The organism is bacterium (assembly GCA_020444325.1).
Lineage (GTDB): Bacteria > Bacteroidota > Ignavibacteria > SZUA-365 > SZUA-365 > BM516.
Map to the genome: position 1 here is coordinate 173,014 of JAHLLD010000004.1, position 57,671 is coordinate 230,684.

General features: G+C 54.5%; 43 protein-coding genes (2 of these 43 only partly in view). 22 read left to right on the top strand and 21 right to left on the bottom strand.

Translation table 11 applies throughout. From position 1 onward, the window contains the following. Positions 1-50, bottom strand: partial view of an NAD(P)-binding domain-containing protein gene (locus tag KQI65_07510; GenBank protein ID MCB2204579.1) — the 5' portion only. The gene continues 619 nt to the left of window position 1, outside the view; 50 of the gene's 669 nt are visible here — the first part of the coding sequence; its start codon is at positions 48-50; its stop codon lies beyond the left edge, outside the window. 257 nt (positions 51-307) lie between these two features. Between KQI65_07510 and KQI65_07515 the strand changes: the two genes are divergently transcribed. Further along, positions 308-1,315 carry a T9SS type A sorting domain-containing protein gene (locus KQI65_07515; protein MCB2204580.1) on the top strand — a complete coding sequence of 336 codons (1,008 nt, stop codon included), beginning with the start codon at positions 308-310 and terminating at the stop codon, positions 1,313-1,315. Positions 1,316-1,324: 9 nt separating this feature from the next. Here KQI65_07515 and KQI65_07520 read toward each other — a convergent pair whose 3' ends face one another. Both KQI65_07520 and KQI65_07525 read right to left on the bottom strand, forming a co-directional pair. Continuing rightward, positions 1,325-1,789: a DUF1579 domain-containing protein gene (locus KQI65_07520; GenBank protein MCB2204581.1), complete on the bottom strand. Its 465-nt coding sequence runs from the start codon at positions 1,787-1,789 to the stop codon at positions 1,325-1,327. Positions 1,790-1,877: 88 nt separating this feature from the next. Then, a complete protein-coding gene (locus tag KQI65_07525) occupies positions 1,878-2,423 on the bottom strand; it encodes a transposase (GenBank protein MCB2204582.1) in 546 nt (181 codons plus the stop codon). A 248-nt stretch (positions 2,424-2,671) separates the two neighbouring features. Here KQI65_07525 and KQI65_07530 point away from each other — a divergent pair, with 248 nt between their 5' ends. Then, positions 2,672-4,483 (top strand): DUF1566 domain-containing protein, encoded by a 1,812-nt coding sequence (locus tag KQI65_07530; protein MCB2204583.1) that lies wholly within the window; start codon positions 2,672-2,674, stop codon positions 4,481-4,483. Between the two features lie 28 nt (positions 4,484-4,511). On the opposite strand, the gene KQI65_07535 is transcribed toward KQI65_07530, so the two are convergent. Both KQI65_07535 and KQI65_07540 read right to left on the bottom strand, forming a co-directional pair. Next, positions 4,512-4,736 (bottom strand): helix-turn-helix transcriptional regulator, encoded by a 225-nt coding sequence (locus KQI65_07535; GenBank protein ID MCB2204584.1) that lies wholly within the window; start codon positions 4,734-4,736, stop codon positions 4,512-4,514. After that, complete coding sequence (locus KQI65_07540) at positions 4,729-5,175, bottom strand: hypothetical protein (GenBank protein MCB2204585.1); 447 nt, start codon at positions 5,173-5,175, stop codon at positions 4,729-4,731. Before KQI65_07540 ends, KQI65_07535 begins: the two co-directional genes overlap by 8 nt. Positions 5,176-5,395: 220 nt before the next feature. Between KQI65_07540 and KQI65_07545 the strand changes: the two genes are divergently transcribed. From KQI65_07545 to KQI65_07560, 4 genes are all read left to right on the top strand, one after another. Further along, positions 5,396-7,945, top strand: coding sequence for a gliding motility-associated C-terminal domain-containing protein (locus tag KQI65_07545; GenBank protein MCB2204586.1), 2,550 nt, complete (start codon positions 5,396-5,398; stop codon positions 7,943-7,945). A 163-nt stretch (positions 7,946-8,108) separates the two neighbouring features. Further along, positions 8,109-10,424, top strand: a complete 2,316-nt coding sequence (locus tag KQI65_07550; protein MCB2204587.1) for a TonB-dependent receptor — start codon at positions 8,109-8,111, stop codon at positions 10,422-10,424. Between the two features lie 155 nt (positions 10,425-10,579). Then, positions 10,580-11,260 (top strand): hypothetical protein, encoded by a 681-nt coding sequence (locus KQI65_07555; protein MCB2204588.1) that lies wholly within the window; start codon positions 10,580-10,582, stop codon positions 11,258-11,260. Between the two features lie 235 nt (positions 11,261-11,495). Continuing rightward, positions 11,496-12,554, top strand: coding sequence for an adenylate/guanylate cyclase domain-containing protein (locus KQI65_07560; protein MCB2204589.1), 1,059 nt, complete (start codon positions 11,496-11,498; stop codon positions 12,552-12,554). Positions 12,555-12,871: 317 nt separating this feature from the next. Here the strand turns inward: KQI65_07560 and KQI65_07565 are convergent, their stop codons facing one another. Both KQI65_07565 and KQI65_07570 read right to left on the bottom strand, forming a co-directional pair. Further along, on the bottom strand, positions 12,872-13,591 hold the full coding sequence (locus tag KQI65_07565) for a hypothetical protein (GenBank protein MCB2204590.1): 720 nt from the start codon (positions 13,589-13,591) through the stop codon (positions 12,872-12,874). A gap of 29 nt (positions 13,592-13,620) precedes the next feature. Further along, complete coding sequence (locus KQI65_07570; GenBank protein MCB2204591.1) at positions 13,621-15,069, bottom strand: alkaline phosphatase; 1,449 nt, start codon at positions 15,067-15,069, stop codon at positions 13,621-13,623. A gap of 510 nt (positions 15,070-15,579) precedes the next feature. Here KQI65_07570 and KQI65_07575 point away from each other — a divergent pair. Beyond that, a complete protein-coding gene (locus KQI65_07575) occupies positions 15,580-18,201 on the top strand; it encodes a choice-of-anchor D domain-containing protein (GenBank protein MCB2204592.1) in 2,622 nt (873 codons plus the stop codon). Between the two features lie 71 nt (positions 18,202-18,272). Here the strand turns inward: KQI65_07575 and KQI65_07580 are convergent, their stop codons facing one another. After that, entirely contained in the window at positions 18,273-19,436 is a 1,164-nt protein-coding gene (locus KQI65_07580) for a DUF1624 domain-containing protein (protein ID MCB2204593.1), read from the bottom strand. Positions 19,437-19,524: 88 nt separating this feature from the next. Continuing rightward, positions 19,525-21,078, bottom strand: a complete 1,554-nt coding sequence (locus tag KQI65_07585; protein ID MCB2204594.1) for a sigma 54-interacting transcriptional regulator — start codon at positions 21,076-21,078, stop codon at positions 19,525-19,527. On the opposite strand from KQI65_07585, the gene KQI65_07590 reads away from it, so the two are divergent. The 6 genes from KQI65_07590 to KQI65_07615 all read left to right on the top strand — a co-directional run bounded on the left by KQI65_07590 (position 21,077) and on the right by KQI65_07615 (position 26,023). Then, positions 21,077-21,556, top strand: a complete 480-nt coding sequence (locus KQI65_07590) for a hypothetical protein (GenBank protein ID MCB2204595.1) — start codon at positions 21,077-21,079, stop codon at positions 21,554-21,556. The two genes, KQI65_07585 and KQI65_07590, sit on opposite strands and share 2 nt — an antisense overlap. A gap of 103 nt (positions 21,557-21,659) precedes the next feature. Further along, positions 21,660-22,526: an SDR family oxidoreductase gene (locus KQI65_07595; protein ID MCB2204596.1), complete on the top strand. Its 867-nt coding sequence runs from the start codon at positions 21,660-21,662 to the stop codon at positions 22,524-22,526. Then, positions 22,526-23,488 (top strand): amidohydrolase, encoded by a 963-nt coding sequence (locus tag KQI65_07600; protein MCB2204597.1) that lies wholly within the window; start codon positions 22,526-22,528, stop codon positions 23,486-23,488. The genes KQI65_07595 and KQI65_07600 overlap by 1 nt, the downstream gene beginning before the upstream one ends. A gap of 13 nt (positions 23,489-23,501) precedes the next feature. Beyond that, positions 23,502-24,389 (top strand): amidohydrolase, encoded by an 888-nt coding sequence (locus KQI65_07605; protein MCB2204598.1) that lies wholly within the window; start codon positions 23,502-23,504, stop codon positions 24,387-24,389. Between the two features lie 114 nt (positions 24,390-24,503). Continuing rightward, positions 24,504-25,514 (top strand): NADP-dependent oxidoreductase, encoded by a 1,011-nt coding sequence (locus KQI65_07610; GenBank protein MCB2204599.1) that lies wholly within the window; start codon positions 24,504-24,506, stop codon positions 25,512-25,514. Between the two features lie 32 nt (positions 25,515-25,546). Next, positions 25,547-26,023, top strand: coding sequence for a DUF2938 domain-containing protein (locus tag KQI65_07615; protein ID MCB2204600.1), 477 nt, complete (start codon positions 25,547-25,549; stop codon positions 26,021-26,023). A gap of 132 nt (positions 26,024-26,155) precedes the next feature. Here KQI65_07615 and KQI65_07620 read toward each other — a convergent pair whose 3' ends face one another. Further along, positions 26,156-26,395 (bottom strand): hypothetical protein, encoded by a 240-nt coding sequence (locus KQI65_07620; protein MCB2204601.1) that lies wholly within the window; start codon positions 26,393-26,395, stop codon positions 26,156-26,158. 43 nt (positions 26,396-26,438) lie between these two features. Continuing rightward, positions 26,439-29,204 carry a T9SS type A sorting domain-containing protein gene (locus KQI65_07625; protein ID MCB2204602.1) on the bottom strand — a complete coding sequence of 922 codons (2,766 nt, stop codon included), beginning with the start codon at positions 29,202-29,204 and terminating at the stop codon, positions 26,439-26,441. A gap of 315 nt (positions 29,205-29,519) precedes the next feature. Between KQI65_07625 and KQI65_07630 the strand changes: the two genes are divergently transcribed. From KQI65_07630 to aqpZ, 7 genes are all read left to right on the top strand, one after another. Further along, entirely contained in the window at positions 29,520-31,634 is a 2,115-nt protein-coding gene (locus KQI65_07630) for a T9SS type A sorting domain-containing protein (GenBank protein MCB2204603.1), read from the top strand. 45 nt (positions 31,635-31,679) lie between these two features. After that, complete coding sequence (locus KQI65_07635; protein ID MCB2204604.1) at positions 31,680-32,489, top strand: hypothetical protein; 810 nt, start codon at positions 31,680-31,682, stop codon at positions 32,487-32,489. A 248-nt stretch (positions 32,490-32,737) separates the two neighbouring features. Continuing rightward, positions 32,738-35,518: a tetratricopeptide repeat protein gene (locus tag KQI65_07640; GenBank protein ID MCB2204605.1), complete on the top strand. Its 2,781-nt coding sequence runs from the start codon at positions 32,738-32,740 to the stop codon at positions 35,516-35,518. A 94-nt stretch (positions 35,519-35,612) separates the two neighbouring features. Next, entirely contained in the window at positions 35,613-36,281 is a 669-nt protein-coding gene (locus tag KQI65_07645; protein MCB2204606.1) for a response regulator transcription factor, read from the top strand. Positions 36,282-36,454: 173 nt separating this feature from the next. Next, positions 36,455-36,811: a response regulator transcription factor gene (locus KQI65_07650; GenBank protein MCB2204607.1), complete on the top strand. Its 357-nt coding sequence runs from the start codon at positions 36,455-36,457 to the stop codon at positions 36,809-36,811. A gap of 253 nt (positions 36,812-37,064) precedes the next feature. After that, positions 37,065-39,050, top strand: coding sequence for a S8 family serine peptidase (locus KQI65_07655; GenBank protein MCB2204608.1), 1,986 nt, complete (start codon positions 37,065-37,067; stop codon positions 39,048-39,050). Between the two features lie 416 nt (positions 39,051-39,466). Further along, positions 39,467-40,156 carry an aquaporin Z gene (gene aqpZ, locus KQI65_07660; protein ID MCB2204609.1) on the top strand — a complete coding sequence of 230 codons (690 nt, stop codon included), beginning with the start codon at positions 39,467-39,469 and terminating at the stop codon, positions 40,154-40,156. A 198-nt stretch (positions 40,157-40,354) separates the two neighbouring features. Here aqpZ and KQI65_07665 read toward each other — a convergent pair whose 3' ends face one another. The 4 genes from KQI65_07665 to KQI65_07680 all read right to left on the bottom strand — a co-directional run bounded on the left by KQI65_07665 (position 40,355) and on the right by KQI65_07680 (position 45,866). Beyond that, the gene (locus KQI65_07665; GenBank protein MCB2204610.1) at positions 40,355-41,074 is read right to left on the bottom strand and encodes a hypothetical protein; all 720 of its coding nucleotides are present in this window, start codon (positions 41,072-41,074) and stop codon (positions 40,355-40,357) included. Further along, positions 41,071-42,147, bottom strand: coding sequence for an alpha/beta hydrolase (locus KQI65_07670; GenBank protein ID MCB2204611.1), 1,077 nt, complete (start codon positions 42,145-42,147; stop codon positions 41,071-41,073). The genes KQI65_07665 and KQI65_07670 overlap by 4 nt, the downstream gene beginning before the upstream one ends. A 381-nt stretch (positions 42,148-42,528) precedes the next feature. After that, positions 42,529-43,083, bottom strand: coding sequence for a pyridoxamine 5'-phosphate oxidase family protein (locus KQI65_07675; protein MCB2204612.1), 555 nt, complete (start codon positions 43,081-43,083; stop codon positions 42,529-42,531). Between the two features lie 56 nt (positions 43,084-43,139). Continuing rightward, a complete protein-coding gene (locus tag KQI65_07680) occupies positions 43,140-45,866 on the bottom strand; it encodes a CHAT domain-containing protein (protein MCB2204613.1) in 2,727 nt (908 codons plus the stop codon). A gap of 378 nt (positions 45,867-46,244) precedes the next feature. Here KQI65_07680 and KQI65_07685 point away from each other — a divergent pair, with 378 nt between their 5' ends. Together KQI65_07685 and KQI65_07690 are read left to right on the top strand one after the other, a co-directional pair. Further along, on the top strand, positions 46,245-46,820 hold the full coding sequence (locus KQI65_07685) for a DinB family protein (protein MCB2204614.1): 576 nt from the start codon (positions 46,245-46,247) through the stop codon (positions 46,818-46,820). Positions 46,821-46,860: 40 nt separating this feature from the next. Beyond that, on the top strand, positions 46,861-48,579 hold the full coding sequence (locus KQI65_07690) for a serine hydrolase (protein MCB2204615.1): 1,719 nt from the start codon (positions 46,861-46,863) through the stop codon (positions 48,577-48,579). A gap of 271 nt (positions 48,580-48,850) precedes the next feature. Here the strand turns inward: KQI65_07690 and KQI65_07695 are convergent, their stop codons facing one another. The 6 genes from KQI65_07695 to KQI65_07720 form a co-directional block, all read right to left on the bottom strand. Beyond that, positions 48,851-49,897 carry an IPT/TIG domain-containing protein gene (locus KQI65_07695; GenBank protein MCB2204616.1) on the bottom strand — a complete coding sequence of 349 codons (1,047 nt, stop codon included), beginning with the start codon at positions 49,895-49,897 and terminating at the stop codon, positions 48,851-48,853. Positions 49,898-50,067: 170 nt separating this feature from the next. After that, positions 50,068-52,017, bottom strand: a complete 1,950-nt coding sequence (locus tag KQI65_07700; protein ID MCB2204617.1) for a hypothetical protein — start codon at positions 52,015-52,017, stop codon at positions 50,068-50,070. A gap of 72 nt (positions 52,018-52,089) precedes the next feature. Beyond that, complete coding sequence (locus tag KQI65_07705) at positions 52,090-53,583, bottom strand: exo-alpha-sialidase (protein ID MCB2204618.1); 1,494 nt, start codon at positions 53,581-53,583, stop codon at positions 52,090-52,092. A 9-nt stretch (positions 53,584-53,592) separates the two neighbouring features. Continuing rightward, the gene (locus KQI65_07710) at positions 53,593-55,017 is read right to left on the bottom strand and encodes a T9SS type A sorting domain-containing protein (GenBank protein ID MCB2204619.1); all 1,425 of its coding nucleotides are present in this window, start codon (positions 55,015-55,017) and stop codon (positions 53,593-53,595) included. Positions 55,018-55,095: 78 nt separating this feature from the next. Continuing rightward, positions 55,096-55,755 carry a response regulator transcription factor gene (locus tag KQI65_07715; GenBank protein MCB2204620.1) on the bottom strand — a complete coding sequence of 220 codons (660 nt, stop codon included), beginning with the start codon at positions 55,753-55,755 and terminating at the stop codon, positions 55,096-55,098. Beyond that, positions 55,752-57,671: the 3' portion of a tetratricopeptide repeat protein gene (locus KQI65_07720; protein ID MCB2204621.1), read on the bottom strand. It continues 369 nt past the right edge of the window; 1,920 of the gene's 2,289 nt are visible here — the last part of the coding sequence; its start codon lies off the right edge, out of view — the gene reads right to left on this strand; its stop codon occupies positions 55,752-55,754. The genes KQI65_07715 and KQI65_07720 overlap by 4 nt, the downstream gene beginning before the upstream one ends.

Genomic DNA, 57,671 nt, shown 5'->3' on the forward strand with positions numbered 1-57,671 from the left:
CCGGATCCGAGAATTGCAACATTCATCTTATATCTCCTTTCTGACGCCATCCCGGCGATCGCCGCAATCGCGTACAAATGAAATCGATTTCATTCTTTGTGTGCATAGATCCCAACAAGGGGTACCGTCTTTCAATTCCCCGTTGGTCGGATTCCCCGTTGGTGGGATTCCCCGTTGGTCGGATTCATGAATCCGACCAACGGGATTTTCCCCTTGTTCATTGGAGGGAGACGGGTGTACATTGGGGAAAACGGACATGATGCATCCCAATTAATTGACCTCGTGCAATTGCGAAAGGCGGTTATTAATGGAACGACGGAAACTCTTGAAGGGATTGGGGATTGCTGGATTGGCTACGGTACTGCCCGTGAAAGGTTCGGCAGCTGCTTTTCAGGGAAAAGTGCGTCAGGCGGAACTGTCTCGTCCCGCGGGTGCTTCATGCTGGCTGACACCGGAGACAACGGAGGGGCCGTACTATTTCGATCCCGGGTTGTTGCGCTCGGATATCCGGTTGGACACGCAGAACAACGTTCTGCATGATGGACTCCCGCTCGACCTCACCATCTCTGTGGTGAACGTTTCGTGTCAGCCTGTCGCCGGAGTACTGGTGGATATCTGGCATGCGAACAGGGGTGGACTGTACTCAGGATACGTACAACCCCAGGGAAACACGACGAATCAGAATTTCCTCCGGGGTACACAGGTGACGGACGAGCAGGGGAACTGCCGTTTTGAGACCATCTATCCGGGGTGGTATCCCGGCCGCACGACGCATATTCATTTCAAGGTGCGTCTTTCCTCAATGGCCTATGTCACCTCGCAGTTTGCTTTTGAGGATGCTGTAAACGCGGATGTCTATGACACCGCCCTGTATGCAGACCGGGGACAGAATACGACCACGAATGCCAGTGACGGAGTGTTTCGCGATGCGACGCCCGAGCATCTGCTTGCTGAAGTCGAGCCCGACCCTGTATCAGGGGGATATCGAGGCACGTACACGATCGGTATTGATTCGCCGACGGATATCGATCAGGACGTGCGTCGTCCCGAGGAGTGCTGGCTAGCACCGAATTACCCGAATCCCTTCGCGGAGCGAACGGCCGTGACCTACAATCTGAACCGTCCCGGACATGTAGAAATCAGTGTTTTTGATGCGGCTGGGAAGATGCGCGCGAAACTGGTGGATGAACAGCGGCAGGCCGGACAGCATGTGGCGCCGTTCGACGCTGGGGGACTCCCGAGCGGATATTATTTCTGTCGCATGCGGGCAGGCGAGTATGTTGCCATTCGTGAGATGCTTCTTATTCGCCGCTAGAACTGTGACTCAGGATTTCCTGGTGTAGACTGCATCGAAAAGCTGCTTCCACTGCTTGCCGTCCTGAGACATCTCCATGGAGGAGAGCATGCGCCCGGGGTCGGTCATATCCCACCGCAGGCGAACCTGCATGTTCGGATTCCTGCTCGTCATAGTGAGCACCTTTTCAACGAACCGGCCCGTAAAAATTTCAGGTGGGGAGCCGATGGAATCAAGCCAGTACATCGTGTACAGGTCTTCTTCCGGATTATAGGAATAGATTCCGTGTCCCTCAAACGTCGTTTTGCCATCCTTTTTCTGCACGTAATCATTGATCGCGGCAAGACCCCCGAGAGCGAGACGCGTGATATTGATCCCCTGAGCGGTGCCCCCGGCCGGGTCCCATTCAGAGGGATGCATGTGCTCTTCCCCGTGCCACTCACCAGCGAGCAGCTCGAGTTTTTTATGTCCGGCAGATAGTTCTTCGTGCGCCATGATCTCTATCCTCAGGCTGTTGCAGTTCCGATTGTTCTGTGGTATGCGGGGTTGCGGAGACACATTATCCCAAAAAATTGTACCGCAGTCAAGTGCGTCCCTGTCTGGATCGATCCCGTTGCACCGGTGAGTGATGCCGTGCGTTGTATCGTATATACCCTCGTATGTTATCCACGAACTCGTCGTCAGTAACACGCCGGTCAAAGTATGTTTCCTGCCAGAGTGGAGTGCCGGTCATTCCGCGAATTTTGTTAATTTCTCGGGCACTTGAAGCCTTGATAAACCCCACCGCGAGGGGAATCAACATCTTCCGCCGCTCTTTTTTCCATTCTGCGTGTGAAAGTACCTGCGTAGGTTTGGATACGTGACCAGCGGTGGTAATTCTGATGAGAAGATGGACATGGTCAGGCATTACGCAGAACGTCTCGATTTGTAATCCATCATATTTATCCGTTGCCTGGATGATGAGGCGCTGCACAATTTTCCCAAACTCATTGAGATGCATTTCGTCGTCGCGGATTTCCCCGAACATATCGATCCGTCTCTTCAAGCACATCGTGCAATGATACCAGCCGGGTGAAGAATAATCGATCCACCTCGCACGCATTGATGATAATTTCCTACGGTGTTTCATCGGATTCTCCCTTGTTTCCGAAATGGTGGAAATTATTTCCCGACGGGTCGCCGATCAACGCCAACGACGCGGATAATCGCGGATAATCGCGGATCGACGCGGATCGGGAAATCGATTTTATTTATTGGATTAAACGCGGGCGGGGTGATTGCGTCCAAAAGATGAATTCCATCAACCCTGTCATACGGATTTGCTTCACCAACAGGCAGCCATTGGCGACATCCGAAATCCTGAATAAGGAGGCCACCATGCAGCGCAGTACACGTTTCACGAATCTGACCCTGTGTACCACTCTTTTCCTGATTTTCGTTTCATCACGGCTGTTTGCGCAATACGACAGTACCTACTTCATCGTGGACAGCGGACAGCAAAAATGCTACAACAATACGGGACAGATGCCGGCGCCATCCCAGGGACAGGCGTTTTACGGACAGGATGCGCAGCACCAGGGGAATCAGCCGCATTACGTGGACAACGGGGATGGAACGATCAGTGATCTGGTGACGGGATTGATGTGGGTGAAGGCGCGGGGATCCAAAATGTCATGGGAATACGCACAGGCCGGCGCGTCCTTCTGCTCTGTGGGCGGCTACAACGACTGGCGTATGCCAACGATCAAGGAGCTGTATTCCCTTATTGACTTCAACGGGAAAAGCGGCACAACGGCATCCAACTCCATTCCCTACATCGACACGCAGTATTTCGACTTTGCGTATGGAAACACCGCTCTCGGTGAGCGCATCATCGACTGTCAGGACTGGTCCTCAACTACCTATGTGCATTTCACCATGAACAATGACACGACGGCGTTCGGGGTGAATTTCGCTGATGGACGCATCAAGGGATATCCCAAACCCGATCCGATGCAGGGGGGACGCAAGCAGCTGTATGTGCGCTATGTGCGTGGGAATGCTTCGTACGGGATCAACAATTTCGTCGACAATCAGGACAGCACGATTACAGATAAGGCGACGGGACTCATGTGGACGCAGGCGGACAGCAGGGGTGGAATGAACTGGGAGGAGGCTCTGGCCTGGGTGCAGGCGAAAAATACTGCGCAGTACCTCGGGTACAGTGATTGGCGGCTCCCTAACGCCAAGGAATTGCAGAGCATTGTCGATTACACGCGGTCACCCTCAACCAGTAGCAGCGCAGCCATCGACCCCATCTTTTATGCGAGCAGCATCGGGGGCGGAGAGTATCCATTCTACTGGTCAAGCACGACGCACCTCGAAAGCGCACCGACCTCGAGCGGCGGTGAGTATGCGGCCTATGTCTGCTTTGGCCGCGCACCGGGGTGGATGCCTGTCCCGCCGAATTCATCCAATTATGTTCTGATGGATGTCCACGGTGCCGGTGCACAGCGCAGCGATCCCAAGACGGGGGACCCTGCAAACTTCCCGTACGGACATGGTCCACAGGGCGATGTTGTTCGCATATACAATTATGTTCGGATGGTGCGTGGCGGCAATCTGCGCGTGCCGGTGGAGATGTCCTCTTTCCGCGCCACGACTTTTCCGGGTTCTCTGCAGGTTGCCCTGCACTGGCGCACGGAGAGTGAAACCAATAATCTCGGTTTTTACGTCGAGAGGAAAACGGCGAAGGGTAGCAGTTGGGAGCGACTCGAGGAAGGATTCGTACCCGGTCAGGGCAGCACGACACAGAGTTCTGATTACAACTGGACCGACCGTGTCCCCGGTGAAGGGACCTGGTATTACAGGCTGCGACAGGTGGATACCGACGGGAGTTTCAGCTATTCGCCGTCCATCATGGCAGCTGTCAGCGTCCTGCCGAGCACCCTCTCACTTTCCATAGCACCAAACCCCGTCACCGCTGGGGCCCAGATCCAGTTTTCACTCGAACGTGATGCGACCGTTACCCTGACCGTGCATGACCTCCTGGGGAAAAAACGAGTGACCGTCCTTGATGCTGCACAACTCTCGGCCGGATGGCATGGCATGACGCTGCAGGCGTCCGCGCTTCCCCCCGGCATGTACCTCTGCCGTCTCAGCACCGCTGCAGGCGACCAGCGGAGTATCCGCATTGTGCGAACGCACTGACAAACCACCTGCACACTGTTGAATTGCCTCAGTTTTCTTCGTCGGAGGTGTCTTCCCTGAAGACATTTTCCACGGATGCACCCAGCACACGCGCGACGGCGAATGCGAGGGACAGGGAGGGGACATACCGTTCCTGTTCCAGCATGATGATGGTCTGCCGCGTGCAGCCGCAGGCCCTGGCGAGATCGGCCTGTGTCATCCCCTTCTCTTCCCGCAGCAGACGCACAGTGTTACGAATATGCTGCCTAGGCATGGATGCCGCCTCTCCAATCAAGAATGAACGACGCCGCCGAATGCACGAGGGAAAGCAGACACACGGTACCATACGCGATCAGATACAGCCAGCCGGCAGGGACGCCACCGGACTGCCCGTTCGTTTCGTACAGAAGAATGCTGGTGAAATACACCGCAAGCGCGACCACGACAAGCGTGATCCTCGACGCCGCCAGCGCGATCGCGTCATCCCGCTCGTCGATTTCTCCCTCCCTGCGGCCTTTCTTCGACCGCCAGCCCAGCCACGCATTGAAGATGAAACCCGGCAGGATTACCGCCGCTGCGGCCAGCCGCCATATCGAATTCTCCGCGCTGTCGAAATGTTCGATCCCACCACGGAATACAATGATGATCAGAAAGAGGAAAATGAGGGACCAGAGAATGCTCGCTGTCAGGGCATGCTTGCTTGCGACTGTCATGTTATGCTCCAGGATGTTGCCGTGTAAGAAATAACTTACATTGACCGCGTGAGAATGTCAACTATTTCTTACTTTTCGTGCATCGAGCTTCACACAGAACCCGGAATCCCTTGCGTTCCTCCCGGTGAGCGCCTAAATTAAGATAAGTCGTATCCCAAATTTAGACCCCCGATCACGTCACGTACGTCTGTGCGTTGCTGTGCCCGGAAAGGAGATTCCCATGCGTCGGTTCGCTACCTATGTTCCGTTTGTCCTCTTTCTCACGACGCTGACGTTGTCGGCCCAGCTGAAAGGGGATTACGAAAAAACCTTCGACTCCTTCATGTTTTCGATGACCTCGGACATCACGATTACCGATAATGGTGATGTGACGGCGGTCGGTGTGCGTCTTGACGACATCCGCTTGACGTATGATGAAGCGGAGGATGCCTATCTCGGCGAGGGAGACCTCGTCCACACAAACTTTGAAATTCCGCTCGGGGACGATTGCTGGATCGCGCAGCCTATTTACCGCACGGACCGATACTTCATTCGTGTGGAGGTCGACGAATACTTCGATGCGGCGCCTGATGTGCGTCTGTTCATCCGCATGCGAGGAACAACAGCGTTTACCATGGCCGGGGAAGGTGCGATTATCAACTGCCTTTTACAGGATGGGGATACGCTGGACTTCACCCAGCCCGCGGTTCCGATCTGGGCTGCCGGCTGGTTCGTGATACGCGACGATGTTGGGGAAGGTCCCTCCGAGCCTCATGGCTGGCCTATCAAGAATCTCAAGGTCGAGGGCTGGGAGATTACTGGAATCGAACGCGAAGATTTCCGCATTCACAAAGAACTTGATCATTCCTTCACCGATGACGATGGCGGCGTGTTTCGCGAAAAGGCCACCTACGTGATCGAGCCCTGTCTCAAGCACGAGGTCGCATTCGAGATGGGCGTCGACAGCTACACGTTTACCAACCTACCAGATGTCGTTTGGCCGGAGTCGTACTGGTCGCAATTCGATTACAGCGTTGAAGGTGATGCGTTTCTTACTGTCACAGGGAATCCGCCTGCGAGTATTTTCCCGGACTGGTATGCATTCTCCCGGGCGTTCGGGGAAGCACAGACGTATCGCAGCGTGTTTCCGAAAGTGCATGTACCGAAGGCAATGCTTCGCTGGAACGTCATGAACCGGCCGTTCGGCGGGAGCTGTTACGGTTTCGCCTACTCCAGTCTGCTTCACTATACCGGGCTTCGCAGTGCGGTTCCGCAGCCCCTTGGGAATCTCACACCGGAGGATATCGTGCTTGAGGAACTGCATGAAAAACACTGCTACCAGATGAGCGCCGAAGCAATTCAAAACATCTTCCAGAATTACCAGATGCGTCCGAAGCAGATGGTGGAAAAGCTCATCGAAAATTTCAAAGAGGATGGCACCGCCAACTGTGCACTCAGTGTGATTCTCGGGGGGGAAGGGCATACGATGGTTCCACTGCGCGTGATACGCTGCTTTGATGATGAGAATGACGAAGTACTTACCCGCATTGAGGTGTGGGACAACTACTCCCCCTTTGTGCCGCGTACCATCGAAGTCAATGAGACGCAGAACGTCATCCTGGGGAGCAATGGAAACGTGGACAGGGGATTTTTCCCTGACGTGCCCGCCACGGCATTCGCTGCGACCTATCCCACCATGTACAAAGCACATGCAAATGAGGTGCCCGGGGGAAGTACCAGCAAGGGGGCGAAACCAACGCTGCTCGCTTCGAACAGGACGGAAGTTTTTTACAAGGGAGGAGGTACTGCGATGCTTGCCGTGGATGGACGTGACCCGGTCGATCTCAATCATATTGATCTCGATGCGCCGGAAGACATGCATCCCATCCATCTCACTACCGGTACGGTCCCCATCGTGCCCGGATATACACTCGATACGCAGCTCGCATCCACGGTAGCCGTCGATGTGACAACAGGCGGAGAGAGGGAGAACATCACCAGCATTAATCCTCCCGGTGCGCTGAACATGATGTACAGTGCCGGTGCCGGGAGCAGCGTGCGTGCCGTCCTGCGCAACGACGATCTCGGGATGGATGTATCCACGCAGGGCAGTGTTCATGAGTCCGTATTACAGCTGCTGCGAAGCGGCGAGGAGCATGACATCCTCGTCCATTTCAGCGAGATAGACTTCAGCGGAAGTGACGGAGTAACCGTGGAGATGGGTGAGAACGAGCACGTTGCCATGCTGCGGAACCAGGGAGGTACGAAGACCTTCGCTGTTGAGGTGATGCGTTTCGGTGAGACCTTCTCGACCAGTAGCACGTTCACCGGGATTGAGATCGCTGACGATGAGACGCAAACGGTGGTCGTCGGGAGCGTAGACAGTCTTCGCACCACGCAGATTGAACTCCACGTGGACCGCGGCAGTGATGGTTCAACGGATGAGATTCGTGTGTTGCGCGCCTATGGTACCGTCTCTGTCGATCGTCCCGCAGTGATCAGCGAGGATCTGCACGCCTGGCCTTCGCCGTGGAATCCCGCACTGCAGCCCCTGCAATTGCGTTACGCCCTGCAGCGACCCGCCACGGCGCGACTCGTCGTCTACAATACGCTGCAGCAGGAAGTCGTGGAACTGGTCGCTGCTCAACCGCATCAGGCATCGTCGCTCTACACCGCAAGCTGGGATGGTCTTGACAGCAAGGGACGTCCGGTACCCGGTGGCAGCTACTTCTACATTCTGCAAACCGAGGATGGCAGCCGCGCCCTCGGGAAACTTGCCATATTCCGCTGACCGGCAGAAGAGAAAAAATATTTCCGATCTGCTAGTTGTTTTTAGAGCTTCCCTTATTTATATTTGGTCTTAGTAGTATATGCGCGATGCACATGGTCGCGCACGCAACGGTGGCAGCAGTAGCGCCGTCGTTTTCCCAAATAGAAGATAATGGAACCTTGATATGCGTAACGTCGTTGTGGCCATTCTTCCTGCATTGCTGATCCTCTTGCAGGGGCATACCGTTCATGCCATGGATAACAGGGATACCACAACCGCAGCGCAGCACGGCCGCATTGTGGGACGTGTTGTCGATTCCGAGGAGGGACTCCCCGTTATTGGCGCTCACATTTACATCGATGCCCTTTCCCGCGGTGCAACAAGCGGGACTGATGGGAGCTTTGAACTGCCCGAGCTTCCTCAGGGACAGCACACGATCACCGTCAGTTATATCGGATACGCCGGAATGCGCCGTGAAGTGCTCGTTGAATCGAATCGCACTGTAGAACTCGAATTTTCGCTGCAGCCCGGTGTACATGAAATGGGAACGGTGGTCATTACCGGCTCGGCTACGCCGTACCTCTACACGGAATCGCCCGTGAAGACGGAAGTCATCACACACAAACTCATAGAACAGACACAGGCTGTCAATCTTGCTGAAGCGCTTTCGCTGCAGACGGGTGTGTCGGTGGATAACAGCTGTCAGAACTGCAATTTTACCCAGGTGCGCATTCTCGGCTTCGACGGGAAATACGCGCAGGTATTGATTGACGGCGATCCAGTGGTTTCGTCACTGGCTGCGGTCTACGCGCTTGAGCATTTCCCTGACGAGATGATCGAGCAGATCGAAGTTGTGAAGGGCGGCGGTTCAGCCCTGTACGGCGGGGGAGCATTGTCCGGAACGATCAACATGCGTACACGTACACCACTCGGGACGCATACACGTTTCAATTACCTGGCACAGTCGCTAAAAGGCACGTTGGATCACAAGGCCGGAGCGGTGACGGAGTGGGTGTCCGGCTCAAAGGATATGGGTGCGTTCCTGTATATTTCTGCCCGTGACCGTGGAGGGTATGATCACAACGGGGATGGATTTACTGAACTGGGCCAGGTCAGCAACAACACCATAGGCGTCAACAGTTATCTCCACGTTGAGGGATATGGTGACTTCCAGCTCTCCCTCCATCATATCAACGAGGCGCGCCGCGGCGGCAGCGACCTGGACTTACTCAAGCATGAGGCACGCATTACCGAGGCCGTTGATCACCGGCGTTGGGGAGGAAAGCTGCGATGGGAATCGCGTGTAAGTGCCGCCCTGCACTTGCAGGCGCATTACGGTTTCAGTCTGCTCGACAGGGATTCGTACTATGGCGGACTCGCCGGGGACACGGAACAGGACAGGCTCGATGCCCTGCGCTACTACGGATTCTCAAAAAACAGAACACATATTGCCGGCGTCCGCGGTTTACTGAGCACAGGGGTGCAGGATATTACCGCGGGGGTCGAGTACAGCAGCGATCGGCTGGTCGACCGCAGCGTGCGAGACGCTTCATACGCTATCGATGCGCTGTACACCAACGTGGGAATGTATGCACAGGATGCCATCACGCTCTTCGAGCACGCACTGGTACTCATCGCCGGTGTGCGCATCGACAGACACTCCGAACTGGATGAGGCCGTTCTGAGTCCCCGTATCAACGCCCGCATTGAACTGCTCCATGAACTCAGTCTGCGGTTGGCGTACACCACGGGATTCAAGGCCCCGCAGGTCTTCGACGAAGACCTGCATATCGAATCTCTCGGAGGCGTTCAGCGGGTCATACGTAATGTTGACGGATTGCAGCCTGAGCAGAGTGCGTCGGTCAGCGTCAACCTTGATTACAACGGACTCGTGGGCAGTACCCCTGTGCTTATCGGACTGACACTTTTCCATACCCGTCTTGAAGATGCCTTTACCCTGATGGAAGTGCAGCACCCCGGTGAGGAAGTCATACTATGGCAGCGTGTGAACAGTGATGGTGGGTTGGTACGCGGACTCGAGCTTGATCTCGGCGTGAAGCCTGCGCAGAGTACGGAACTGCGCCTCGGGGGGACACTCAAGCGCGCATTGTTTGATCAGCCGCAGGAGGTGTTTGATGGTGTGGCTTCCGACCGCTTTCTGTATACGCCTGATTTCCAGGGTCATCTGCGCATGACACAGCAGGTGGCAGAGGGACTTAGCATGTACGCGTCGCTTCGCTACACCGGCACCATGACATTGCCTGATGCCACCCGAGAACGTCTCGTGGAAACGACCGATACCTTCATCGATATCGATGTTGGGGGCAGTCTTCGATTCCCACTAAGCGAGAACACGAACCTGGAGCTCAACGCCGGTGTCAAGAATCTTCTCGATGCATACCAGGAGGATCTGCAGCGTGGTGTTGATCGCGATCCAGGCTATCTCTACGGTCCCACCCAGCCGCGCCGTCTCTATCTCGGTGTGGACGTGATCTGGTGATCCGATATGGGTACGGTATTGACGGACAGGATATTCCCGGCCTGTCCGTCTTGTATTTGCATTGATGATTCCCGAAGTTGCGTTTGCGTGCATGAATCACGGCAGTTCCCGTAGATATCGTGCGCAATTGCTGTACGTCTCATCCAGGAAACCCCGTGCGTACATTCATTCTGCTTTTGCTCATTTCATTGTGTGTGACACCACTCATCGCGCAGCCGAGTGCACGTCTCGGAGCGTATGATGGAATGGGCTTCACGAAGATCACCTATGATTTCTTCGGGAAAGAGCATGACCGTGGATACGAATCCTACGCCGTCATCGGTCTCGCGACCGAGATTCCAGTCGCTGAGTATACACTTCTCTCCATCCGTGCTGCATTGACGAAGATGAATGCCGCAGCCGGCTTTTCCGCGCGTGTTACGGAGGTGGACGGTTCGCGTCGATACACGGGCATGCTCGATGAACAGTGGATTGTGGAGGTGCCGGTGCTGGTCAAATTCGTCCAGGATGCCGGGAGGGATATGCGCACGTACTGGGGCATCGGAGGCTTCCTTGATATCAACAGTAAACCCGCTGACGTGATTGTCGAAGGGGTTGGTGATCCTCCTGCACCACGCGCCGCGTCGTTTTCCAGTTTCAGCGGCGGACTGATGGTCGCGGCAGGACTCGAGCTGAACGTCGAAGGCGTCCTGATATTCACCCCGGAGCTCGCCATTCGTCAGCCTTTTACCCGCCAGCTCGACGCAGGCTTTGTGACGTTCTACAACAACCCACGTTTCCTGTTCAGTGTCGGCATCCTCTTTTCCCTCTCTCCGGAGAGATGGCGCGACCGATAAGCCTCCCTGATTCTCATCCTCCGCCATTGACATCATAGCCTGAATCACGTACTATTCGGAAAATTCCTTTCCCGGTGCATGGAGCTTGTTGTTTGTTTCTGCCGTTGCCCCTGCAATGCGGCAGACTGTGCTGTATACCATGCCAGCAACATCCTGCTTCAACATGAAGGAGACCTGTGTCATGATCGTGCATCCGTCAGATCTTCGCTGGGGACATTGGAGAAAAATTTTTTTCATGACTGCATTCTGGTCGGCAGCCATCGTGTTCATCATCACCTATGAAGCCGTCCTTACCGACTTCGAGGCCACAACAGGGGGGGATTCATACAGCTTTACCACGATTATGCTGATATCGCTGTCCGTTGGGATCCCGGCCTCATTCATCCTTGCCCTCTTCGAAATTGCATTTTTCAGTCGGGTCTTTCGCAAGAAGCCATTTGGAACGGTGCTTGCGGTGAAAACAGCCATCTATATTGGCTGTATCTTCGTGGCCAATTCGCTGGCCTTATTGTTGGTGTACAGTTCAGAGCTCGGGGCGGGAATGCTTGAGCCGATCGTTTGGAAACAGTATCTCAAAGATTCGATACTCAGCGGGATGATGCTGCTGCGGATGATTTACTGGGGCGTTTGCGTTTTTCTCGCGCTCTTTTTTGTTCAGGTCAGCCAGAAATTCGGCGATGGCGTACTGTTGAGCTTTATCCTGGGCAAGTACCATCATCCCAGGGAGGAGCATCGCATTTTCATGTTTCTCGATTTAAAATCATCAACCACCTACGCCGAGAAACTTGGCCATATCCGCTACAGTCAGCTCATACAGGATTGTTTTTTCGATCTTACTGACGTGGCGATGAAATATCACGCCATGATATATCAGTACGTCGGCGATGAGGTCGTACTCACATGGGAGACGGACCTTGGCGTACGCGACGGAAATTGTGTGGAGGCATTTTATGCATACGACGCCGCCCTACGCTCACGCAGCGACTATTACATGAAGCGGTACGGGATGCTGCCTGAATTCAAGGCGGCACTCAATGTCGGCTCGGTGACGGCTGCTGAAGTCGGAGAGGTGAAGAAAGAGCTTGCATATCACGGAGACGTCCTCAACACCGCAGCCCGCATACAGGAAAAGTGCAATGAATTCGGGTGCCGACTGCTCGTCTCAGAAGCGATCTGCGGTTGTGTCGATGCATTGAAGAGTTATACCACGAACCTGGTTGGGGATGTTACGCTGAAAGGGAAGTTGAAGTCCGTAAGAATCTATACCGTGCAGGAAGGCGCAGCCATGCAGTAGCACCTCCTGCCATGCCATCGATTCTTTATCACGATGTTGAAACCATGATACCGAACGAATACATGAGTATTCGGCATCCCGGCATGATCGACGCTGACGAAAAAGAACTCCCTTCTTCACCGGAAAATGATGAATGGGCGGGGGGGGGGGGGGGGAACTGAGAGCTACCGGCTCGTACCCATTGAGAACGGGATTCGCCTCGTTGCTGAAGTTGACGCGGTGGAAACATTCGAGGACTTCATGAACGAGCACTTCCCGAAGGCCCTTCAGGTTGTGAAAACACTGGCGGAGCAGCAGAAGCACGAGTAAAAACCGCGTCAGCCGTTGTTCCTGCTCTGGGCGATCCTGGAGAGTACCTGCTTCGTCCACTGCAAAAGTGTTTCACGTCCCTCCGGATTTCCCGGCAGAATGCTCTCGGAATTTTCCAACGCATAGCGGAGGTGGCGCTCGGCGGAATCGACATGCTGCGGCTGCGTCATCAGTTCTGCTTTCCCCAGGTACAACGAGAGCAGGGGAAAGTCAGGATGACGGGTCAGGACGCGTTGCATGACGTCAATCGCTTCATTGATGTAACTGTTGCCCACAAGTATTTCTGCTACACCCAGGGCGAGAGTTGGACTGCCGTAGATGCGGTGTGCCGCGCTGCGAACAAGTTCGATCGGCAGGCTGTCATTACTGCCGGTCGATACCCGCAGCGACAGCAATTGGAACAGCGGATCATCCTCGACGAAAGGCTGCAGCCATTTCAACTGATCATTGACGAGGGAGGCCGGAAATCCTGGTTGTCCGACACGAGAGCCGCTTTCAAGAATCAGGTCGTAGTAAATTTCGAGAAATTCATCCCGGTGCCCGGCGTACACCGTGTCACGTCCCTGCGCTGTCATGTCTTCAATTCTCGGACGCAACGAACTGATCAGTTCATCCATTCCCTTGCGAATACGATGTGAATCCTGCTGCTTGACAAGGATGTCACTGAAGTCGAGATAATCTCCGGGATATCCGACCATATCGATTTTTCTGCTGATCGCCCAGAGCATCCCTTCTCCATCATCAATGGAGCGGATGTTTACTTTCCTGTCGACACGCCGTTGCCGCGCCAGAGTTGCAGCATGACCTGTCCCACTTCCGCATTATGCAGGTAGCGTCCCCGCACTAAGTCACGCTCATCGGCGAAACGGGAAAACAGCTCACTCCCGGTGCCGCGCGCATAGAAGGGGATGAGCTGATTCGTGTGTCCATCGCTGTTGAAGCGCATGCCGGGCATCCGGTGCTTGCCGTTATTGATGATCGGATTGGTAACCGGAGAGTTATCGGCTTCCTTCGGACCGGTGAGGTAGCCTGTCTCGTGGTCCGCAGTGACAATGAGAAGGTTCTCCTCCCAACCGCCGTTAGCCTCAATCCATGTGATCACAGCTTTGACAGCGTTGTTGAAATCGTGTTCCTCCTCGATCAGGCGGCCGGGTTGATTGTCGTGTGCTGCCCAATCGACTGCACCACCTTCCACCATGAGGAAAAATCCATTCGTGTTGTTGTCGAGCACATTCAACGCGCCGCGTGTCATTACCTCGAGAGTGGGAATCCCCTCATTGAACGGGACGACATACGCATCTTCTTTCCCATCACTCGTGCCACGTTTTTGCTGCAGGGTTTCGTGAACACGCGGGAGGCCGAGCACGCGCAAAGGGGTGTCGCCATGAGTCAGTTTGTGGAAATCCTCTTCCGACTCAATCAGCGTCCAGGCATCAGCCATCCCATCGCCGTCGATATCCTGCACACTGCTGTTTCCGGAATTGGCAGCAACGCCGAATGTCGTACTGCCATCCATAAGATGTTTCCATGCATCCTCACCCCCAACGTAGCGGTAATACGCATCAGTTCTTGCTCTGGCATTGTCGTCGAACAGCGGGTGGCCGGCGCCCATGATGACCGAAAGCCGGCTGTCGAGCAGCATCTCGCGAGCCAGTTCTTCGTAATTCTCACGGTGCCGATTGTGTGCGACGAAGGAAGCCGGTGTAGCATGCGTCCATGGCACGGAAGTAACCACTCCAGCGGACTTACCGAGCAGAATCGCACACTCCGTTATATTCTGCAGGGGCTTGAGATTGACATCGACACCGACACGCTTCTTGGCGGTTTCCTGTCCGGTCGCGAGTGCAGTTGCCGCCGCTGCAGATCCCGTCGCTCCATGCTTGACCCAGGTGAACGTCGCCCACGCGCTGTGTGAATTGTAGCCAGGCTGCCCGCTCCCCTTGTCAGATGCCTCCTCCGCCTTTGCGGGATATGTGCTCAGGAAGAATTTCTGTGGAAACTGTTCGTAAGGCTGTGATTCGAATGCACCGTCATGCCAGGCGTTCGCTGCCTGGATGTGGTTGTAGCCGCAGCCATCGCTGATCATGACAATGATGTTCTTCGGCACCGTCCGTCCCTGCGATACCTGCCCCACGCTCGTCGCAGGCAGGACAGTGCAGAGCATTGCAATCGCGAGTGCTGCCGGGAGGAGACTGCGTAGATTCATCTGATGGCTCGTGCTTCGATACGGGATGTACTGAAAATCATGTGCGTTGTGGAAATTGGCTGATGACTCCTGCAATGAAAAATCCCGCTTTCGGGAGAATGATGATGCCTGCAGTTCCGAAAGCCGGATGGCTTTATCCAGTAAACAAATATAACCATCGTATGTCAGGCAATCATCGCATATGTGTGAGAAAGACGTGAGGTGAGCGGTTGGCTCCGCAGGTGACGACGGACACGGGCTAAGCGATGTCGAATGCACGGTGCGCTCGTGTGCGAGGCATGCTCGTGTGCGAGGCATGCAAGCGCTGCCGGGGCGACTGACGCTTGACTCTGGTCTGACTGATCCGTAGGTTCAGGAGCGAACTCAGCAATTCTTATCGCACTCCGAAACACGCCCTTTTCGCGTGCGGGTCGGCGACTCCGGTCAAGTCCTGTACTTGAACCCGGGAGTATGCATCCCATGTCCAATCCTTTCCGCTTTGTTCACTGGTACAATAGCACAGGAGCAGTTATGACCTCACCGCAACTGCGTATCATCGCACTGATCCTCCTCTTCGCTCCCCATGCAATCGTGCAGGCGCAATGGAGTTCTGATCCATCCACGAACAACCCGATTTGCCGTGCAGGGAACAATCAGCTTGCCCCGCAGCTTATCAGCGATGGCAAGGGAGGGACTATTCTTTGCTGGTCCGATGAACGGGCCGGACAGAACCTCTTCAATGTCACGGTCCAGCGTATCGACAGGGATGGAGTCTCGCGGTGGACGGAAAACGGCGTGGTCATCAGCTCGGTGAGCGTCTCACAGGCGAAACCGGAGATCATCTCCGACGATGCGGGAGGCGCGATCGTTGTATGGGGCGCTACGAGGAGTGAGGGGATGGGGATATTCGCCCAGCGGATCGATTCACTGGGAAATGTGCTCTGGACAGAGGATGGCGTACCCGTATCCTCCATCAGCAAAGAGCATCTCAACCCGAAGCTTGCCAGTGACGGCCAGCATGGCGCCATCATTACGTGGAGTGCCCGTACCGAAGGAAATCAGGACGACCATATATACGCGCAGAGAATCACTGCAACCGGGAGCCTGGCATGGAACCAGGAGATTGTCCTGAGCAACTCCGACCAGTTTGAAAGCACACCGTGCATTGCACGTGACGGGAGTGGAGGTGCGTATGTCTCATGGGTGTTCTACAACAATGCGGAATACGATGTGATCGCACAGCGGATTAGCTCCAGCGGTGCGCAGCTCTGGCAGGCCAATGGCATAGGGATTGCGACGGGTGGCGGAGCACAGGATACGCCCGCGCTCATCGCGGATAGTACCGGCAAGGCGTTTCTCACGTACTACGACTGGAGCTCCGGCTCCGTACCCACGCTGCATATTGTCATCCTGAATCCCGATGGATCTATCGAAGCCTCGCTCCCTGCAGCGTCGACTTCCGGGGGACAGATGAATCCACAGATGGCGCTCATCAGCGCAGGATCGCTCGGGCTTGTGTGGGAGGATGGCCGGGCTGGATCGAAGTTTCGATCCTACGCACAGATCATCGACAATAGCGGACAGAAATCATGGGCTGCTGACGGTGTAGAGGTCTCCGGCCTTGCCGGCGCAGAAGCCACACCGTCTCTCGCTTCTGACGGGAGTGGTGGAATGATCGTCGCCTGGGAGGACAAGACCAATGGTGTTCTTGAGAGCGACATTCTTGTTCAAAGGCTATCGGCTGCCGGTGCACTGCTCTGGTCGAGCAGTGGGGTCACGTTGTGCAATGCGGGACGCATGCAGCAGAATCCACAACTAATCGGTGATGGCGAAAACGGCGCCATCGTGGCGTGGGAGGACTACCGGTCGTCATTCTCCAATCCGGATATCTATGCTTCCAGGATTCTTGCCGACGGCACGATGCCATTGGAACCTCCTGTTCTGACATTTTCGACCAACACAGTCGATTTCGGGGTTGTGGATGTTGGTACACCCTCGACGAAAACCATCACCCTGAGTAACACGGGCGGAACGCCAGTGACGATCACTTCCGTTACCTCTGGTGATCCGCATTTCAGTCTGACATCTGACAGCAGTACGATTTCTCCAAAGAGCAGCGCCGCAGCCCAGGTGCGTTTTCAACCAACGTCCCTCGACTCACTCACCGCGTTTATCGTTCTCGAGAGCAATTCCATCATGGGACCCGACACGGTCTTTGTGACCGGTTCCGGAAAGGCGTCCCCCGCCATTGAACTCGACAGAACCTCGCTGGCTTTCGGGAGTGTGCAGACCGGATCGAGCAAATCCCTTGTACTCAACATCTCGAATCCCGGAAATGATACACTCAGAATCTCGAGCATCACCAGCGACAACTCCGACTTCACGGTTGCGATCTCTGACAGAACCCTGCCGCCCGGTGAGGCTTTCGACGACACGGTGCGTTTTACACCGTCCGGTACAGGTTCCGTGACGGGTGAACTCACGCTGCTGAGTAACGCCCCGACTTCGCCCACCATTGTGCCGTTATCGGGAGAGGGAACCGAGACTGTGGTCGTGACCCTGACTCTGGATCCTGCGGAGATTTCCTTCGGAGAAGTCGAAGTCGGTGCGCACAGGGATACCACGGTCACCATCACGAACACCGGGAACGATACACTGCGCATCTCCTCGTTCACATCGGATGATTCCCATTTCACACTGGAGACGCCCCTCGAATCCATCGCACCGGCCGCGTCAGGAACCTTCACCCTTCGATTCACACCAGAATCCACTGGTCCATTGGGAGCGATGTTCACGGTAACGAGTAATGCTGCGTCTTCACCGGATACCATCCTTGTCGATGGAACGGGAATGGACGTCTCCGCAGTACACGGCACGCAACGTCTTCCGCAGGCGTTCACGCTTTACCAGAATTATCCAAATCCTTTCCACCCTTCCACCACCATACGCTTCGAAATGCGGACCTCAGCTTCAGTGCGTCTGACCGTCTACAACGGGCTTGGACAACAGGTGGCAACCATCATAGATGGGATGCGATCCCCGGGCATTCATACCGTGCAGTGGCGGCCGGCTCATCAACCGCCGGGTGTGTATATACTGATGATGCGCGCCGGGACTCAGCAGAGTTGTGTGAGGATGGTGCTGGCGGAGTAGATCAACTGGCAATTCCTGCGGGTGCATCCAGATCGAATGCGCAATCGTCGTGGGGAGGGAGGGAAGTTACGCTACTTGAGGTACTTCATGAATGGGAGTCGCTTGCGGATTACCGGGGCGTAAACCGCATAGGCGATGAAAACCGCAATCAGCAGAACGGCAAGTAGAATAGATTGATAAAATTCCAGGCTGTGCCCCCACCCGGTCTCCATAACGGGATTATACACAATGAGTGAGTGGAGGAAGTAGATTCCCAACGTCTCTTTTGCCGTTGCACGGATCGCATGTGGCAGGCGGATCATTTTCGTGAGCAGTCCGATAATGCCGGCGATGATAAGCACTTCCCCGAGTCGATAGTATGTAAAGACGCCATAGCTCAGCCAGTCAGAATACTCGGTCCACCAATTACTGTAGATGCTGTGCAGAATGCGCCAGGAGTTGGATTTCAGCAGATATCCGGCAACTGGCAGGAGGAGGAACATCCAGCTGCGTTCATGGAGTCGAAGCTCGAGAACGAGAAATCCCAGTATGGCGCCAGCGAGTGGGAAGCCAAGCCATGTGAGTACAGGGAATGAGGCATGGGCTTTCAGGACAAAGGGGGAAAACAGCTGCAGCGCACCCGGGAGGCTCTCCTCGAGTGTGATGATGGGACCAAGCACAAAGGCTGCCTGCATCAGTATGAACGCGGCGACAGGAAATAGCCAGCGAAAATGACGGGTAATGTAGGCAAGTGCAGTGATAACGAATATCCCGACGCCGATGGTTTGCAGGACGTGTGTCCTGGCTGCCCAGCCCCACAGCCAGTCACTCCCTGTGTATAGATAATCAAACGTTTCAAGGATGAACTGCAGCAGGTAGCCGAGAATAATCAAGCGTCCCCCACGCCAGAGATTTTTCTTGAGACGTACAGTGTCGATCAAAGCCGGCGTGCGATACAGCAGGTATGCGACGATCAGTCCCGACGCGAAAAAAAATGCCGGAGCCGTTGCACCACGCATGTGACGCCACATGAAATAAACAGCGTTGCCCGAATCCCGCCAGCTATCCGCCAGTGTCAGTACGATGACATGTCCCTGTAGCATCATCAGGATCGCGTACGCGCGAATAGCGTCCACGAACTCCAGACGTTCACCCCCGGCGTCGAACTGCCTGTTCCGCCTCCCGTCACGGAGCGTTTTCCAGACAGCAGCGAGACTCAATCCCTGCAGGCGTACCGTGGTTCTGAGATTCAGCATTGATGCGGCGATCTCTCACTCAGTTGTCACACAGCGGCAGATACCGCTTACCAGATACTACCACATCGGACAGGTGAATCCAAGACATTCAATGAATCTGTTGGCGACCGTATGGGATTCCCAGTTTCTTCATGCGGTTGCGCAGTGTGCTTGGATTGATGCCGAGCAATTCCGCCGCGCCGCCTGGACCATGAATCTTGCCTTTCGTCCGCTGCAGGATGTGCTGGATATGGCCTGATACTACAGTGTCGAGATCTGTGACCGTTCCGGGTTGTGCAATGGGGGCAGGTATTGTCTGCGTCAGCGCTTCAGCGGGAAGCTGGTCAAACGTGATGGGACCCGCGGGATAAAGGATTAGAGCGCGCTCGACCAGGTTCTGCAGCTCCCGGATATTGCCCGGCCAGTGATACGCGTTAAGCTTTTCCATGGCACCGGGTGCGAGTGGTGGTACTGCCGATAGCTTCAGCTCACGTGATTTCTGCTTCAGGAAATGATGGACGAGTTCGGGAATGTCGCTGCGCCTGTCCCGCAGCGGGGGGATCTCGATGGGGAAAACATTCAGACGGTACCACAGGTCTTCTCGAAATTCCCTGGCGCGGACCATCTCCTGCAGATCCCTGTTCGTTGCTGCAATGATACGGATATCCAGTTTGATTGTACTGCTTCCTCCGACACGTTCGATTTCCCGGTGCTGCAGTACCCGCAGCAGCCTTGATTGCGCCGCCAGCGGCAGTTCGCCGATCTCGTCAAGGAATATCGTCCCGTGGTTGGCTCGCTCAAACCGACCGCGTTTCTGCGAAAGTGCCCCCGTAAACGCACCCTTTTCATGACCGAAAAGCTCACTGTCAATCAGCGTATCGGGGATGGCGCCGCAGTTGACGCCAATGAACGGACCTTCGTTGCGGGAAGAGGAATAGTGGATGGCATTCGCGATCACATCCTTCCCGACACCAGTCTCTCCGCTGAGTAGAACCGGGCTGTTGAGTGTGGAAACCTGCCGGACCTTCATCATCACATCGCGCAGACCGAAATTTGCACCGATTATCTCTTCACCGGAAATGCGTCGCAGCTCGCCATGCAGATAGCGGTTGTCGTCTGCGAGCAATTCCTTGAGTTTCAGAATCTCCCGATGTTTTAGCGTGTTCGACATCGCAATGAAAAACGGATCCTTCAGAAGCGCGTAAAGCCGGGCGTGCTCATCCGTATATCTGTCATCTCCTTCGGCGAGAAGAGCGAGTGCACCGAGGACCTTGCCCTGTGAAATGAGTGGAAGACTCATCGCCGAGCTTATCGGCAGGTCCAGCGCCGAGAGCATGCTGCGAGTAACTGGTTCATCGGCAGGCCTATTCACCACGAACACGGAAGGGAGTTCTCCGGCTCGCCAGGCCTCGGCCAGCGTACCAAGCGCCGCATTCGCCGCCTGCGTCACAGGTACAAGCACATCCATCAGCTCTCCACCTTCTTCAGTTGCACAGGCCACAACCCGCATGCTGCTCAATTCCGGTTCATATCTCTCGAGATAAATCCTCTCCGCTGGCATATGCTGTGCGAGATAGTGCATACATGAATGCAATCCTTCCTCAATCTCCAGGTGACTGCATATCCGCATCGTGATCTCTCGGAAAAAAACGTTCTCATCCATGGTACATGTCCATGTTGCAATTATTGATTTGTCGCATAAGGCAACAATAGCAATAAATACCATATATGGCAATCCTTTCGTCAAATATGGCAGTTTGCTGATCCATGTCCAGCCTAAGTTGTTTGTTCGCAAGGCTGAACCTTTCTGGCACGGGATTGGAAGCTATCTCTATCAGAGAGACAATTTGAAAGGATCGGTTATGAGTTTCCTCGAAATCATTGAAATCAGGTCACACAATGCTGGACACGAGCGGCTGCGACAGACCTTGATCCAGTTTGCACAGGAGATCAATGCGATGATGGGGGATGTCTCCGTGCGCGTGTTTGCACGGAAGCAGGTGCCATCTGATTTCTCGGTGCATATCGAACATCCGCATGGAAGCAATGTGAATGGGAGTTCACATGTAGGATCGCAGCTGCTGTCTGAACTCCGCGGCAAAGGTCTGATCAACCGGACGTTATGGATACAGGAAATCTGAACGAAGCGAAGCTGCATTCGTGGAGCGTCCCCTTATGTGCGCGACGTCCCTGCATCGTGCAGGGTATCAAACTGAAATCAACGAACAAGGAAGGAATACAGTCATGAAACAGGTTTTGGTTGCCGGAGCGACAGGCTACCTTGGCCGCCACCTCGTCAGGGAACTGCATGCCCGGGGGTACAGGGTACGAGCCCTGGCGAGAAATGCGGACAGGCTGCGCAATCTTGAGACTTCCATCGATGAAGTTTTTGTTGGTGAAGTCACCGATCCCGGGACGTTACGCGGTGTCTGCAATAATGCCGATGCCGTCATTTCTGCCGTTGGTATCACGAAGCAGAAGGATGGCCTCAGCTACATGGATGTCGATTACCAGGGGAACAGGAATCTCCTTTCCGAGGCGGAGGATGCAGGAGTAGGGCGGTTCGTCTACGTATCGGTGTTCACGGCCGGTGAGGCTATGCAGGATCTGGCGATCGTGAAAGCGAAGACGCGCTTTACGAGCTGTCTGAAGAAATCCCGACTCGCACATACAATCATATATCCGAATGGATTCTTTTCCGACATGATGGAGTACCTGCACATGGCGGAGAAAGGGAGGGCGTATGTGCTCGGGGATGGAAATGCGAGGGCGAATCCCATCCATGGAGCGGACCTTGCCGCTGTGACCGTGGATGCGATGGAAAACGAAACGGAAGAAATATCGGTCGGTGGACCGGAGGTTTTCACGCATCGTGAAATTGCTGCATTGGCGTTCGAGGCGGTTGAGAAACCACCAAAGATCGTGAGGGTACCGACGTGGATTGCAGCGGCGTTGTTGTGGCTGCTGCGGTTGTGCACCCCCGCACGGATTTATGGACCGCTGGAATTCTTTGTGACGGTCTTATCCCAGGATATGATCGCTCCTGTAAAGGGTATCCGAAAACTATCCGCATTCTTTCTGGAAAGTGCATTACTGCAGAGGAGGTCGTGATGGCGAACCGCATAGATATACACCACCATCTCATACCCGAGGAATATGTCTCACTGCTGGCAACTCTTGGAATCAAAGGGACGCCGGCAGTGGACTTTCCCGCCTGGTCACCGGAGAAAGCGCTCAGGGTGATGAAGCAAAACAAGATCGACATAGCCTTACTTTCGCTATCCACCCCGGGAAGCTATTTCAAGGATGATGCTTTCTCCTGCAAGCTCACCAGGATGACCAACGAGTACAGTGCCGAGCTCATTGAACGGCATCCCGAACGCTTCGGTGCTTTCGCGGCATTGCCCCTGCCGGATGTTGAGGGTGCGCTAGCAGAAATAAATTACGCCTTTGACACTCTCGGACTCGATGGTGTCGGACTCCTTACAAACTACGAAGGTCGCTATCTGGGGGACCCTCTTTTCGAGAAGGTCTTCGACGAGTTGAATCGCCGGAAGGCCGTGGTCTTTGTGCATCCCACCGATTACCTGGTCATGGAGGAGCGCTACGCCATGCTGACCCCGATTCTCGAACGGTTGCTGGAGACCACACGGGCGGTCACCAATCTGCTGATGTCGGGTACACTGTCGCGGTATCCGGACATCCGCTTCATCCTTGCCCACGGTGGCGGATCGGTGCCTTACCTGGCCGAGCGTATCGCCGTTGGAATGGACGATGCCGCGCACGCAGCACTCGACCGTGGAATGCGTGCACCTGTTGATATCGATGAAGGTCTCGAACTACTGAGACGTCTGTATTTCGACACGGCACAGCCCGGGGACGCACATCTCTGGACGGTGAAGGAGTTCGCAGGTGTTGAGCATATCCTCTTCGGTACCGACTCCGGCTGGGTGACTCCGATTGACTCGCGCCTCACAACCAAAGCAATTGCAACGTTCAGCGGATTCAGCAAATCCCAGCAGAAACTTGTCGACCGCGAAAACGCTCTCACTTTGTTTCCCCGCTTTGCGTAATTGGAGATTTATCATGTCAGGAACTATCTCAAATATTGATATCCATCATCACATGCTGCCCCCGTTCTATATCGAAGCCTTGAAGCGAAATGGCATTGATGTACGCACGCTGCCTGATTGGTCCCCCGAAGCCTCCGTCAGCATGATGGATGCGCTGGGTATTGAGAAGGCAATGCTGTCCGTGCCGTCTCCCGTGGGATGTGACCGGGAGGTTACGCGTTCCATCAATGCATATGCCTCACAGATCAGACGTTCGCATCCGGCGAGATTCGGAGTATTTGCATCCATTCCTTTCCCGGATGTTGATGCTTCAATCCGCGAAATTGGCTTCGCCCTGGATTCACTTTCACTCGATGGCGTTATCTGCTTTTCCAATGTTGATGGCGCATACCTCGGGGATCCGGAATATGACGCTATCCTTGATGAACTCAATCATCGACATGCCATGGTTTTTGTCCACTCGAATGATCGTCCGGGAATAGAAGACCATACAGCGTCAGATCCTTTTGTGGAATATCCCATGGACGTATCCCGCGCATACGCTCGACTGGTTTACAGCCACGCCTTTGAGCGATTTCGCAACATCCGCTGGGTGTTCGCGGGTGCGGGGGGTGTCGTTCCTTTCCTGGCTGAAAGGATAGGGAAGCTTCACTACGTGAACGGAAAGAACCTTCGATGGGGACGCGTCATCGCCGACCTGGTGATGAAGCGAAACAGCGGACGGGATCTGGCCAAGACTGTTTCCTACGACACTGCCGATATCGGAATTCATTACACTCTGTACGGACTCGAACACCTGGTTGATCGCGACAGGATTCGCTTTGGCTCGAATTTCCCTTTCTCAGACAAAACAATATCTGGACAGATGCTTCATGTGCTCAACAGCAGAAGTCCGGTATAAGAATGCTTTTCCCAATCAGATCACTCGGGGTGCTGATATTCAGCTGTGGTTTGATTATATATGGAAACGTCTTGAGAAAGGTATGACAGTACAGGCAACATGGAGAATTGAGCGATGAGCACACAACGCAACTTTCAGGTCCGACTTGCCAGCCGTCCTGACGGGATTCCAGCTCGAGAGCATTGGGAACTGGGTTGGAGCGATATCGACAGTCCATCTGATGGCGAAGTCCTCATCGAAACAGCCTTCATTTCAATCGACCCATCAATGCGTGGGTGGTTGAGAGACACGGAATCATACCTTCCTCCAGTAGCGATCGGTGACGTGATGAGAGCGGGAGGAGTCGGTACTGTAATCGTCTCAAAGCACCCGGACTTCAAGGAAGGGGACCAGGTCGTCGGACATCCAGGCGTTCAGTCTTATGCTGTTGTGCCCGGGAGTACGCTGCGAAAAGCCAGTCAAGACGTTGCGCCACTGCACGCATTTCTGGGGCCACTGGGCATACCAGGACTGACGGCGTATTTCGGTATTACCGAAGTGGGTGCTGTTGGTGAAGGAGATACGGTTCTCGTTTCCGCTGCTGCTGGAGCCGTGGGATCCATCGCTGGTCAGATTGCCCGAATGCGGGGTGCGGGACGCGTCATTGGCATAGCAGGAAGTGATGAAAAGTGCCGGCACATCGTCAAGGACCTTGGGTTTGACGCTGCGATCAACTACAGAACTCAAGCAGTGGGGAACAGGATCAGCGACCATGCTCCCGAAGGGATTGATGTTTATTTCGACAACGTCGGTGGGGATATTCTCGACGAAGCGCTCGCGCGCCTCCGTATTGGAGGAAGGGTCGTTCTCTGCGGTGCCATCTCCCAGTACAACGACCTGGAAAACGTGCGGGGACCGAGAAACTACCTGTCGCTCCTTGTCAAACGAGCACGAATGCAGGGATTTATCGTTACCGATTTTGCAAAACAATTCCAGAGTGCAATCGAAGAAATCTCGGGATTGCTTGCAGCAGGTTCGCTCAGGTACCGGCATACCATCGTGCAGGGCCTCGAGACCTTTCCGGAGACTTTTCAAAGACTCTTTACCGGAGAAAAACTCGGCAAGCTTCTCATACAGGTTGATTGACCTCATCACCAGGAACAGCGCGTGTTAAATCAATGAGTATCATTCTGGATGCACTGCTGGGCGGCGTTGCCGCAACTGTGACAATGGACCTGCTAACGGGCATCGCGAGGCGGTTCCGATTCGCCGAAGGTGCAAAGGGTGCATGGGTCGGCCGATGGTATCTGGGCATGCTTCATGGACGATGGGTGCATGCGGATATCAGTACATCTCCTGAATGCAGGGGGGAAAAGACCGCTTCACTGGCGGGGCATTATATGATTGGCACCGTACTTGCCGCCGTCTATGTGCACGGTGCCGGATGGCTGGGCCTGTCGCCGGAAAGCCTTCCGAATGCTGTCGGCTTCGGCATCGCCACAGTTATCTTCCCACTCTTCCTCGTGTATCCAGGATTGGGATTCGGCTGTTGTGGCCGCAGGGTATCGCAGTTGAAACCATTGCAGACCAGCTACCTGAGCCACATCTTCTACGGCATCGGGCTCTGGTGGAGTATGTTGGTGTTCATGAAATGAGGTGTACATAGATGAGCGACACCAGGTGCGCACTACCCATGCGCAGCATTGTCTTTCTTGCCGTGCGGACCGTGACACTGGTCTGCATCAGGGATTGGGTTCACGGGAGAGGTCGAACGCACCACAACGTAATCAGACTTCAAATACTCCGAGCACGCCAAGAATCGCCACGACAATCCCGAGTGCTGCAAGTACAGACAGGTACTTGAGGTTATTCCATTTTCCCGGTGCGTTGCGGAACTCCATGAAGAAAGAGAAGAAGCTGAAAAAGAAAAGAAACCATGCATTGTGCATGGAGAAACCCAGTAAACCGATGCATCCGAGAAATCCGAGAAATCCGTTGTGATAGCCGGGATTTTGAGTCTGTGCCATTTTACACTCCGCTTAAGTTTTTTGGGATCGCTGCAGTCACACCTCAGTCGCGCAACGCCACGAGCCGGACGATCATCCGTGTCCCCGGTCCCGCGATCTCTCGCGCGGTGAGGCAGATGAAGTACGTTCCTGCCACAAGCCGGCGGCCTGCATCGTCAGTACCATCCCAGGTAAAGGATTTCGTTCCCGACACCTCCTCGTCCCAGGTGATGCTGCGTACCCTGCGGCCCTGCATGTCGAACACGGCAACGCGCACACGAGCGGGCTTGGGCGCGCTGACGGAGATGGTGGCACTGCCGGAAAAGGGATTCGGGTACACCGACATCGTGAGGGAATCCAGCGTCGGTGATGCGGGAAGGGGAGGCGCGTCCTTCGTACCTGGATCGTCTGGATCATCCTTGTACTTGATCGTGTCGGCATCGAGCACAAGGAAAGCCGTATAGTCGCAGAGGAGGCGATATTTCATCGCAAGGTTGACGATGGCGGCGGTATCCTCCGGTGCAGTACGGAAGAGCGTATTCAGGTTCTCGTTGGCAAGCATTGCGGGGATGATGCGGTCCATCAGCGTCGTGTCAAGGGGTACATCCACCGATACCTTGACAGTCTGCATGTTGGCGCTCCCCTGGAATCGCGCATGCACGTCGAAGGTCAGGGTGCTTGCTGACGTAGTGGAGCCGATGAAGAAGCGTGGTTTGTTCCCGTCACCCGGTACGGGGTTCACCTCCATACCCTGATGCAGCTGTCCCGCGCCATCATCAACAGTCACGGCAACCGACAGCGAATCCATGACCGGGTAAGCGTAGCGATTCCTCGACGAGATGATGGAAATCCACGGATCCGTATCCAGCTTGTAATGCTCGCCGCCAAACACATCCGCCACCGTTTTCAGTAGATACCCGCTTCCGAGGTACTCGACCATGTTGTCGAAGAGGGAGGCGGGTCTGTACAGGTTGCCATCGAGCAGGTTGACCGTGTGGATCACCGGTACCGCACCCAGGTAGCGAGCAGCATAAAGCGCCGTCCATGCCTGCGCGTCCTGCTTTTCAAACAAGGTGTCCGTATTACTCAGTACAATCGCCTCATCGAACGTATCCCTGTTATACGTCACCCTGACGCTGTCGAGGAGTGCGGTGAGAAGCTGTTCACCCGAGAACGAATTCAGTCCGAGCAACGGAACGTTGATGGCGGTCTTTTGCGCAGCGTCATCCCTGAATTCCCAGAGGGCGCTTATTATCAGCAGGCCATTGGCGATTTTCTTGGAGATGACATACGGCCGCCCCTGAGCGTCTGCTACCTCGATGACAACAGAGGTATCCGGCGTATAGGTCAGGTAATTGAAATTGTAGTGCAGGAAAGTCTGTGGGAAGAATTTCCCTATGTTGCCCTGCCTGTTGCTGTGTAACAGCAGATTCTCTTCGGGGATCCTTTCTATCGACAATCCCGGGATGTAGTGCTTCCCGAGTCGCTCAGGTTTGACCCGATTGTAATCAAAGTAAGTGAGAAATCTTCCACCCTGGACGAAGAAGCTATCGAGTCGCACAATGATTTCCTCGAGATGCTCTGCTGTGTTCCCAGCGGCCTCACTGCCCTGCTCATAGGCCGCGATGACATCCGCGGAGCGGAAGTTCTGGAGGGCGGTGTGCAGATTTTCGTATTCGCTGTGCGTTGCGTAATTGTCCAGACCGGGAAACTGCCAGCATGTGACGGCGTGTTCGTCGCAATACAGGATGTGGGGAATAACCTCCGCTCTGATCTCCTGGCCCCAGTCGCTGTTTGCGAAGGATCCTATGAGGACGTCGATGCTGTCTTCATGTCCCGGCATCCACCCGGACCCAACAGGCTGCACCCTGTGTGCGCCGGCGACCAGGAGCTGGATGCTGTCCTGGGGTTTCGCAGCGTAATGCAGAAGCTGCTTCACCGAAGGGAGCAGTGTCGTAAAGTTTTTGCAATGTCCACCACTCAGATCGAGACCGACGAGAAGGCGTTTCGCTGTGGAATCGACAGTCAGGTTAAAGAGCGCTCCGGGATCGAAGCCGAACTGGAAGTATGTCCCGTCGTAGGGTGGACTGACCGCACCGAAGTTGTATCCTCCCGGAAATTCCATGCTGAAACCGAGAGTGAGTCCGGTCAATTCCGATATATCGACGAGTTTCATTGTTTTATAGGAGTAGCCCGCGGAATCGGTCCAGGCCCCGAACGACTGCATCGGGAGTTCGGTGATGGTCGGTTCCCCCCACACCTTGTCTGCCACCTTGAACATGATATTCAGCGGTTTCAGGTCGGCGTTGTTATCCATGAGCATCTTCAGTGGCAATTCCGCCGCTGCGGATTTCCCCATCCACAGCGTTGGCGTGATAAACATGAGCTTGAGCTGCCGCGTCGAGCCCGAAGTGAGTGGATAGACATGCAGCTCGAAGATATTCCCCTCTTTCGCGAGGAAGGCCGGGTCGCGATGACTCTGTACAATGCTGTCATACACGGCGCGAGCGGACCATGTACTCATGATCCTGCCGCGCACGCAAATGTTGCTGATCCACAACCAGAGATCATTGACTACGGCTTTTTGCGGCAGGCGGAAGCGGTGGTCGATTTCCACCTCCGGCGAATTGCCGAACTGCCCATGATCGCCATACGTCAGAATGAGCGTCTGCTGTACGTAGGCGCCATGCGGTTCGACGATGAGCGTCGCGTCGTCGATGTACCCCGGTTTTGTTCCGTACGCGCTGGTTCTCGTACTGAGCTGCGCCTGCAGCGTTGTCGCGAGGAGCAGTAGTAACGCAATCCCCAGAAACGGCCGTAGTGCCTTCATCTCCACCTCCAGATATTATGTATGAGCGATTCCTTCCGTCGATTCTCCGGCCCACCCGTCGGGGAAACCGACCCAGACCCGCGTGAGCAGCTGCTGCGCGGGAATTCAGTTTTGCAGACAAGAATATCCAAAACATACCGACTGGCATGGTCAATCGCAAGGGATGCCCGGAGGCGGGCATCTTCTTCAGGACTGCTGCACCGGATAAGGCGTTCACATCGTTTCTCTGCGGGAGTCACTTGCATGTGACCATCCCAGGATTGAAGTTTCTGTATGCAGGTTCAAAAGGCATTTCAACTACATAGCATAGCAGGATTGAGAGCTCACCTGACCGTGGCCGTGCTCTTTGTCATGTTGTCGGCGTTGAGCGTCGGGCAGGCGAGAGCACAATCTCCATTTCAGGCCACGGTGTATCCGGGACGTCCACTGAATCACCCCGCAGATGCGTTCACGCCAGGACTGTTTTACTTCCAGTTCTGGGATGCATCGGCGAACGGCATATTTCGCTACATCTCCACACCGAAGATGTACAACTGTCTGCGCGAAACGAAATTCTACGCCGACTGCTGGAGGTGGAGTACAAGTCGCGACGACTTACTGAAGAAGATGCAGGATACGGGGCTCCGTGGCTGGCTGCAGTCCCTCTACGAATGGACCGACCGGGTGGTTGTGAAAATCAACGGCATGCCGTACTGGCTGAGTTCGAGCAGCAGCACTGAAGTGCTTAATGATAAGAGCTGGCGAGAATTCATGGTACATCCACCGCGGGACTGGGGAGAATGGGAGGATGCGATCGAGTCCTCCGTCGCACTTGTCGCATCCTGGGGAATTCATCCGTATTACGAGATCTGGAACGAGCCAGACGGAGAATACTGGAAGGGCAGTGACGCGGAGTTTCTCGAACTGTACCGGCGAACAGCACTGGCTATCAAACGCACAGACCCGAAGGCGATCATCGGAGGTCCGGGTATGCATACCTGGTGGCGATCCGTAGACCCAGCCCTGGCCGCCGAGCAGCAGCCATATATGAACGCGCTCTATGGCCTGAAGTCCGACGCGCTCCCCGAGCGATACGCACTGCTGTATGCACTTCTGGACAGTGTGCAGAATGGGTGGAATGGACAGGATGTACCGCTGGATTTTATTTCCTACCACCACTTCAATCACAACCGCTACGAGATCATTCGAACCGCGGAACAGGTGCGTGGCAAAATGCTGTCGCTCGGATTCTGCCCGCGCGGCACTCCCTGTCCATCGGGTCGTCCCTTCCCCGAACTCTACATCTCTGAATGGCAGACCACCTACGGCGCCCAGGAGCAGGTGTTTCAGCCTTCGCTGTTCCTGGTTTTACTCGATGCAATGGGACAGGCGGGAATAGAGATGAACAGTATCGCCGCGCTTGCGGATTTTGATTCCGACCCGGATGATGAGTTCACGCACGGCTGGGGAATGATCAGCGGAAATCATCTCGTCAAACCGGTGTACAAGGTGCTGCAGCTTCTGGACGCCGTGACAGGGCATGGAAACCTGGTCGAGGTCACATCGGAGGATCTTACAGGGTGGGCGAGTATGCGGTCCGATACGCTGCGCGTACTGCTGGCGGAATACAGCATGCCGCCCATATGGTACTCTCAGTACCCGAAGGTGGGCTGGGACGCTTTCGAGGCGCTGCTGTACCACCCGGAGTCCACGCTCACGAAGGCGGATTTCCAGGCAGCCGGACATACATCACTCTACTGGGGGCACAACGACTGGGGCAGTATTGATCGCATCATTCGTGGGGAACTCGCACCGTTTCCATCTTCAAATCCAGAGATGATGAGCGCGCTTGTTCGTGCCCGGCATCAGTGGGTGAAAGACTCCATCGCGCTCAGTGAGAAGCACACTCTGCAGTTGCACATCGCGGGAATGCAGGATACGTTGCACGGATTGCTTTATCGCATTGATTCGAGCAGAAACAACATCATCGCGCTGTATGACTCGCTGCGTGCGGCGGGTTATTCACATCTACAGGCTATCGATTCGTTGCAGTCCTGCTCGTTCCCGGGAGGCTGCTACGGCGTGGGCTGGGAAGTGGAGGAGGTCACAGCTGTTGCAGGGGATCTTGACATCGAGATAGATGCCAACAGTGTGTGCTATTTTCAGTTCGGAGGGATCTCTTCCACCACATCCGTGGAGAGATTTGATCGAGAGGTGGAGCAGTTCACGGTGTATCCGCAGCCAGCTCGTCAGATGTTGTCTTACGAACTGCCGCCGACCTGGAAACACGCACAGATCACCCTGCACAATCTCTATGGTCAGGTTCTGAGGCATGGAACAGGAGGTCGGGGAAGCATGAGCATTGAATCCCTGCACAGCGGCGTATATCTGCTGCGCGCAATCCGTAAGAATGGAAAAACTTACAGCAGGCCGGTGGTTGTACTGCACTGAGAGACTACGCACCAATCACGACGAAAACCAGGAAGTGAGTGCATTATGAAAGTACTGATTACTAAGAGCGTTTTGACAATCGTGGCAACAGTTGGTATTGCAGTGTTCTCTACCGGCCATCCTGCAGACGCGCGTATGGATCCATCAAAAAACGCGTCAAAGATTGATTCTTTTGTGTTCCTTTCCAATGGAATGGAGAGAAAAGCAAAGATATTTCTGCCTGCTCATTATGAAGAGCAATCAGATTTACCCGCTGTTTACCTGATTGATTTTACGGAGCAGCATTTCGCCCTGGCTACTGACGAATTTGATCAGGTCATCAATGGTGTACGACAGATTGAAGGACTCGATGCGCTGGTTGTATCTCTGGATGGTATCCCTGATATCGACGCTGAACCGGGAGCATTTCGTGAGCACTATGGGATATACAGGGACATGGCATCTTTCGTTGACGGCAAGTACACCAATAATCCCTCGAGGACATTTATTGGAAAAGGCAGTGAAGCAGGCGTCGTGCTGATGGCACTATTTCAAGGCTCTGAAGAATCAGCCGTGTTTGATAATTTCATTGCGACAGATCCCTCTCCTCACTACAGTGCCGCCCTTATTCAGTTGCTTGAGTCTGGGGATATCCCAGCCTACAAAACACCGAAGAAACTTCATATTTCATTTTCAAAGAGTAATGATCGGACTCTATGCACGAATCTCATTACCCAGATTGAAAAGGCAGATTGCCCCTGGCTGCAAGTTGAATCCGTCGAGTACACAGATAGTGATTACGAGCATACGTATCCGACATCGTATGCTGCCGGGATAAGGTATCTTTTCGGCAATACCACGACCAATCCTGATTGAATCGCGCAGCGCAGATGAGGATTATTACATTACTCCTCTGAATTATTGACTATTGATACCCCACTGACTATCTTATCCCGTATCATCTCAAGTCGCGAACAAAACTCCTTTCTCCTGGCAGGTCCTGGGTCATAATACCCATCCGGAGTCATCTGACCCGTGCTCATTCAACAGCTTGACGGGCCTGCTCCCATATGGCGGCTCCAGTAATACTGTGAGCCACCATGTTCTCGATCTGAGGCGATACAATGAAGCGGATACCTCCAGCGGTGGTGAAATCAAGTCATTTCCTGCCGGTGATCTATGTTATAATTCCCATCCTGCTGACAACTATTCCCAGTCGCGCCCAGCAAGCCAAAATCGACAGCCTGCAGGGTGTCCTCAAGATGTCCCGATCCGATACCGCGAAGGTGGATGTTCTCAATGCCATCGCGTTGGAATACTATCGTCAGAAAGATTCTCAGAAATCGGTTGATTACGCGAACGAAGCCTTGAAACTCGGTATGTCGTCCGGCTACAGGAAAGGCATGCTTCTCGCACTGATCAGGATCGGCAGGATTCACATCGATCGGAAATCCTTCGCAAAGGCAATAGAGTATTATCAGAAAGCCAGCAAGATCAGCGAGGAAATTGATGATAGAATGGAGTGCGCGAAATGCCTCTTCAATATCAGCTACGCATATCTGCGACAGGACTCGTATCCTCCCGCCGTAAAGTATCTTCGTGCAAGTATGGAGATTGGGGAAGAACTGGGAGACAAAGGTTTTGTCGCCAGATGCCACCAGAATTTTGGCATCCTGCTTACGAAACAGTACTCCTACACTGAAGCATTGCGGCATTTTCAGAAATGCCTGGAGCTTGATGAGGAGCTTGGTAATAAAGCTCTGATGATGTTTTCCCTGCGGGAAATCGGCAAGATATACTGGCATCAGGGTTCCTACCAGGAAGCTCTTGCATGTCAACGGAAACGTATGAAAATAGGTGAGGAACTGGGAAATAGACGTGTGATCGCTCGATGCAAAGCGGAAATCGGGAGCGTTTACTATGCGCAAGGCGCGTATTCGGATGCGCTGAAAGAAAAGAACGAAAGCATGAAGATTTACGAAGAGCTTGGGGACAAGCGAAAGGTCGCGGTCTGTCTCATAAACATCGGAAGCATATACCAGGAGCAAGCATCCACCACCAAGGCGATGGAATGTTATCAGGGAAGCATGCGCAACTTCGAGGAAATTGGGAATGAGAGAGGTGTCGCGGCCTGTCTCAGGAGAATTGGGCTCCTCTACTCGTACAGGCATGCATATCCTGAAGCACGGGATCATATACACAGAAGCCTGAAAATTTTCGAGGAGCTTGGAGTCAAGAAGGAAATAGCATTCTGTTTCGGTGACCTGGGGCAAATATTCGTACGTCAGAGCGATCACACGGGGGAGAGCTTTTATCCAGAGGCACTGGAGAATTACCAGAAGAGTTTGAAAATTAACGAGGAGATAGGCTATACACGAGGGATCTCGTTTACGACGGGGAAAATCGGTGGGGTGCTATTACAGCTGGAACGGTATTCAGACGCCCTGTCATGCTTTAACAGAATGCTTGACCTGTCAGGTGAACTGGGTGAACGACCACGGGTCGCGATGGCCTGGAGCCATATTGGATGGTGCCTTTACAAGATGGGTCTTCCGGATTCTGCCCTTATCTACCTGCACCGCAGCCTTGATCTTGCTGAGGAACTCGACGCGGCAGATCCCATTGGAAAGTCGCTGGCACGCCTTCATACCGTGTACGCGGCTCACGGCGATTATGAGAAGGCCTACGTGTATCACCAGCGCTCGACTGCGCATATCGGCAGCGTCGAAGACGAAAAGAGCCGGAAGCAAATGAACATGCTTCTGGCCGAGCACGAGGTCGAGCAGCGGGAGAAAGAGATCGCGCTGCTGGAAAAAGACAAGCGGCTTCTGGAAAAAGATAAGAAGCTTCAGGCCGTGGAACTTGATCGCAGACAGGATGCACTGGAACGACAACGCCTCGAATCGTTGCATCGAAACCAGGAAGTCGAGCTCCTGGAACGTGAGCAGGAGGTCCGGCAGTTGGAATTCGAAAGGGCCACACTGGATCTCGCGCGGCATGAGCGTAACGTCGCGTTCCTGAAAAAGGAACGTGAACTGCATGCAAGCAAGCTCGAGCAGGAGCAGCTCATCCGTAACGGAGCGATTGCCGCGCTCATCCTGCTTCTGCTCTACGCGATGCTAGTCTACCGGCGAATTCGCGAGCGTCGACGCAGCAGCGAATTGCGTGCAGAAACGGCCGAGTACAAAGCTCGTGCAGCGGCAGCGCAATCTCTCGCCACCGCTGTTGAATCGGAACGGCGTGAGCGTCAGATGCAGCAGCAATATTCCCGCCGGCTGCTCGACGCACAGGAAATGGAACGGAAGCGCATGGCCGGGGAGTTGCACGACAGCATCGGCCAGGAAGCGCTCGTGATCAAGAACCGGATCCGGCGGGCAATGAACAGACATGATCCCGATCCCGAGCTCAGGTCGGACCTGGAGAAAACCGTCGAGACATCGACAGTTCTGCTCGAGGATATCCGCCGCATCACGCGCAATTTGCGACCCATGCAGCTCGAGCGCACCGGACTCACGGAAACATTGCGGGACCTCATGCAGCAGCTTAAAGAGAGTACGCCGCTCGCGGTTGATGCTGACATCGACGACATTGACGGCGTGTTCAGCAAAGAGCGGGAGATGGATGTCTATCGCATCGTACAGGAAGGACTGAACAACACGATCAGACATGCGGACGCAAGCGCCGTCACCGTTCGCATTCAGAAGAGCAACGGGACCGTGAGGATCCTTGTCGCCGACGACGGAAAGGGATTTGACCTTACAAACGTCACACGGGAATCCAGTGGACTGGGATTGCAGGGCATCTCCGAGCGCGTGCAGATGCTCGGAGGAACCCTGCGGTTCGAAACGGCTCCGGGAAAGGGAACAAAGATGGACGCATCCCTCCCTCGCATGACGGAACCATAGTGGATTCGAATCAGGTGGAAGGAACCGGTATGCTGATATCGCATCGGGCAGTCACAGAACGTTTCATATAATAAACACTTTCAATCGATGAAACATGCATAAACATATAAACATCATCATAGCCGACGACCATCCCGCGTTACGCGCCGGGCTGCGCGAGATCATCGAATCGGACCAGAATTTTCGCATTGCGGCAACTGCGGGCGACGGGGAGGAAGCCCTCCACGAGGTGCGATCCCGGAAACCGGATGTCCTCCTGCTGGATATCGAGATGCCGAAACTTGATGGATTGGAGGTTGCCAGGGAGTTGCACAAGGAGAACTCCACAGTGGCGATACTCGTGCTCACCATGCACCATGAGGATTCCATCTTTAACCGGGCGATGGATTTCGGTGTGGCGGGGTATCTGCTGAAAGACAGCGCCGAGGACGATATTCTCAAAGCCATCAGGACGGTGCTGGATGGACGCTGCTTTGTCAGTCCTGCACTGACCGCGCAGGCTCTGGATTTCGTACGGAGGCAGCGGTCTGTGGACGAAGAGTTTCGTGAACTCTCAAGCGTTGAATTCAGTATCCTCGTTCGAATTGCGGAATCGAGGACCTCCGGGCAGATAGCGGAAGAACTCAACATGAGTCCCCGCACTGTAGAAAAACACCGTTTGCACATCGGGCAGAAGCTCGGCCTGCGTGGCAGTTACTCGCTGCTCCGATACGCACTTGAAAACAGGGAGAAAATTCTGCATGTCGGAAACGACGTAGCGTGAGATAACGACGACATAGCCCCCGTCATCGTTTTTCAGAGTACGGTGTGAATGGCGTATACCTACTCCCAAAATAGAGTAGAACTACGCCCAAGAAGGCGCAGGACTACGCATTGCGACAGGGAATCCGCTTGATCATGTTTCAGTCAAACAATCAAACAATGGTTCTCACGCAGATGAACATCCTGATCGCGGACGATAATTCCGAGATGCGAAGCTTCATTGCCGAAGCACTCACCGAAATTTCTGCAACCGTGTACGAGGCGACAGACGGTCCTGAGGCTGTGGCATCCGCGAGATGGTGCAAACCGGATCTGATTCTCATGGACATCAGGATGCCTGGCTTCGATGGTATCGAAGCAACACGCAGGATTATGAAGGAGAATCCTGGATCGAAGGTGGTGATCGTCACGGAATGTGACAGCTGCGAATACCGCCGCAACGCGAGGGAATCCGGATGTCTTGCGTATGTGCTGAAAGACGACCTGAACGATTTGCCGGAAACGGTGACCGGACTTCTCCATCTGAACTGAACATGCGCGTACACGAAAATGTCATTCGACGCTCACCCCACTTCACTACTCGGAGGATACAATGAAACAGCCGGCGAGAACACCAACCCATAAAGCGAAAGGACTCAGTCAACATACATTTCTCAGGTACAGCGTATTAATCACTCTTCTCGTCTTTGCAGCGTGCAGCGATGATCCCGAAGAACCGATAACCCCATCAGCACCGGGGATCAGTTCTGAAACTGCTCTTTTGAATGGTGAGAGTCAGATCGACGTGACGGATCGATACATCGTCGTATTCAAAAATGTTGTCGAAAACCCGGTAGCAATTACCAACCAACTGGCAAAGGCCAATGGGGTGAATGTGCATCATCGCTATCGCTACGCCATCAAGGGATTTGCCGCTACGATCCCGGAGAAGGCACTCGAAGGAATTCGGCATAATCCGAATGTCGATTACATCGAGCCTGACGGTATCGCCACGATCAACGGCTATCAGAATAATCTTCAGAGCTGGGGCCTCGATCGCATCGATCAGACAGGCCCTCTGTACGGCATTCTCTATAACGACCTCTATATCTATCCGAATGATGGGAGCGGCGTTACCGTGTATATCATTGATTCGGGTATCCTGTTCGGCCATCAGGAATTCGGCAACCGGGCGTCTTCCGGCTATGACTTCGTTGATCGCGACAACGATGCCTCTGAATATTGTAACGGACATGGAACGCATGTCGCGGGAATTGTCGGTGGAGCAACGACTGGTGTTGCCAAGAATGTCAACCTCGTTGCGGTTCGCGTGCTAGACTGCTCGGGTTCCGGGCGATGGAGCCAGATACTTGCCGGCATCGACTGGGTGAAAAACAATCATTCCGGGCCCTCCGTCGCTAACCTGTCACTCGGAGGGGCCTACAGAAAATCGGTGAATTCCGCCGTGGAGAATTCCATTGCCGCCGGAATCGTATACTGTGTTTCCGCCGGGAACAACAATAATGATGCATGTAACTATTCTCCCGGGAGCACTGCGGCAGCCATCACCGTAGCGTCGTCGATGTCAGGTGATTACCGGGCCCCCAGTTCCAATTATGGCACATGCGTGGATATTTTCGCGCCGGGTGAATACATCTATTCAGCGACGGCGGCGTCGACGAGTTCTTACGCAAACTGGAGCGGTACATCCATGGCTTCCCCACATGTCGCCGGTGTTGCCGCACTGTACCTGAGCGCCAATTCTTCCGCGACGCCCGCCCAGACCAGCGCCGCAATTATTGCCGGTGCGACGCAAGGCGTCATGCAGGACGAGGGTGCCGGTTCACCGGATCTACTTCTCTATACCGGGTTCATTGCTCCAACCCTGAACCCGCCGTCCGCACCGACGAACATGAGTGCGACGAGTACCACACCGGGTCAGGTGGATCTATCCTGGACAGACAATGCGACGAATGAGGTTGGATATATTGTTCATCGTCGGAGACATTCCCAGCCATGGAGATACATTACAACGCTGGGCGCAAATGTGACAAGCTGGTCAAGCACGGGACTCGTGGGGGGCACTTTTTACTATTACCGTGTGCATGCCTATAATGGCGGCGGCTATTCCGACTATAGTGATCTGGACAGCGTTACAGTGGCCTATCCACAACAGACGTCTCCGCCTGCAGCGCCGTCGAATCTCCATACAGTCGTAGTAAATCCTCACTATATCAGTATCTGGTGGGACGATAATTCAGATAATGAGGACGGATTCAGGATAGAGCGATCCCTCAACGGCGGCTCCAGCTGGACGGAAATTGCGACTGCAGATGCGAACTGGACCAATTTTGGGAACTCCGGACTCACGCCTCAAACACAGTACTGGTACCGTGTGCGGGCATATAATTCGGTGGGCGCCTCGGGCTACAGCAACACTATTTCGGCGACGACGCCAGCGCCGCCACCGGGGATTGACGTCTTTGCTGTGTCCGGATCCACAACGACACAGGGGAAGAATAGCTGGTACGGCCATCTGACAGTCACCGTGTACGATGAAAACAACCAACCTGCTGACGGAGTCACCGTATCGGTATCCTGGAGCGGGGGCGCAACTGGCAGCGGAACAGCTCAGACGAACAGCAGCGGTGAATGCACAGTAAGCACCGACCGACTCGGAAAGAATGTCTCCAGCGTCATCATGAGTGTAACCGATCTCACCAAGAGTGGATATAACTACAAGCAGGGTCTTTTCTCGGCCGCGACTTCTGCGACAGTGAATCAACCTTAAGGAGTACCGTCTATTTCCTCACGCTGGGTTATTCGGACTTGCTCTGATTGAACACAGCCGGTTCACGGGATCCCAACCGGGATCCCGTGTTCTGCAGAATGGGATGCAGTATAATCAGAGCGATAAATTAGAGACAACACAATGCGTTTTTGAACCGGGAATTGCTTTCACGCGGACAATTTGATACGTTCTTGGGAATCATCGTTCAGAATACGTCTTCCATCCGCACAGCGCCGGATATCGTCGCTCTCCTGCGATTCCCGTGAGTGCTCGGTTTGAGGAGTTCTCGACAGCATGTTTGCGGTAGACCAGTCCTAGGATAATAATCGCCAACAATGCAAACGTTTGGTGCAGAGCATAGATTGAATGTCGACGCGATCCTGCACAACAAATGGAATAATCACCTGGAGGACAGTATGAGAAAATACGGAGCCGAATTTTTCGGGACATTCTGGTTAGTTCTTGGCGGTTGCGGCAGTGCTGTGCTGGCGGCTACGTTTCCGGAACTCGGAATCGGGTTTGTTGGAGTCGCACTCGCATTCGGGCTGACGGTCCTTACCATGGCCTTCGCGATTGGTCACATTTCTGGCTGCCACCTCAATCCAGCCGTGTCGGTGGGATTGTGGGCAGGCGGGCGCTTCCCGGCGAGGGAATTGTTGCCGTATATCGCTGCGCAGGTGTTAGGTGGTATTTTCGCCGGTGCTGTGCTTTACGTGATCGCCAGCGGCCAGGCGGGCTTCGATGCATCAGCAGGATTTGCGTCCAACGGCTTTGGAGAGCATTCACCCGGTGGGTACAGCATGTTTGCGGCGATAGTCACTGAAATCGTTATGACGGCGATGTTTATCCTTGTCATCCTCGGTTCAACCGATAAAAGGGCTCCACAGCAGCTTGCCCCTATCGCCATTGGCCTGTGTCTAACTCTCATCCATCTGATCAGCATCCCAGTGACGAACACTTCGGTGAATCCTGCACGCAGTACTGGAGTTGCACTATTTGCCGGGGGCTGGGCTATCGCACAACTATGGCTCTTCTGGATTGCTCCGATCGCCGGTGGCGCGCTCGGCGCATTGATCTATCGTTTCATCGGTAGTGAAAAACAATAATGAGAAGAACGGCAACCTTCTTCCGGAAAACTGAGCCAGCGATGATGTGGGTACTTCATCGACAGGAAGGTACCTGGCGCTACAGAATCGCCAGTGCGTTTATACTCCACCAGTGGCCGAGGCCGTGGAAGATGTGATTGAGCAGGCTGGTTTGCAGGGGATTGAGTCCCGGTGCCCTGTATCCGCATCCGCCGAAGTCTAGAAGCGATAGCCCAAACCAAGGTTGACATGCATGGGTGAACCGCCATATGCCTTGAACTTCTCTGTAAATGGAAGCTTGGCCTCCAGATGCAGGTCGTAGTTATCGAACAGACGAACGCCGGTTTCAAAGCCGAATTGAAACATGCCACCGGCGCCGGAATACCACCCATCCCTGGCATCCGCATAGAAGGTTGTACGGTAGAAATCAGAGTGTTCGATCTTATTCAAAAAGACCGTTTCGTACTCTGCCGTTGCAGCGAGGAACCAGCCGCCAGGGTAGTAGCCGACGGCGAGTTCATCACCTACTGCGAATTTCTTTGAATCGAAGTTACGGGTTTCCAGGCTCCCGGCGGAAAGATGCAGATCGTTGAAAACCTTGAGTGCGCCTGTGCCGTAGATTGGAACGATACCTCCAATTCTCAGTTCTGAATTGTCCACGCCGAAGCGGACCATGGAAGTATTCCATTCGGCATATGCCGTGACCGTGCGATTGATGATGCCCGCTGGGACATTCCGTTGATAGCCGAAGGCGATCATTGTTGTTGGCTCAATACCGCTGCGCAGGTAGATGCGATTGTTCTCGGAAGCATCAATGGGGATAGTCTGAGCTGATGCGTATTGCGCGGATCCTGCGATAAAGATCGCGATGAGAAAATATTTCATTCCTGAGTTATATCCTTTTATGAATTTATCGTTGGAGATGGGGATGATTTTCATCGTGCGAAAAAGCTCCGAATCTCGTCAGCAATTTCGTCAGGTTTCTCCCAGACACCGGTATGGCCAACACCAGCTATCGTTACAAACTCACTCCTTGGGTAGAATGATCGCTGCATCTCCGGGAACTGCGGGTAGCTTTTCAGTGTCAACGCTCCCACGATCAGCAGCATGTTGCCTTGAAACATATTGTCTATGTTGGAAGTGATGTCATACGAATCCGATTCGATGAAGTCTACATTATCTCCACCAACCACGGCCCCGGTCCTCCACATGGGAGTATCGGGATGTTCGTGGAACTCCGGCTGACTTCTGTTCGCACCCAGCAGCGCCTGGTAATCTGCACGTTCGTGTGCGTCTGATGTAATATGATCGTGGGAGAGCAGGTACTCATCCATCCAATCTTCACCGATTTGCGTAAACGGATTTTCGGAATTCTCCTTTAGATAATCCCAAACATCGCTGGCGAGTGGGGCCGGTTCGTACAGGACGACATCTCTCACGCGTTCGGGGTGACTGTTGATGTAGCCGGTGGCAAGCATACCTCCGTAGGACCAGCCCATCAGGTAGACCTGCGAGTCTTCGACACCGGTCTCATCAAGCTTCTCGCCGATGTAGTGACTGATCACAGCATCGAGATCGCTCACGAGCAAGTCAAAGTCGACCTCCCCCTGGTCGAAGCGGGGAGAGAGTCCCCCACCTCTCTGATCGAAAAACACGCAGTAAAATGAAGCTTTAAGCTGGCTCAGTCCGCCCGTGACCGTTCGCTCCTCAGGATAGCGGGAGGCCGGGGTATTCCCGAACTGGCTGATGAACGCGCGGTAATCACTGCCTGGTCCCCCGTGCAGAAAGACCAGGATGGGATCGTGGATGTCGCCGAAGGCCTCGGCATGCAGCGAAGTGCCATTGATGAGTATTCGGGGTAGTCTGGGGTCTTCGCTGACAGTCCTGGGCACCAGATTGCCCGCCTCGTCGGGATCAAGTAACCCGTCGCACCCAGCCAGAGCAAAAATCATTGCAGCGGTGAGCAGTGACAGGTTGATCAGCATTCGGTTGGTCGCGGTTATCCTACTCATGTGCGTTCCGTTTCGTACCACGTACGTTTCCTTTTCATTCGTTTCACGAGATGTCTGCCAAATGGATCGTCCTTTCGACAGCCACGACCGCAAGATGCAGCCGTGTTCAAGGGAATACGATATGTTTATCCGGAAGTTGCGAGGCCTTGTCGAAGTGCCAGGCAATTGATGCGGGAACCAATGCCCATGTGTGTGCGTGAAGGGGAAGCGTACTGATTGAGGGGCATGAGGCGAGTCTGCGGAGGGCGTTTAGTCCGGCATGCCTGGTCATAGCCTCATTTCGTAGCTTATGCCCCGATCCGCCGGGGGGATGATGCGCATCTTGAACGCATTTGCATCAACTGGAACGGCTGGCGGCACCAGAAGTGTGCGCCAGCATGGTCATCGTTCAGGAAAGATGATGGCCACAGGAGCCCACGTCTTCGAATCATTCAACAGGCCATGCGCCCAGCTTACGACCTCAATGCGGCGAGGTTCAATGCGTATGAGCAGATAATCGCTTCCGCGGTAATCATCCGAATAGAACGAACTCCATGACTCTTTCCAGTGCGTTGCCTTCTGCTTCTCCGCATCGACTAATGTTGCCCGCCCCAGTACTGTGACATAGGCGCCGCTCTCGGAATCGAGATAGGAGAGTGTCACCCGTGGATCCTTCCGTATCTGCTCGACTTTACGAGTGACCGCGTTCGTCCCGATCCAGACGGCAAAGCTGCTATCTGGTGGAAAGGGATCGACCATGCGCGCTTGTGGTGTGCCATCGCTGTCAAGCGTGACGAGGGTGCAGAAGTGCGCGTTGTTCATGATTTCCCGTGCGGAGCTGATAACCTCCGACCTGTCGTGCGAGGATGCCAAATCCCCCTGCGCATGAACCAGGACCGATGCGAGCAGCCACCCCATAAAGCCGACGGAGAATACCAGTTTTCTCGAAGCTATCATACTTTTCCTCACCAATAATTGTGTATGTCGTTCCAGGAATAATAGCACCGAGGCACTCATCGGACGAGAACGAAGGCGCCCCAGATGCTGGGCGTATCCCACCGTTTCCGAATCTGCTGCTGTGCCGAGCGGTACGCGGCGTTCACATCCCCGGATTCGAGATACCGTGCGTAAAACGCCGTCATGAGCACGGTTGTCGCCTCATCGCTGACCGGCCAGAGGCTCATCAGCACTGCCTGCGCTCCGGCAACGAGCATGGCACGCTGCAGGCCGTAAACACCTTCTCCGATGCGCACCGTGCCGAGTCCGGTATTGCATGCCGACAGCACAACAAGTCTTGTTGACTGCAAATCCAGATGCATGGCCTCGTATGCGGTCAGGATCCCGTCGGAGCCAGAGGATGCCGAAAGCTGCGGCGTGGATGCCGTGGTGGCGCCCGCCAGCAACAGTCCGCTGCGCAGCAGGGGAAAGCGCTGCACATCGTCATCGGAATAGCCGCCGGGAATGATGCTGGCGACATTGGAACCGCGAAGGTTGCCATCGATAAAATATCCGTGTGTCGCAAGATGCAGGATGCCCGGGTGAGCCGTCTTCAGAAGCGTGTCTTCCGATGCATCGCGTCCAAGCAGTTCACGACAGTGGTAGCCATGCGCGCGTAGCAGCATTGTGATCGCTTGAACCTCATCCTTCGTTCCCGGCAGCGGTGGAATCGTGCCACCATTCCCGTACGCGGGATAGCCGAGGAGCAACGCGTTTTTTTCGCTCCCTCTATTACTCTGCTGCGATGCGATATCCGCGGTAGAGGTGACGAGGCGGATGTCGAGTGAATCGAGAAGGAAGCCACCTCCCGGATGGGGAAACGTCAACGGATTGATGAGATTGTACACGCCGTCACCTGAAAGATAGACCCTGTCAATTCCCTTCAATGCTTGGTCCATGGGTGCCCAGAAACGCTGGTATAACACGACGTCCCGTTCGTCCTTGCGCATGCAGCTCCGGTAGTAGGAGAGCAGATAATCCTCCAGCTTCTCTGCATCGGGGATATGCACCAGCTTGGGAGCGTCCCTGCAGTCCGGAGTACAGATCAGTGCAGCATATGCCACCTCTTCCGTCCACGACGTATCATACACCTCATAACGCAGAATCTCGATTGCTGCCTCTCCGGGGCGCAGACGGTCGCGAATCCGGGTCCAGTCCGGTCGATCCTGTCCGTAGACATCCTTGAATTCTTCCGAGGCCAGACAGAGCGCCCGTTCTGCCCTGTTGCATGCCTGCAGAATGGAATCGATGTCGAGGCCAAGCTGTTCACGCGCACGCTGTCGCAGGCGAAGCAGTCCTACGGTCCGCAGCTTCATCTGCTCCCAGCGGTGGAACGAAGCAATCAGCGCTGTATCGGAAGAAGCAAGAATGCGTTCCCGCACGCGCCGTGTGTTTCGAAAAAGGATACCCTTGATCGCCAGCTGCAGGTCATACATGTCCGCTGCGATACCGGGCCGTGTCGCGATCCGGCGTACTGCAAATGCGTTGAAGCTGTTCAGATTGTGCCGGAGCCTCGCGGCGTAGTCCGTCTTTTCCTTTTCGCTGAGCGCCGGAAAATTCATCTCAAGAAACTCCAGCAGAGTGCGGACCATGCGGAGATGCAGCGGTTCTGCGTCCTCGAGGCGATTCAGGGCCGTGTACAGCATCGCGAGGTTGCCGAGATAGGTCACGAAATCCGGGTTCTTATCGCCGAGGATCTCTCTCCGAATGTTCATTGCCTCAATATACAGGCGCTCCGCCTCGGTCGTGTTTCCCATGCGCCAATTCCACGAACCGAGATTATTCAGATCATTCGCGTAGGAGGGATGCCTTGGTCCAAGCAATGCCTGATCAATGTCGCGGCCTCTGGTGAACAGAGGCTCCGCGTCACGGTAGCGCCCGGCTTCCATATACAGCATGGCGAGGTTGTTCATTACCGTTGCTGCGCTCTTCGAGCTGTCCGTTCCCTGTATTCGATGAAGATCCAGCGCATGCATATAATAGCGCTCCGCATCTTTCCAGCGACCAGTTTTCTTGTACAGGTGGGCAAGATTGTTCACGAGAACAATATTACGACTGGAGTCGCTGGTCGCCGTGACACTGTCGGCACGGAGAGCCTCCAGATAGCGGCCTTCCGCCTCCTCGTAGCGCCCCATGCTCATGTACAGACCGGCGAGATTGTTCAGGGCCAGGATATACGGTGGTTCCGTCGTGCCGAACAGGGGACCGCTGCGGCGCATGACCTCCAGCAGGGTGATTTCAGCTTCCCCGTATTTACCGTTTTTATACTGCAGCATCCCCAGGTTTCCGAGCCATGTAAGCGTATTCTCTCCCCCCTCGCCTTCACTCACGCGAAGTTCATGGAGCAGCTGCGGGATAAGTGATTCCGCCTCCACGTAGCGTCCCATGGTATAAAGCAGATTCCCCTCGTCCATCAATACGCCGCCGCGTTCCGGATGGCCGGCGGGAAACAACCTGGTCCGCAAATTGATACAACGCTTATAATCTGCAAGAGCCTCGTCTCGTCGCCCCATATCCTCCGCACACCAGCCGCGCAGCTGCAGCGTGACGGCGCGCAGGGAGTCCGCCTCCGGGGAATCGGTTAGAAGCTCCTGAAGCACTTCTGATAGCAGGCGCGATGCTTCCGCGGGATGTCCGCTCTGATAGGCTGCACGTGCCGTATCAAGCATGTCCGCCGGAACCTGCGCTACGCACGGCATGGCTGCGAGGAGGAACAGCACCATTCGCTGAAGGAAAAGCTTCATCGCGTGCTACCAGAATTACGGATGGATGGGTATGGAACTTCCCCCCAACATACCATGTCCGCGCCGCAGTGTCAACCACGACCGGGCCCATCTCGCAGCTTGCTTCCGAATCGTTGTTCAAGCCTCACCTACTGGCATCGGACGGAGACAGCATGGCCCGGAGATCGGCGAGATCCTGCACGGCGTGCAACGATTGATATTATTGCGCACCATGAATAAGAGACAGGAAACGAAACAAGCTGTCTCAATGGTAACGGGCAATTGGCCGCCGCTGCTGTCGACAATTTGTTACGAGCTTTCTTACGGCATCGATCCTGACATGAGAGAATCTCACGACATTTCCGGATACATCGGGTACAGGTACTCTAGAGGAAACCCATGGTGGATTTAAATTCTCGTGTTTGTCGGGTCTTGAAAACCTGTATTTTCGATATGAACATCAGAAGGAGTCAAACCTTGGAATCGATTGACCTCATACGTGATAATCTGCTGAGAAGCGAAAGGATTACGCTTGCACGTATCGATGACATGCGAGCACACGGAATGGTTCCGTCAACCCAAACAGGCGGTTGTCACACACTGTGGATACTCGGCCACCTCGCCTTCATTGAAACACTTGTGATCCGCACGTATATGCTGGGTGAAGCGAATCCGCTGACGGCATGGGAAACGATCTTTGATGGCAGCAGCATTTCACAATCCAGCGATGATTTCCCGGTTTTCGAAACAGTCCTTCATCAGTGCAGAGCTGCCCGAGCTGCGACGAATTCCCTGCTTGCCTCGCTTGCCGAAGAAAATTTGGATACGGTGAGTGCTGCCTGTCCACCTGGTGCTGAAGAGTTGTTCGGTACCTGGCGGCTGTGCTTCCAGTATGCTGCAGATCACTGGCTCATGCATCGTGGGCAGCTTGCCGATGCCCGCCATATGGCCGGGATCACACGCATGTGGTATTGAATCCTCAACGACTGTACCTGTCTGGAAGGAGCATCTCAGCATGAAATCCAATTCAAACCTTCGCTCCATTGCACTTCGGCGGCTTGTCCTCCTGTGCATCGTGATGTGCTGTGTCATACCGCCGGCATCGGCGCAGTTCAGCCGGCTCGATCCGTCATCTGCAGCGAATGTGGATGCCTGGGTGGAGGCCGGCATGCGGGGCAAGGGAATCGTGGGATGCTCGGTTGGCCTGATGCGCGGAGGGGAGATCGCCTGGCTGAAGGGTTATGGACTGCGGGACCGCGAGAACGGCATTCCTGCGACGGAACATACCATCTACCGCACGGGCAGTATCGCCAAGACTTTCACAGCCATCCTCGCCATGCAGCTCTGGGAGCAGGGCAGGCTCGATCTGCAGGAGGACGTGCGCGCCTACGTGCCGGAGTACCCGGAGAAACCGCAGGGAACGATCACTCCCTACCGCCTGCTTTGCCACCGCAGTGGCATCCGCCACTATGAAGAATACGACACCGCTTCCGCGGTGAATTACGAACGCGATCACCTTTTCTATGACCCCATCGCCGCGCTCGACGTTTTCAAAAACGGATCCCTGTTGTTTACACCCGGGACGGCGTTTTCCTACACCACCTTCGGCTACAATCTCCTGGGAGCGGTGATCGAACGGGCAGGGGAACAGCCATTTGAAAAGCAGCTGCGTGCGCGCATCAACACCGTCCTTGACCTTCCCTACGTTCAGGCGGAGTACCAGCGACTGCGTCCTTATCCCGAAGAGACGAAGGGATACCACAGCGAGGGTGGGGTCATTGTTGAGACGCCGGAAGACATCGGCATTCTCTTCAAGGTGCCGGGAGGCGGACTGGTCTGCACGGCGGTGGACCTCACGCTTCTGATACAGGGCCTTGCCCGGTACAGATTGCTTGCAGACTCTGCGACACAGAAGTGGATGTCCATCGACCACTCAGGGGGACACGGGTTCGGACTCGGCATCATGGTCGGATTGCACAACGGAAGAACATACGTTTATCATCTCGGCGGACAGCAGCGCACCTCCACCATCTGGCTTTACGATCCGGAAACGCTCAATGGTGTCGTGATCACTTCGAACACTTTCGTCGGACTCGAGTCGTTTGCACTCAATCTGCTGGACGTCATAAAAGAGTCGCAGCTGCAGGGAGCTCCTTATGAACACATCCCGCATACATTGGAAGCGCCTCGTCCACTTTTTCCCCCGGACGATGCTGTTGTCGATAATGGGGACATCACCCTTCGATGGACATCAGTGCCCCACGCATTCTCCTATATCTGCGAGCATGCGACGGACAGTGCCTTCGCCGATGCCCGCCGCGATACCGTGCATTCCACCACGATTACCCTGTCGGATTTGAACAACGGGGAGGAGATTCACTGGCGCGTCCGCGCCAGGAATGATTTTCTGTATGGGGGTACCGTCGGTCCCTTCAGCGCGGTATCAACATTCAAAACCGCCTCCACCAGTGATATTGCAGCGATGCAGATGCCTGGGGACATAACGATATACCCCAACCCCGCGAATGAAACCGTATCCATTTCCGCAGCTGGCAGGCATCGCATAACGGCGGTGTACGTGCATTCCCTGTCAGGCCGTTTGCTCTCATGGTGGAGCATCGATTCACAGCACAGTATCTCGCTTCCTCTGGGTGATATCGGGTTTGGAAATTTTCTCCTCTCGATACGCACCAACGACGGCCGCTCGCACTCGCATCTACTGCTGCGAAGGTGATGTAACAGAAAAGCCCCTCATCTGAGGGGCTTTGTTTTGCGGGGCTTCATAGCCTCATTCAGCTACTTGTGTTGTTGTCCGACGTTCGATGCGATTTTAATGTTCAACGAGTTGTAGCAGCTGCGAAAATTACTCGCAGCACGAAAGTCATTATCGGTAGATACCTCATTCCGGGTGGCGTAATGTCGACTGCGTGAGAACGATCCCCGACTTCTCGAGGATCGCTCTTACCTTACCAGATTGGTTTGTGTACTCGACCTCCGTTTCCAGATTAGGAATCTTTGATCACGCGGACAGAGAAGAAATTGGTTTTCTTTCCGTAGGTCCTGAGGATGCGGGCTTCATCCTTGTATAGTAACCTGAGCCACGCCTGTGTCAGATCTGTTTCATGGACCGTCGATGACCAGTACGCCGCGTACAGACCGAATGGCGTATTGTCATAGAACACAAAGCCGATAAAATTGCCTAGATACGACAGATATCCCCCGGGCAGCGCGGTGAAGCCGGAGCTGTTGGTGGCTCCTTCGTTCGGCACACTCCACGAGCTGTTGCCGACCTCCCTGAGCTTGCCGCCTTCATCCGTACCGAAATACCCGACAGCATTATACGGTGAGCTGGCGCCCAGATTATCGGCGAGTACCGACCATTCATAATCGGAAGGGATATGATATCCGGACGGAGCCAGTCCCTTCGAATCCATAACCGCATACCAATTGTAGAGCTTGCCGTAACGCTTACCCATGTTTTCATCGAAATTGTACCAGCACCACGCGGGTGTTTTGGCGCCGTCGTCTACCCAGGCTTCATACTCTTCCCAGCTGTTGATCTGCGGGATTGTCGTCTGTGCTGCGTCACTGAAGTGATCGACGTTCAGGTTCGTCCCGTACCAGGTCTGGGTGCCGATAGTGACGTCGCCCGGCCACAGGATCTCGAACGGGACCCCTTCGCTGGTGACGTCATTGACTGTTACCGTAAGCTCACCGTCAGGATCGATGGAGCCGGAGGGCACCGTCACGTGGATCTCTGTCTTGCTCCACAGCGAGTATACGCGTGCCTTGACGCCGCAGATTCTGACGTAGTTCGTTGCGTACTTGTACCGGGGACCGAAATCTACTCCGGTGATAACAATCTCTGCGCCGATGATTGCCGATGACGCGCTTATGGTTGTGATCTCCGGTCCGTTGGTCGTGGTCGTTGGTTTTTTCTGCATTGATGCATTGTCTGCCGCTGTCGGGTTCATCGTGTCGTCCTGTTCGTTGCAGCCGATGAGTATAAGCATCAGAACAAGTGCCATGACAATGCGCATAATCGAATTCATCTGTTGTACCTCCACCTTGGTAGAATATTGTGCCGCGTCATCGCGGCGGGATTGCGTTTGCTATGTCTACAAAAAGCGGAATCCCTTTCTCATACGCATCGGTAGAGGTACTGATTTTTCCTTACGATTTTGGAAACATCTTGCAGTAGATAGGAAGGGGACTTGACTTATTACTTAAGCAGAAACATCATCCTGCTCTGCGTCTGTCCTCCCGCCTCGAGGGTGTACGCATAACAGCCTGAGGGAAGTCCAACGGCCTCCCATGTGAACTCTGAAGTACCTGCGGACCTGTGCTCATCAATTAGGGTTTCCACGCGGCGACTGAACATGTCGGTGACGTACAGGAGTACATGCCCAGCATGTGGAAAAGTGAAACGAATGGTGGTTGAAGGGTTAAAGGGATTCGGATAGTTCTGTTCCAGCTTGATGTTCTTCACCATAGGCGGGTGTTCGACGGTGACCGGGACGCCAGCGATCTCGAGAGCTTTCTCCAACACCGGATCGCGTCCGGCGATGATGTCATCCCGCGTAGGTATGACGATGGAATCAGGGATGATGCCGATACGTTGCGTACTTCCGCCAGCTGGCCATTCTACACCAAGTGAAGTGAAGCCGGCTGCGATATCCTGTGTCAGCATCCAATAGGAAACGTTTCCGTCCGCACCGGCTGTCTGGCTGCCGACGATCACAGTATTTGGCATGGCTCGCAATATCATACAGGTCCACTCGGCATGGCTTTGTGTGGATGAGTTGCAGAGAATGATGACTTTACCTTTGTATGCCAGTTGGTTCCGGTCCCTGCCGAACTCCGACATCACACCAATGTATGTTCCGGGAAACGTCACATCCGGAACCATGTACCAGACACACTGGCGCTCGTTAGGGAACATCAATTCCGCGAGATCTGTGGCGGTGTCCTGTGGATAATTGCGCACATCGAAGATGATGGCAGGTTGACTACGAAGCTCTTTGTACATGGGCCAAACACCATCCCTGGTGAGATTACCCATGTGAACGTATCCGACACTGCCGCCAAGAATTTTCCATGTAGCCCTGGCGAGAGAGTCACAGGGATAATAACTGTTGTGCCAGGAGGAATTCATCGCGTGCTTGCGCAATCCTGTGTAAGTATAGTCACTGCCATCCCTTTTTCTCAACGTCAACTCGATCGGTGTGTAATATTCCCCTCTGAGCACGTTCCGGCAAAAATCCCTGCGGAAGACTGCGGGATTTCCGTATGACATGACAGTGCGCCATCGTGTCTCTGCATCCCCGATAGATTCACCATCCACACCGGTGAGGAGATCACCTGCAGAAATTTCAGGGACATCCGACATGACGACGGTATACCCGTCCACGGTCCAACCCAGAACGATATTCAGACCATAAATCTTGAACTTCTCTTTCGTCCATGTGGTGTGACCTTCCACATGTGCATCGTTGAGCCCAGCAGCAAAGTGCTGATAGCTGAGGTAGAATGCCTCCGGATCGTTGGCTTCAGCAACATCCAGGATGTTCCGGTGCAAAGTGCTGTCCCATGGTACGTCGAGGATGCCCACATTGGGATTGAACCATGACAGGATATTCCAGTAGGTGAACATGCAGAGCAGTCTGCCGCCTTCATCAGGGACAGTGTCCTGCAGTGCGATATCAAGGTTTGGATTGTCACCTGGAAATACGAGCCACCCTCCACTGCCGGTATTATCCCGAACATGACATATCTCGTGAGGTCGGAAGTTGTCGAGAACTTCCTGCAAAGATTCCCGTAGGTCGCGGCGCAGCACTGGATCCTGTAACCAGCGAAAATCCCTGTTCACCCTCAGCTCTTCAGGCACATACGGAATTTGCCCCGCCGCTGGTTCCATCCGGCCCGCCGCTTCAAGCATTGTAATAAGGACATCATTGAATGCTTCGAAGCTCTCGGCCATTTTTACCGCGGGGAGAGTATTGAGCAGTGTTGCATCCCAGTCCACCTTGCACGTGGATACTTCGGAATGATTATATTTCAGCAACCCCCAAACCTTGCAGGTGTAATACAGCCTGTCCTGATAGCTGACGGACTGCGCCTGCAGGGACGCCGCCATCAGTAACGCCGTGATGATCACTGTAACGTATTTCATCATTCCTCCTTACTATTCAATCTCAGCTGCGCCACGTGATTTTGCGTCGGCGTTGTTCTGTCAATCCATTGTTCATTGTTCCAGGACTGTCACGATCCTGCTGAGCACAGCATCAGCTGTCTGCATTCGGCAGAGATAGCTTCCTGCGGACAGCTGCGAGCCATTGATCCGCAGGGTGTAGGTACCCTGGTCTCGCGTTTCATCAAGCAGAGTAAGTAATTCGCGTCCCAGTATGTCATGCAGACTGATGCGAACGCGTGACATGATAGGTACGCTGAATTGTACATTGCTCCATTCTGTGAAGGGATTTGGAAAATTTTGGTCGAGTGCAAATGAAAGCAACCCGGTTGACTCTTCTACAACATGGGTTCTGGTCGCATTGCCTGTGGGATCCCACTTGTGTCGGATTTCCTTATAATCATCTTCCCAGAGGAGATGCAGGGCCTCATCAGCTACTGCCAGGTGAGGAAACCGGGATCTCGTCGGTGAAGAAACAATTGCTTCTGCCTGTCCCCATGACAGTCCAGCGTCCTCGGAGCGGCAGTAGTAAATATCCCCAGCATCATTTCGCAAATCCACCCATGCTAAATGTAATCGCTCTCCAGAAATCGCTAAAGTTGGAAGCAGACAATCGTACGGGGTCACCATGATCGGCGTGTCCTCTCCCCAATGCGCTCCTCCATCCCGTGAAGACACGTAATGAATATCCCAGGCGCCGGTACGCTTGTCGTGCCAGACAACATGTACATCATCTCCCGAGGCAGTGATACCACATCCGGTCGACCACCCGGGATCATTTGAGAGATCAACGCTCTCTTCCCATGTGATGCCTCCATCTGACGATCTCCGGTACACGATATCCCAATTGCCCAGATACTCGGGGCCGTAGTTGAAGGACCAGCAAGTATGAATCACCGGACCGACGACCGCAATTGCGACATTTATAAGATTGGACCCAGCTGCTAACGTCACACTCTCCATCCAGTGCCTACCTTCGTCGGTGGACCGGATATATTTGATGTAGGAGAGATCACGAAGAGTTTCGGTGTAGACAACATGCACATTCTTTCCGTCAGTGGCGATTGATGGGGAAGAACACTCGCTGCTATCAGGTGTGATGCAGCGGTCCTCTGCCCAGCTTGCACCGTTGTCGGTTGAGGTTCGCAGATACACCTGCTCACTCCCGTTTCGCTGGTCCGACCAAATTACATGCACCGTGGTCTCATGCGCCGCACAGCTGCCATGCGAGCTGAAGTGGCTCGTATTGGGTTCGGCAAGATGCACGACATCCTCCCAGGTACTCCCCCCATCGGTAGAGCGCCGATACGCTGGGCGCCATTTCCCGTTTTTCTTGTCCATCCAGATCGTGTGGACCAGATTACCCTGCGCGACAACGTTTTTGACATTGGTGTAGCCGGTGCGGGCACTGTCAGCGGTTGTGAATAGAGTGCTTTCCGCCTGCCACTGTGCCGTTGCTATAGTGATCTTGCAGAGCAATACGGGTAAGAAAAGGATCAGAATTTGTTGAACAAATCTACGATTGCAGCCAAGCATCGATGTTGTCATGGCGTCCTCCTAGTGCTGCGTGACAGTAAGAAGACGACTTGCGCTTTCTCCGTTCGCCACGATGCGGCAGAGATAGCTGCCTGTGGGGAACTGCGATCCGTCGACCTGAATGCTATGTGTACCGGGGGCTCGCGCATCATCAAGCAGGGTGCGCCGTTCCCGTCCCAGCATGTCATACAGAGTGATGCGTACGTGTGCCATGACAGGGAGGTGATACTGCATGGTCGAGTGTGCTCTGAAGGGATTCGGGTAATTCTGGTCGAGGGCGAGATCGACCTGATAGTCGGTGCTACCCATCGTATGAGTACCGGTTTCATTCCCGGTAGGATTGCTCGCATAGTGAATCTCTTTGTGATTATCCGTCCAGAGAAGGTGTAGTGCGCTGCCGGATACGGCGAGGAAAGGGTAGCGGGATCTTCGCTCGGAGGAGATGATGTGTTCTTCGGGTCCCCATGTCCGCCCCGCGTCATCAGAGCGACAGTAGTAGATATCTCCCGGGTCATTCCGGGTGTCGATCCAGGCGAGATGTACTGTTTCAGCTGATACAGCCAGCGTCGGGAAATAACAGTTGTGCGGCGTTACCATTATTGGTCCCTCTTCTCCCCAATGCGCGCCCCCATCCAGGGAATGCACATAATGTATATCGAAGACTCCTGTACGATAATCATGCCAGGCAACATGCACGTCTTCTCCCGATGCGACAACCGTGCACCCATTCTGCACCCCCGGGTCTTCGGTGAGCCGTACCTTATTCTCCCATGTCTCGCCGTCATCAGTTGATCTACGATAGATGATTTCAGAATTACCATAATTGTGATCATACCAGCACGTATGAATAACCGGCTCCACGACGGCCATCGCGACAACTTCCATGAAACCCGCCTCAGCAAAGGTCGTGCCCTCCGTCCAGTGTTCACCTCCGTCTGTGGAGCGAATGTACCTTGCTTGAGAGGCATAGGACAGCTTTTCCTTGTAGATGACATGAATACTCGAAGCACCACAGGTGATTCCCGGGGAAGTGCAGTTGAGTCCAGCTGGCGTGATGCATCTGTCCGCTTTCCAGCTTTCACCTGCGTCTGTCGATCTGCGCAGGTAAATCTTTGAATTCCCGCTCCGCTCGTCCGACCACACGACATAGACCGCGCTCTGCTGCACTGCCAGGCTGACGTGATATTGTGGACACCGCGTATTCGGATCGGCAAGATGCACGACGTTCTCCCAGGTGTTTCCCCCATCAGTCGATCGCCGATACGAGGGGCGCCATTTCCCGTTTTCCGAGTCCATCCATACGGTATGGACAAGCTGTCCTTCAACAGCAATATTTCTGTTGTGCGTGTAGCCTGTTTTGGCGCTGTCCGTAGCAGTGAATAGTAGGCTTTCATCCTGCCATTGTGCAGACAGTTGGTGATGGGTTGCACTCAGAAATAGCAACACCAGTAGACACCAAGCTGATCTCCTCTCCTTGTGCGTGCCTGTTGCAATTGACATGGTTCTCCTCAGTGTCGATTCTTTTCAGAGATACATACGGTGTTCGATAGCGAAACGGATGAGCCCGTAACTGCCATGTTCGCCGACTTTCGCGCAGATGTTGGCGCGATGGCTGTCGACGGTACGGGGACTGATACAGAGTTCGTCTGCGATTTCACGGGTGGACTTGTTTTCCGCGATCAGGTGCAGCACCCGCCGCTCGCTGGGCGTGAGTGAGTCGACCGCGAGAAGCTCAGTGGCTCGAGGATGCGCGTCCTTTCGCTCACACGCGGTTTCCGGCAGACCGAGATAAAACTCCCCGGCAGCGACGCGTCGGATGCCGAGGAGTATATCACACGGAGCGCTGTCCTTGAGCATGTACCCCATGGTGCCGTACTCCGCGGCGCGGCGGTAAATGACCGGATCGTCATACAGGGTCAGGATGATGCAGCGTGTTGCAGATCGCCGCATGTGCAGTTCGCGCAGAATGTCGAGTCCCGTCAGGCCCGGCATTTCAATGTCAATCAGCGCGATGTCCGGACGTGTTTCCTGTATGGCAGCGAGGGCCTGCACACCGTCGGCGGCCTCGCCGATGAGGTTCAGATCCTTTTCGCGATCAATCATCATGCGGAGGCCGTTGCGCACCACCGGATGATCGTCTGCGACGACGATGCGTATTTGTGTCGCACCGTTGTTCCGTGTCACGCTGACCCCTCCTGTTGCTGTATCGCATCAGCTGGCAACGGTATCAAAGCTTCGATCAGTGTGCCGTTGCCCGTACCGCTTTCGAATTTGATTTCTCCGTCGAGCAGATGCATGCGCTCGGCCATGCTCTGCATACCCAGTCCCGCATGTGCGGCAGGATCACTCCGTTTCTCAAGCTCGAAGCCTTTGCCATCGTCATGGATGCGCAGACGGAGACTGCCGTTGACACGCTGAAGCGTGACGTCCACTTTGCGCGCCTCGGCATGCTTGACGATGTTGTTCATCCCTTCCTGCACCACGCGGTAGAGATCGATTTCTCGTTCATTAGGGATCAGTCCGTCGACCTCTCCGATATCGATATGCATCGTGATCGCCGTGCTTTTTTCAACGGACGTCAGCATATCGCGCAGCGTGCTGGTCAGTCCCACGCGTTCAAGCTGATAAGGACTGAGGTCTCGGCACAGCCGGCGTACGTCCTCCACAGCCTCGACAGCGATATGCGTGATATCGCCAAGATGCTGCTTGCGCTGTTCTGCATCGTCAAGCGCCATCAACGCGCGGTGCTTGATGATGAGCAGGTCCTGCCCGACACCGTCGTGCAGGGCGCCGGCGATGCGCTTGCGTTCCTGTTCCTGAGATGCGATGAGGCGAGTAGTGAAACGTCTCTGCATTTCATGCTCCCGATGCGCGATCTCCACCAGCTGCTTCGCCGCCATGGCTTCCACGGCGCTCACGCGCAGCTCGGTTGCCTCCGTACGTAATTCCGCAGTGATGCGTCTGTTGCGGAGAATGCGGAGGAACAGGAGCGTAAGCAGGAGTGCGACGACGAACCCGCCCAGCAGGGTGTTGCGGTGCAGTGCGCCTCTCGCGAGTGAAGCCTCCTGCAGTGCTAGCTTGCGTCGCTGCGCTGCGTTTTCTGCGTGACCCAGTGCAATTGCTTCCGCACGCATATTGAGGGTGTCTGCCGCTCGTGCGAGCTGTAACTGCTGCAATGCGCGATCCTGCTCGAGCAGTTTTTTCCCCTGCTGTCGCTGAAGCAGCTTCATGCGCTGCCATGTCAGTGCCTGATTTCTCTGTAGTAGTTCGAGCGAATCGATACGTTGTTCCGCCGCGAGAAGTGCGATGATGCGCTCTCTGCGCTCCGCCTCGTACACCGCTGTCAGTTCGTTGATCCTACGTATGGATTTTTCGTCGTCCCTCGAATCGAATAGTGCCATGCGTTTGCGTTGGAAGGCGATAGCCTCTTTGTAGTTCCCCATCCTCACATGATGCTTTGCAAGTTCTCTGTAATGGTGACGCAAATATCCCTTTGTACCGAGCCGTTGCGACACCTCAAGGGCGGCATTGAAGTGATGCATGGAACTGTCAGCTTTTCCAAGACGACTGTACAGGTTGGCAAGGAGATATTGAGTGAAGCTCATCTGCCTCATCTCATTGATTTCTTTATAAACCTTCAATGCCCGCTGCTCATAGTCGATGGCGGTTACCAGGTCACCCTGATCCCTGTAGATTCTGCCGACACTGTGAATGTTCTGGGCGATGCGTTTTTTATCTCCCAGTGAATCGGCGATCGCACCGCTGCGGGCGAGATACGACAGTGACTCGTTAAAATGGCCCCCATTGGTGCAGATAGCCGCAAGGATGACCAGGGTAAACTGTATCGATCGCGGATTGCCGATCTTCTCCTGCAGCTCCAGGCAGCGGCGGAGGTACGTGATCCCTTCCTCCTTCTCGCCCATGAAGTCGTACGCCACGCCGATGTGCCAGAGTGCGGTCGCCATCATGTTAATATTTCCGGCAGCGTCGGCGAGATCGTACGCACGTTGATAGTATCGCAAGGGCTGTTCGAACTCCCCCGTGCTGCTCATGTACAACTGCCCGATGTTGCAGTGCAGCCATACCAATCCCGTTGTATC

What these genes read in the sequence shown, in the direction of transcription:
- KQI65_07515 (MCB2204580.1), top strand. Translation starts at nt 308, where the DNA reads ATGGAACGACGGAAACTCTTGAAGGGATTGGGGATTGCTGGATTGGCT.
- KQI65_07520 (MCB2204581.1), bottom strand. Translation starts at nt 1,789, where the DNA reads ATGGCGCACGAAGAACTATCTGCCGGACATAAAAAACTCGAGCTGCTC.
- KQI65_07525 (MCB2204582.1), bottom strand. Translation starts at nt 2,423, where the DNA reads ATGAAACACCGTAGGAAATTATCATCAATGCGTGCGAGGTGGATCGAT.
- KQI65_07530 (MCB2204583.1), top strand. Translation starts at nt 2,672, where the DNA reads ATGCAGCGCAGTACACGTTTCACGAATCTGACCCTGTGTACCACTCTT.
- KQI65_07535 (MCB2204584.1), bottom strand. Translation starts at nt 4,736, where the DNA reads ATGCCTAGGCAGCATATTCGTAACACTGTGCGTCTGCTGCGGGAAGAG.
- KQI65_07540 (MCB2204585.1), bottom strand. Translation starts at nt 5,175, where the DNA reads ATGACAGTCGCAAGCAAGCATGCCCTGACAGCGAGCATTCTCTGGTCC.
- KQI65_07545 (MCB2204586.1), top strand. Translation starts at nt 5,396, where the DNA reads ATGCGTCGGTTCGCTACCTATGTTCCGTTTGTCCTCTTTCTCACGACG.
- KQI65_07550 (MCB2204587.1), top strand. Translation starts at nt 8,109, where the DNA reads ATGCGTAACGTCGTTGTGGCCATTCTTCCTGCATTGCTGATCCTCTTG.
- KQI65_07560 (MCB2204589.1), top strand. Translation starts at nt 11,496, where the DNA reads ATGACTGCATTCTGGTCGGCAGCCATCGTGTTCATCATCACCTATGAA.
- KQI65_07565 (MCB2204590.1), bottom strand. Translation starts at nt 13,591, where the DNA reads ATGCTCTGGGCGATCAGCAGAAAAATCGATATGGTCGGATATCCCGGA.
- KQI65_07570 (MCB2204591.1), bottom strand. Translation starts at nt 15,069, where the DNA reads ATGAATCTACGCAGTCTCCTCCCGGCAGCACTCGCGATTGCAATGCTC.
- KQI65_07575 (MCB2204592.1), top strand. Translation starts at nt 15,580, where the DNA reads ATGACCTCACCGCAACTGCGTATCATCGCACTGATCCTCCTCTTCGCT.
- KQI65_07580 (MCB2204593.1), bottom strand. Translation starts at nt 19,436, where the DNA reads ATGCTGAATCTCAGAACCACGGTACGCCTGCAGGGATTGAGTCTCGCT.
- KQI65_07590 (MCB2204595.1), top strand. Translation starts at nt 21,077, where the DNA reads ATGGTACATGTCCATGTTGCAATTATTGATTTGTCGCATAAGGCAACA.
- KQI65_07585 (MCB2204594.1), bottom strand. Translation starts at nt 21,078, where the DNA reads ATGGATGAGAACGTTTTTTTCCGAGAGATCACGATGCGGATATGCAGT.
- KQI65_07595 (MCB2204596.1), top strand. Translation starts at nt 21,660, where the DNA reads ATGAAACAGGTTTTGGTTGCCGGAGCGACAGGCTACCTTGGCCGCCAC.
- KQI65_07600 (MCB2204597.1), top strand. Translation starts at nt 22,526, where the DNA reads ATGGCGAACCGCATAGATATACACCACCATCTCATACCCGAGGAATAT.
- KQI65_07605 (MCB2204598.1), top strand. Translation starts at nt 23,502, where the DNA reads ATGTCAGGAACTATCTCAAATATTGATATCCATCATCACATGCTGCCC.
- KQI65_07610 (MCB2204599.1), top strand. Translation starts at nt 24,504, where the DNA reads ATGAGCACACAACGCAACTTTCAGGTCCGACTTGCCAGCCGTCCTGAC.
- KQI65_07615 (MCB2204600.1), top strand. Translation starts at nt 25,547, where the DNA reads ATGAGTATCATTCTGGATGCACTGCTGGGCGGCGTTGCCGCAACTGTG.
- KQI65_07620 (MCB2204601.1), bottom strand. Translation starts at nt 26,395, where the DNA reads ATGGCACAGACTCAAAATCCCGGCTATCACAACGGATTTCTCGGATTT.
- KQI65_07625 (MCB2204602.1), bottom strand. Translation starts at nt 29,204, where the DNA reads ATGAAGGCACTACGGCCGTTTCTGGGGATTGCGTTACTACTGCTCCTC.
- KQI65_07635 (MCB2204604.1), top strand. Translation starts at nt 31,680, where the DNA reads ATGAAAGTACTGATTACTAAGAGCGTTTTGACAATCGTGGCAACAGTT.
- KQI65_07640 (MCB2204605.1), top strand. Translation starts at nt 32,738, where the DNA reads ATGAAGCGGATACCTCCAGCGGTGGTGAAATCAAGTCATTTCCTGCCG.
- KQI65_07645 (MCB2204606.1), top strand. Translation starts at nt 35,613, where the DNA reads ATGCATAAACATATAAACATCATCATAGCCGACGACCATCCCGCGTTA.
- KQI65_07650 (MCB2204607.1), top strand. Translation starts at nt 36,455, where the DNA reads ATGAACATCCTGATCGCGGACGATAATTCCGAGATGCGAAGCTTCATT.
- aqpZ (MCB2204609.1), top strand. Translation starts at nt 39,467, where the DNA reads ATGAGAAAATACGGAGCCGAATTTTTCGGGACATTCTGGTTAGTTCTT.
- KQI65_07665 (MCB2204610.1), bottom strand. Translation starts at nt 41,074, where the DNA reads ATGAAAATCATCCCCATCTCCAACGATAAATTCATAAAAGGATATAAC.
- KQI65_07670 (MCB2204611.1), bottom strand. Translation starts at nt 42,147, where the DNA reads ATGAGTAGGATAACCGCGACCAACCGAATGCTGATCAACCTGTCACTG.
- KQI65_07675 (MCB2204612.1), bottom strand. Translation starts at nt 43,083, where the DNA reads ATGATAGCTTCGAGAAAACTGGTATTCTCCGTCGGCTTTATGGGGTGG.
- KQI65_07680 (MCB2204613.1), bottom strand. Translation starts at nt 45,866, where the DNA reads ATGAAGCTTTTCCTTCAGCGAATGGTGCTGTTCCTCCTCGCAGCCATG.
- KQI65_07685 (MCB2204614.1), top strand. Translation starts at nt 46,245, where the DNA reads ATGGTGGATTTAAATTCTCGTGTTTGTCGGGTCTTGAAAACCTGTATT.
- KQI65_07690 (MCB2204615.1), top strand. Translation starts at nt 46,861, where the DNA reads ATGAAATCCAATTCAAACCTTCGCTCCATTGCACTTCGGCGGCTTGTC.
- KQI65_07695 (MCB2204616.1), bottom strand. Translation starts at nt 49,897, where the DNA reads ATGAATTCGATTATGCGCATTGTCATGGCACTTGTTCTGATGCTTATA.
- KQI65_07700 (MCB2204617.1), bottom strand. Translation starts at nt 52,017, where the DNA reads ATGAAATACGTTACAGTGATCATCACGGCGTTACTGATGGCGGCGTCC.
- KQI65_07705 (MCB2204618.1), bottom strand. Translation starts at nt 53,583, where the DNA reads ATGACAACATCGATGCTTGGCTGCAATCGTAGATTTGTTCAACAAATT.